Source organism: Paenibacillus puldeungensis, from assembly GCF_042678945.1.
GTDB lineage: Bacteria > Bacillota > Bacilli > Paenibacillales > Paenibacillaceae > Fontibacillus > Fontibacillus puldeungensis.
Genome location: NZ_JBHTLM010000002.1, coordinates 345,657 through 403,327, shown reverse-complemented (window position 1 = coordinate 403,327; position 57,671 = coordinate 345,657). Strand labels below are relative to the sequence as shown.

At 49.2% G+C, this 57,671-nt stretch carries 41 protein-coding genes (2 of these 41 cut by a window edge); 15 read left to right on the top strand and 26 right to left on the bottom strand.

Going from position 1 to position 57,671, the window contains the following annotated elements; translation table 11 throughout:
- The 3 genes from ACFQ3W_RS04390 to xylA all read right to left on the bottom strand — a co-directional run.
- On the bottom strand, positions 1-845 hold the 5' portion of the coding sequence (locus tag ACFQ3W_RS04390) for a sensor histidine kinase (protein ID WP_379317219.1). It extends 934 nt beyond the left edge of the window; 845 of the gene's 1,779 nt are visible here — the first part of the coding sequence; it begins with the start codon at positions 843-845; the stop codon falls past the left edge of the window.
- Between the two features lie 511 nt (positions 846-1,356).
- The gene (gene xylB / locus ACFQ3W_RS04385; RefSeq protein ID WP_379316993.1) at positions 1,357-2,853 is read right to left on the bottom strand and encodes a xylulokinase; all 1,497 of its coding nucleotides are present in this window, start codon (positions 2,851-2,853) and stop codon (positions 1,357-1,359) included.
- A 157-nt stretch (positions 2,854-3,010) separates the two neighbouring features.
- Complete coding sequence (gene xylA / locus ACFQ3W_RS04380; protein WP_379316991.1) at positions 3,011-4,327, bottom strand: xylose isomerase; 1,317 nt, start codon at positions 4,325-4,327, stop codon at positions 3,011-3,013.
- A gap of 276 nt (positions 4,328-4,603) precedes the next feature.
- Here xylA and ACFQ3W_RS04375 point away from each other — a divergent pair, with 276 nt between their 5' ends.
- Positions 4,604-5,788: an ROK family protein gene (locus ACFQ3W_RS04375; RefSeq protein WP_379317217.1), complete on the top strand. Its 1,185-nt coding sequence runs from the start codon at positions 4,604-4,606 to the stop codon at positions 5,786-5,788.
- A gap of 82 nt (positions 5,789-5,870) precedes the next feature.
- Here the strand turns inward: ACFQ3W_RS04375 and ACFQ3W_RS04370 are convergent, their stop codons facing one another.
- The 11 genes from ACFQ3W_RS04370 to ACFQ3W_RS04320 all read right to left on the bottom strand — a co-directional run bounded on the left by ACFQ3W_RS04370 (position 5,871) and on the right by ACFQ3W_RS04320 (position 21,578).
- A complete protein-coding gene (locus tag ACFQ3W_RS04370) occupies positions 5,871-7,436 on the bottom strand; it encodes a discoidin domain-containing protein (RefSeq protein ID WP_379316989.1) in 1,566 nt (521 codons plus the stop codon).
- 727 nt (positions 7,437-8,163) lie between these two features.
- Positions 8,164-9,084 carry a nucleoside hydrolase gene (locus ACFQ3W_RS04365; RefSeq protein WP_379316987.1) on the bottom strand — a complete coding sequence of 307 codons (921 nt, stop codon included), beginning with the start codon at positions 9,082-9,084 and terminating at the stop codon, positions 8,164-8,166.
- 20 nt (positions 9,085-9,104) lie between these two features.
- Positions 9,105-10,046 (bottom strand): nucleoside hydrolase, encoded by a 942-nt coding sequence (locus ACFQ3W_RS04360; protein WP_379316985.1) that lies wholly within the window; start codon positions 10,044-10,046, stop codon positions 9,105-9,107.
- 38 nt (positions 10,047-10,084) lie between these two features.
- Entirely contained in the window at positions 10,085-11,035 is a 951-nt protein-coding gene (locus ACFQ3W_RS04355) for an ABC transporter permease (RefSeq protein WP_379316983.1), read from the bottom strand.
- Complete coding sequence (locus ACFQ3W_RS04350) at positions 11,025-12,113, bottom strand: ABC transporter permease (protein ID WP_379316981.1); 1,089 nt, start codon at positions 12,111-12,113, stop codon at positions 11,025-11,027. The genes ACFQ3W_RS04355 and ACFQ3W_RS04350 overlap by 11 nt, the downstream gene beginning before the upstream one ends.
- Complete coding sequence (locus ACFQ3W_RS04345; RefSeq protein ID WP_379316979.1) at positions 12,110-13,657, bottom strand: ABC transporter ATP-binding protein; 1,548 nt, start codon at positions 13,655-13,657, stop codon at positions 12,110-12,112. The genes ACFQ3W_RS04350 and ACFQ3W_RS04345 overlap by 4 nt, the downstream gene beginning before the upstream one ends.
- A gap of 86 nt (positions 13,658-13,743) precedes the next feature.
- Positions 13,744-14,808: a BMP family lipoprotein gene (locus tag ACFQ3W_RS04340; RefSeq protein ID WP_379316977.1), complete on the bottom strand. Its 1,065-nt coding sequence runs from the start codon at positions 14,806-14,808 to the stop codon at positions 13,744-13,746.
- A gap of 39 nt (positions 14,809-14,847) precedes the next feature.
- A complete protein-coding gene (gene rbsK, locus ACFQ3W_RS04335) occupies positions 14,848-15,777 on the bottom strand; it encodes a ribokinase (RefSeq protein WP_379316975.1) in 930 nt (309 codons plus the stop codon).
- The gene (locus ACFQ3W_RS04330) at positions 15,774-16,778 is read right to left on the bottom strand and encodes a LacI family DNA-binding transcriptional regulator (protein WP_379316973.1); all 1,005 of its coding nucleotides are present in this window, start codon (positions 16,776-16,778) and stop codon (positions 15,774-15,776) included. Before ACFQ3W_RS04330 ends, rbsK begins: the two co-directional genes overlap by 4 nt.
- Positions 16,779-17,000: 222 nt before the next feature.
- The gene (locus ACFQ3W_RS04325; protein WP_379316971.1) at positions 17,001-20,570 is read right to left on the bottom strand and encodes an EAL domain-containing protein; all 3,570 of its coding nucleotides are present in this window, start codon (positions 20,568-20,570) and stop codon (positions 17,001-17,003) included.
- Positions 20,571-20,768: 198 nt separating this feature from the next.
- Entirely contained in the window at positions 20,769-21,578 is an 810-nt protein-coding gene (locus tag ACFQ3W_RS04320; RefSeq protein ID WP_379316969.1) for a formate/nitrite transporter family protein, read from the bottom strand.
- Positions 21,579-21,825: 247 nt separating this feature from the next.
- Between ACFQ3W_RS04320 and ACFQ3W_RS04315 the strand changes: the two genes are divergently transcribed.
- Entirely contained in the window at positions 21,826-21,984 is a 159-nt protein-coding gene (locus ACFQ3W_RS04315) for a hypothetical protein (RefSeq protein WP_379316967.1), read from the top strand.
- 399 nt (positions 21,985-22,383) lie between these two features.
- On the opposite strand, the gene ACFQ3W_RS04310 is transcribed toward ACFQ3W_RS04315, so the two are convergent.
- Positions 22,384-23,865 carry a glutamate synthase subunit beta gene (locus ACFQ3W_RS04310; protein WP_379316965.1) on the bottom strand — a complete coding sequence of 494 codons (1,482 nt, stop codon included), beginning with the start codon at positions 23,863-23,865 and terminating at the stop codon, positions 22,384-22,386.
- A 505-nt stretch (positions 23,866-24,370) separates the two neighbouring features.
- Here ACFQ3W_RS04310 and ACFQ3W_RS04305 point away from each other — a divergent pair.
- Positions 24,371-26,116 carry an EAL domain-containing protein gene (locus ACFQ3W_RS04305; protein WP_379316963.1) on the top strand — a complete coding sequence of 582 codons (1,746 nt, stop codon included), beginning with the start codon at positions 24,371-24,373 and terminating at the stop codon, positions 26,114-26,116.
- Positions 26,117-26,308: 192 nt separating this feature from the next.
- Here the strand turns inward: ACFQ3W_RS04305 and ACFQ3W_RS04300 are convergent, their stop codons facing one another.
- The 7 genes from ACFQ3W_RS04300 to ACFQ3W_RS04270 all read right to left on the bottom strand — a co-directional run bounded on the left by ACFQ3W_RS04300 (position 26,309) and on the right by ACFQ3W_RS04270 (position 35,550).
- Positions 26,309-27,586, bottom strand: coding sequence for an MFS transporter (locus ACFQ3W_RS04300; RefSeq protein ID WP_379316961.1), 1,278 nt, complete (start codon positions 27,584-27,586; stop codon positions 26,309-26,311).
- A gap of 28 nt (positions 27,587-27,614) precedes the next feature.
- Entirely contained in the window at positions 27,615-28,517 is a 903-nt protein-coding gene (locus tag ACFQ3W_RS04295) for a polysaccharide deacetylase family protein (RefSeq protein ID WP_379316959.1), read from the bottom strand.
- A gap of 73 nt (positions 28,518-28,590) precedes the next feature.
- The gene (locus tag ACFQ3W_RS04290; RefSeq protein WP_379316957.1) at positions 28,591-28,944 is read right to left on the bottom strand and encodes an RDD family protein; all 354 of its coding nucleotides are present in this window, start codon (positions 28,942-28,944) and stop codon (positions 28,591-28,593) included.
- Positions 28,945-29,266: 322 nt separating this feature from the next.
- Positions 29,267-30,088: a GNAT family N-acetyltransferase gene (locus tag ACFQ3W_RS04285; protein ID WP_379316955.1), complete on the bottom strand. Its 822-nt coding sequence runs from the start codon at positions 30,086-30,088 to the stop codon at positions 29,267-29,269.
- Between the two features lie 24 nt (positions 30,089-30,112).
- On the bottom strand, positions 30,113-31,111 hold the full coding sequence (locus tag ACFQ3W_RS04280; protein WP_379317215.1) for a glycosyltransferase: 999 nt from the start codon (positions 31,109-31,111) through the stop codon (positions 30,113-30,115).
- 19 nt (positions 31,112-31,130) lie between these two features.
- A complete protein-coding gene (locus ACFQ3W_RS04275) occupies positions 31,131-32,153 on the bottom strand; it encodes a phosphotransferase (RefSeq protein WP_379316953.1) in 1,023 nt (340 codons plus the stop codon).
- A 181-nt stretch (positions 32,154-32,334) separates the two neighbouring features.
- The gene (locus ACFQ3W_RS04270; RefSeq protein ID WP_379316951.1) at positions 32,335-35,550 is read right to left on the bottom strand and encodes a stalk domain-containing protein; all 3,216 of its coding nucleotides are present in this window, start codon (positions 35,548-35,550) and stop codon (positions 32,335-32,337) included.
- A 239-nt stretch (positions 35,551-35,789) separates the two neighbouring features.
- On the opposite strand from ACFQ3W_RS04270, the gene ACFQ3W_RS04265 reads away from it, so the two are divergent.
- A complete protein-coding gene (locus tag ACFQ3W_RS04265; RefSeq protein WP_379316949.1) occupies positions 35,790-36,212 on the top strand; it encodes a hypothetical protein in 423 nt (140 codons plus the stop codon).
- A gap of 173 nt (positions 36,213-36,385) precedes the next feature.
- Here the strand turns inward: ACFQ3W_RS04265 and ACFQ3W_RS04260 are convergent, their stop codons facing one another.
- A complete protein-coding gene (locus ACFQ3W_RS04260) occupies positions 36,386-38,266 on the bottom strand; it encodes an LTA synthase family protein (RefSeq protein WP_379316947.1) in 1,881 nt (626 codons plus the stop codon).
- Positions 38,267-38,415: 149 nt separating this feature from the next.
- Positions 38,416-40,968: a glycoside hydrolase family 2 protein gene (locus tag ACFQ3W_RS04255; RefSeq protein ID WP_379316945.1), complete on the bottom strand. Its 2,553-nt coding sequence runs from the start codon at positions 40,966-40,968 to the stop codon at positions 38,416-38,418.
- A 259-nt stretch (positions 40,969-41,227) separates the two neighbouring features.
- Between ACFQ3W_RS04255 and ACFQ3W_RS04250 the strand changes: the two genes are divergently transcribed.
- From ACFQ3W_RS04250 to mmsB, 11 genes are all read left to right on the top strand, one after another.
- Complete coding sequence (locus tag ACFQ3W_RS04250; RefSeq protein ID WP_379316943.1) at positions 41,228-42,550, top strand: ABC transporter substrate-binding protein; 1,323 nt, start codon at positions 41,228-41,230, stop codon at positions 42,548-42,550.
- Positions 42,551-42,668: 118 nt separating this feature from the next.
- Entirely contained in the window at positions 42,669-43,565 is an 897-nt protein-coding gene (locus ACFQ3W_RS04245) for a carbohydrate ABC transporter permease (protein WP_379316941.1), read from the top strand.
- Complete coding sequence (locus ACFQ3W_RS04240) at positions 43,562-44,395, top strand: carbohydrate ABC transporter permease (RefSeq protein WP_379316939.1); 834 nt, start codon at positions 43,562-43,564, stop codon at positions 44,393-44,395. The genes ACFQ3W_RS04245 and ACFQ3W_RS04240 overlap by 4 nt, the downstream gene beginning before the upstream one ends.
- 47 nt (positions 44,396-44,442) lie before the next feature.
- A complete protein-coding gene (locus tag ACFQ3W_RS04235) occupies positions 44,443-46,191 on the top strand; it encodes a cache domain-containing sensor histidine kinase (RefSeq protein ID WP_379316937.1) in 1,749 nt (582 codons plus the stop codon).
- 56 nt (positions 46,192-46,247) lie between these two features.
- On the top strand, positions 46,248-47,747 hold the full coding sequence (locus ACFQ3W_RS04230) for a response regulator (protein WP_379316935.1): 1,500 nt from the start codon (positions 46,248-46,250) through the stop codon (positions 47,745-47,747).
- 117 nt (positions 47,748-47,864) lie between these two features.
- Positions 47,865-48,863, top strand: a complete 999-nt coding sequence (locus tag ACFQ3W_RS04225) for a substrate-binding domain-containing protein (protein ID WP_379316933.1) — start codon at positions 47,865-47,867, stop codon at positions 48,861-48,863.
- On the top strand, positions 48,853-50,772 hold the full coding sequence (locus ACFQ3W_RS04220) for a cache domain-containing sensor histidine kinase (protein ID WP_379316931.1): 1,920 nt from the start codon (positions 48,853-48,855) through the stop codon (positions 50,770-50,772). Before ACFQ3W_RS04225 ends, ACFQ3W_RS04220 begins: the two co-directional genes overlap by 11 nt.
- A complete protein-coding gene (locus tag ACFQ3W_RS04215) occupies positions 50,744-52,030 on the top strand; it encodes a response regulator (protein ID WP_379317213.1) in 1,287 nt (428 codons plus the stop codon). Before ACFQ3W_RS04220 ends, ACFQ3W_RS04215 begins: the two co-directional genes overlap by 29 nt.
- A gap of 328 nt (positions 52,031-52,358) precedes the next feature.
- Positions 52,359-53,450 (top strand): multiple monosaccharide ABC transporter substrate-binding protein, encoded by a 1,092-nt coding sequence (gene chvE / locus ACFQ3W_RS04210; protein WP_379316929.1) that lies wholly within the window; start codon positions 52,359-52,361, stop codon positions 53,448-53,450.
- Between the two features lie 126 nt (positions 53,451-53,576).
- Entirely contained in the window at positions 53,577-55,106 is a 1,530-nt protein-coding gene (gene mmsA, locus ACFQ3W_RS04205; protein ID WP_379316927.1) for a multiple monosaccharide ABC transporter ATP-binding protein, read from the top strand.
- Between the two features lie 5 nt (positions 55,107-55,111).
- A complete protein-coding gene (mmsB, locus tag ACFQ3W_RS04200; RefSeq protein WP_379316925.1) occupies positions 55,112-56,275 on the top strand; it encodes a multiple monosaccharide ABC transporter permease in 1,164 nt (387 codons plus the stop codon).
- A 123-nt stretch (positions 56,276-56,398) separates the two neighbouring features.
- Here mmsB and ACFQ3W_RS04195 read toward each other — a convergent pair whose 3' ends face one another.
- Together ACFQ3W_RS04195 and ACFQ3W_RS04190 are read right to left on the bottom strand one after the other, a co-directional pair.
- Positions 56,399-56,896 (bottom strand): GNAT family N-acetyltransferase, encoded by a 498-nt coding sequence (locus ACFQ3W_RS04195; RefSeq protein WP_379316923.1) that lies wholly within the window; start codon positions 56,894-56,896, stop codon positions 56,399-56,401.
- A gap of 378 nt (positions 56,897-57,274) precedes the next feature.
- Positions 57,275-57,671, bottom strand: partial view of a GAP1-N2 domain-containing protein gene (locus ACFQ3W_RS04190; RefSeq protein WP_379316921.1) — the 3' end only. The gene runs 2,675 nt beyond the window's last position; 397 of the gene's 3,072 nt are visible here — the last part of the coding sequence; its start codon lies off the right edge, out of view; its stop codon occupies positions 57,275-57,277.

Sequence of the window (57,671 nt, the reverse complement as noted above, 5' to 3'; positions counted from 1 at the left end):
ACCGCGCTAAGCACTGTAAAGCCGCCTTGGCTTTTCGTCAGCTTGGTGATGGTCATTCCTTTCCCCAGCACTCCGTTATCGTATAAGGAATTGATCTGGCTTGCATAAGGATATTTTTGGCCGTAATAGGTTCCCGAGGTATCAAACAGGACGGTGCCGTCGCTGGCGAGCACCAATATGGAGCCTTTCAAATCGTCCTTATAATTTACCAAGCTATCCCAAACCTTGTCCGTATCAAAATAAACGACCAGTTGGCCGATATTGCGGAGAGACTGCTTGTTATTGATTGGAACGCGCACCGAATACATCGGAACATTCGGCAGCCCGATTGTTCGGCGTACCCAGATATTGGCCTTGGAAATGCTCTGGCCTTCCTGCTGATACATAACGTCAGGGACAAAGGATCGCGCAGCATTGGTTGAAATGATTTTGAATTGCGCGCTGCCGTTGTAGGCATAAAGCTGCTGCTGTTCGGCGCTGTACAGCATCAGACTCCGAATATCCGGGTCATCCTCGACCTGGTTGCGGAAGTATCTGACCGTATCGATTGGAGAGCTATTCTCCTTATAAAACTTGTCCAATCTATAGATTACGTAATCCTGATAAGGGTGCTCCAGGAAATAAGACGTATTAAAGGCCAAATCGCCGTCTCGATAAACGTTTCGCACCATCGTCTGCACGGACTCGTATTTGTGGCTGATATAATTGCTTACGCTTTCAATCGCTCGTTTTTGAACATCCAGCTGCCTGTAAACCGCAGCCTCTGACGTAAACTTGAACATCAAATAAGAAAACGTGATAATCGTCACAATCGTTATTACCGAAAAGAACAAAATGATCTTCATGAATAGATTGTTCTTAAAATATTTGCGATAAATATTCAAGATGATCGACGCCCCTCCTCATGCCATGCCACTGGTCAATTATATCATGAGAGGCAAGTGCTTGTGGCTTCCTTATTCCAGGGGATAGTTTACGGCGGTGGGCCGGTTGCATCCAGCCTCCAGCTCGCTCAAGGCTTGAGACATCTAGATGTATTTTGTACATCTATTTTCCTCAATATCAGCAACTCTCGGATTTTAATTGCAAAAAGTACATTTAAAAGAACCCGTCATCGAGTCCAGCGGCATACAAGGCCCAATTAGCTGCACTTTTTACATTTACTTTGGTCTATCACAGTGAAAAGCAGCAGATTAACTGTACTAAATGCAGCTAAATATCTCGAAGCGCTATCTCTCTTTGAAGTGTTGAGTATACCAGAAGAAGTCCGCAAAAAAAGAAGAAGCGCCCTGCTCCGATGAGAGCCTGGCGCTTCTTAAAGAGGCTGCTGGCAGCCTAAGCCTAACAGCTTAAAGCTTAGCCGCGGAATTCCTGCAAACCTTCGTTCAGCGAGCGGGTAGCCTCATATACTTGTTGATACAGCTTGAAGAGACGCGCGTACTTCTCGACATTTTCCGGAATCGGCTCGTAAGTAGCGCCATACCCGATAAATTGATCGGCGCACTCCTTCAGGCTGCCGAACCAGCCACTGCCAACGGCCGCCATCATGGCTGCGCCCATGGCCGGGCCTTGCTCGTTCTTCAGCGAAACGACCGGCTTACCGAAGATGTCAGCTTGCATTTGCAGCCAGACCGGATTTTTAGCGCCACCGCCGATGGAAATGACACGGTCAACCGTAATGCCGGCTTGGCGGAACAGATCAAACGACTCCTGCAAGGAGAAGGTGATCCCCTCCATCACCGCACGAGCGAGATGATCGCGGCGATGCGTGCCGGACAAGCCGATAAAGCTGCCGCGAATGACACTGTCCGCATGCGGCGTACGTTCGCCGACCAAATACGGTGTGAACAGCAGCCCCTCGGAGCCTGGAGCGATTTCGCCTACGTTTTGAAGCAGCTCACTGAAGCCTACGCCAGGAGCCAGCGCATCTCTGAACCAGCTTAAAGAGTAGCCTGCAGCAAGTGTTACGCCCATGGCATAAAATGCACCCGGGTGCGCATGGTTGAAGAAATGCACCTTGCCCGCAAAATCCTTGCTCTTGTCTTCCTCATAGGTGAGGACAACGCCGGAGGTCCCCACGCTGCACAGCGCGTCGCCTTTACGGACTATGCCCGCTCCCACCGCACCGCAGGCGTTGTCGGCTCCGCCGCCGAACACTTTGGTTGCTGGGGACAAGCCGGTCAATGCCGCAAACTCCGGCAGCAGCGTGCCGGTTCCTTCCGTACTGCCAACAAGCGGCGGGCAGAAGCCTTCCGGAAGTCCAAAGGCCGAAGCGATTTCATCGCTCCATTTGCCTTCCGGAACGTTCAGCAGCAGCGTGCCGGCAGCATCGGAAATTTCCATCTCTACGCGCCCGGTCATCCGGTAGCGCAGGTAATCCTTTGGCAGCACGAAGCTTGCTGCCTTTGCAAACAGCTCAGGCTCATGCTTTTGCACCCACAGAATTTTCGGCAGCGTAAAGCCTTCCAAAGCGGCATTTCTCGTAATGTCGAGCAGCTTGCCGCCAAGCTTCTGCTCGATTTCCCGGCACTCCTTCGTCGTACGAGTATCGTTCCAGAGGATGGCGTTACGCAGCACACGGTTTTGTTCATCCAGCAGCACCAAGCCGTGCATCTGTCCCGAGAAGGATACGCCTTCAATATCTTCAGCGGACACGCCGCTCGTCTGCAGCAGTTCCTTGAGACAAGCTACAGTTCCGTTTACCCATTCCTCCGGGTTCTGCTCGCTGTAGCTCGGGCGCTCTTGAATCAGCGGATACGAAGCCGTAGCTTCACCTTTGATCTCGCCATCCTTGCTGACAAGCAGCGTCTTCACCGAGCTTGTTCCAAGGTCAACCCCGATCACATATTTCATGAAAGTTTAACTCTCCCTTCCTCATTCTGACCAGACCGATTAAAATAGCCCAAGTACTAACAAAAAGGGACGGCTGGCGTCCCTTTTTGCGGTTTGCATACTTCGAGAATGCGTTACATTCGATTCATGGCTCCAGCCAGGCTTTTCAAGACTCGACTTATTTTGCTCCGAAGATGTATTCGTTAAGGCGAGCTTTAACCAATTCAAGATGGTTCGATTTATTTTGGATATCGCTGTGTTCAAGCGCATAAGCGGCCAATGTTTTGAAGTTGGCTTTGCCAGACACGATGTCGGCACCGATGCCGGATTTGAAGCTTGCATAACGTTCGTCAAGCAGACCGTCGATGAATTTCTCTTCTTTCATCTTAGCAGCTACTTTCAGACCTTTTGCAAAGGTATCCATACCAGCAATGTGAGCGTAGAACAAATCTTCAGGTTCGAAGGAAGAACGTCTAACTTTTGCGTCGAAGTTTACGCCGCCGGAGCCGATGCCGCCATTCTCAAGAATTTCGTACATTGCCAGCGTTACAGAGTACAGATCAGTAGGGAATTCGTCTGTATCCCAGCCGAGCAGCATGTCGCCTTGGTTGGCGTCGATCGATCCGAGCGCATTGTTGATACGGGCTACGCGCAGTTCATGTTCGAATGTATGGCCAGCAAGGGTAGCATGGTTAGCTTCCAGGTTGAGTTTGAAATGATCTTGAAGACCGTATTTTTGCAAGAATGCAATTGTCGTTGCAGCGTCAAAGTCATATTGGTGTTTGGTAGGTTCTTTTGGTTTTGGCTCGATCAGGAATTGACCTTTGAAGCCGATTTCTTTTGCATAATCAACAGCCATATGGAAAAATCTTGCCAGGTTGTCAAGTTCAAGACCCATATCCGTGTTCAGAAGGGATTCGTAACCTTCACGGCCGCCCCAGAATACGTAGTTTTCTGCGCCCAGTTCTACGGCAGTTTCGAGACCTTTCTTCACTTGTGCTGCAGCATAAGCGTATACGTCTGCGTTCGATGTCGTAGCAGCACCATGAACATAACGAGGGTTCGAGAACATGTTAGCCGTATTCCACAACAGTTTCACACCCGTCGATTTCATGCCTTCTTTCAATTTGGCAACGATTACGTCAAGGTTCTCGTAGGATTCTTTCAGGTTTGCGCCTTCCGGTGCTACGTCCACATCATGGAAGCAGAAGTAAGGAGCGCCGAGCTTTTCAAGGAATTCAAAGTTAACTTCTACGCGAGTTTTAGCCAGATCAAGACCCGATACCGTTTCCCATGGACGAATCATGTTGCCTTGACCAAATGGGTCGCTACCGTTCATCGTGTAAGTATGCCAGTAAGCTACTGCAAAACGGAGGTGTTCCTTCATCGTTTTACCGAGCACGATTTCATTTTCGTTATAATGTTTGAATGCCAGAGGGTTGTTGGAGCCTACGCCTTCATACTGAATTTTGCTGATGTTTTTGAAATAAGTCACTGCTTGAGTCCTCCCTGCATGATTTTTGTTTTTTTAGTAAGCCTTTTCATTGCCTTCTGCACTGAAGATGTTCGAGATGCTCCGCTTATATATCACCGAACTTTTCGAACCTCTCTTAAAAAGTATCATGCCCCGATAGATCGTATGCATGCCCTTTTCAACTAGATCGTATCACGTTATACTTTGTTTGTCCAGCAAACTAACTAAGTTATCGCAAATATTTGTTTTTTTATGTTATGATGGCAAGGAAGAGCATGTTTCATACGGAGGAATATGATGAAAATTACCGGCGACCAGCAGTTGATTAAAAAAATGAATAAAAGCATCGTGCTGGAAACGATCCGTCACCGCCAGCCGTTATCCCGTGCGGATATTTCCGCCGAAATCGGGCTTAATAAAGCGACCGTCTCCTCGCTTGTCGCCGAGCTGATCGATAGCCGCCTCGTGACCGAAATCGGTCCGGGGGAATCGAGCGGCGGACGTAAGCCGACGCTGCTGCTATTCAATAAAAGTGCCGGCTTCGCCATCGGTGTCGACATCCGGGTGAGCGATTTGCTGGCCGTGCTTGTTGACTTGGAAGGAAACGTCATTCGTGAAAAAAGCGTACCTTTAACCGTTTTCTCGCCGGATAGCGTACTCGACCAGATCAGCAAAACAATTCGCCTGCTCGGCCGGAGACTTCCAGCTTCACCTTACGGTATTGTTGGCATCGGTATTGGAGTTCCGGGGCTGGTCGATGAGAAAAGCTTTGTTGTGTCGGCTCCAAACCTCGGTTGGGATCATGTTGATCTGGCTGGAGCCCTCACGAAGGAATTTGGAAACAATATTCATATTGATAACGAAGCGAATGCGGGAGCGATCGGAGAGAAGCTGTACGGCGCGGGCCGCGATTCACAGAATCTCATTTATTTAAGCATCGGCGTCGGGATCGGCTCAGGCATCATCGTTGGCGGGGAGTTGTACCGCGGCATCTCCAACTTCTCAGGAGAGGTCGGCCATATGACAGTAGCCGAGGATGGCCCGCTATGCCGCTGCGGCAACCGTGGCTGCTGGGAGACGCTGGCGTCGGAGAAGGCGCTGCTGGATCGAGCATCCGCCATTTGGCAGGAGAATACGCCTTCCTTGGACGAGATTCTGAAGAACGCCAAGCAAGGCGACCCTGAAGCAGCCGGTCTGTTGAACGAAATCGGCTCCCAGCTTGGCGTCGGGCTTGCGAACCTGGTGAACATCTTGAATCCTGAGCTTATCGTGATCGGCAATCGTTTGTCGCTGGCCGGAGAGCTATATGAAGAAGCGATGCTGGACACCATCAAGAACCGGAGCCTGTCCTACCACCGAAAAAAAACGCATGTCGATTTCGCCAAGCTGGGCATCCGCTCGACCGCGCTTGGTGCCGCATCCATGCCGATCACCTCTTTTTTGACCGATCCGGATGTGAGTGTAGAGGAAGCTGCGAAGTAGTCGCATGAGCTACAAAAAAGCACGAATTGAATGGGCGCGTACATGGCCCCTCAATTCGTGCTTTTTTCATCGGTACACTGGTTCAATATATCTCGATTTCCCGAATCTCCATACCGGCCTTCCGGCTGATATCCGTAAATATCAATCGCACATAACGGGCTTCTGCGCCGGGTAGAGCAATTTCGTCCTTCCCTCCGTCACTGCCTTTTACCTTATATACATCCTCAAAATGAATTCCATCCCCCGAGGTTTGGATGGTGTAGGCTTTAGCATGATCCTTCCCCCACTTGATCAGCAGTCGATTTAGCGGCTCTGCTGTTCCCAGATCAAGGCGCAGCCATGCCTTGCTCGGACCTTTTTTCCCCGCAGTTTCCTGACCCCGCTCCACTATATCCTCTGCCACTTCGGCCTCCAGATGATGATTTCGATCCTTGGAGATGACCCATGAGTCGCTTAACACTCCGTTGGTGACATTCCCTGCCAAATGCTGAGCGGTTGACCCCAAAACCGGGGCCCCTAACGCCAAATTGGATTTATCCCTCACCGTTTTAGCCGCGCGGATCGTAAACCCGGCTTCTAAATTGTAGTAGGGCCAGCCACGGCTCTTATCGAGATAAGCCGACTTTACCGAGCTTAAGAACGTGTCTACACGTTCTTTATCATCCATAAGCGCCCCCGTATAAGCTAGAATCGCCCACGGAAAAGCGTCCGGCGTCGAGAGCTCGGGCCAGCCGGGATGGCTTTCATTCAGCTTCTGATATAAACGGACAGCCCTCTCGCTTGGCGGAGTGAGGATGTTGTGCCAAATCGGATACATCTGTGCGGTAGCTCCCGGATAAAAACTGGACCAATCGGACGTACCACCGCTGCAATGGCCGCATTCATAGAAATCGTAGTTGTCCTTTGCTGGGTTCCACATCAGCTCAATTCCGGCCAAGCTGGCTTTCTTCTTAATCTCATATTCGTTGGCCTTTACAGCATCGCCAAACACCTGCCGCTCAAGCCACTCGATATCGACCAATCCGGTATGTACCTCAGTATTGTCCATCAAATAAGGTATGGCGTAGTCGGGCTTTGCCCAGGTCAGCCCGTTTGGCTGTAGCGTGGACAGCATCGCTCCGGCAATCGTCTCCAGTTCCGCCTTTTTCCCTAATACAAAGGAGCGATCGCCCCCGGATTCGATATACTTTCGGGTCAAGCTGAGAAAGGTTGCGGCATACGAATCGGTAGAATCGTAATTACCGTGGGCAAGCGTACCCGGAGTGGCTGTTTCCGCTTGGGTAACCGGATCGGCGTAATGTACATACACCGAGCCAAGCGCCCCGTTGTAATCGGGGGCATTCATATGGGAAAAATACCATTCCATCCACTTACGTGCCGTCTGCAGCTTGCCGGGATCAGGGTTTTCCAGCATTCCGACCAACGCTAAATTCGCAAAATATGGCTCAATTTTGTAATAGCGTTTTCCTTCCACCTCATAGGTGTGCTCTCGCGTCATGACAATGGCGCCGGAAGGCTGCTGCAAGCTTTCGATCCAAGCAGATTCTTGTTCGATAATTTCCGAGTAATCCACTGCCGCACCGACGGTTGAGGCAACACCCAAGCTACCTGCTAAAATTCCCGCCGCAAGAAATAACCTTTTCAACATTCTCGGAATCCCCCTGTCCATTCATCGCTCCTCAGGAAAACATGAAAAGCCGGATCTTGTATGCGCCTTCACGATTATGAATATTCCTTTGAATGGCTTATTAGCATGGGAATTTTTTTGTCTGAACGTAAGAAAAACCTGACGGGAATTCACCGTCAGGTCCTTTCATGTGCAAATAATCAGCGCTGTGATGTGAATTCACACTACTAAATGCATTTTATACATCTATTTTCAGGCAAATTACGGATTTCTCAATTTTAACTGCATAACCTACATCTAAAATTGGCCGAACTGTCCAGAAGAAGTGATTTCTCCCCTTTTAACTGCACCTTTTACATCTAAATTTCTAAAATGCCCATAATGATAAGTTTTAATTGTACATTATGCAGTTACTACGTGTCAGGAGGCCAGAAGTAGGCAACTAAGGGCTCTCGGCCCCGTCTCCTAATCTGCATTCTTGGCTTAAACATGAGATTAACTGTAAATTTTTAAAAAAACGCGAGCGGAGTTTCACACTATGCTCGCACTTCTGCTGCTCCCATGAGCAGCTCTCGTGTTCTTTTGGCATCCAGGAAGAGAATAACGAATCGTAGGGAGTTTACGTCCGCCTATGGGAGCCACTTGTCATCCTACTAGTCTAATCCCTGACAAGTGGCGGACAACAGCGGCCCATAGATCGTTATTCTCTTCCAATGTATTCACCCACGGCCTCTATAAAGACAGCCACTCATACTCCAACAATCCGGCTCATGAAATGCGCCAAAAACCGGTCCGCATCGACCTTCAAGCAAACGTTGATTTTTGGCTCACCCTCAAACGAACCAACCGTTCGTCCGGTTTGCTCGCCTTCGGTCACGACGGTGACGCGCATCGGCTGGGCCTCCACCAGGCTGCGGTCAATCGCCACGCCTACAGCCAGCGGATCATGCAAAGCGCAGCCGCCGATGCCTGGGTAGAAGGACTCGTACGCGCCCATATAGAACTCGGCGATATCGGCGAAAAACATCCCTTCCGCCTTTCCAGAGGCGCGCCATGCTTCCAGATGCGACTTCGGCAGCAGCGTCTGCATCGTCACATCCAGGCCGACCAGCGTAAGCGGCAGTCCGGCCGCAAAGACAAAGGCCGCCGCCTCCGGGTCGGCCACAATGTTGGCTTCCCCGTACGGCGTTACATTCCCGGGCACGGTCACAGCCCCGCCCATCACAATCACTTCGTGAATGAGCGACACGATGCCCGGGTCTTTTTGAATCGCCAATGCAAGATTGGTCAACGTCCCGACCGAAATGATCGTAATTTCATGCGGCCGCCGTTTGACCTGCTCGATGATGAAATCGGATGCATGCCCCTCCTTCGCTTGTCCTCTTGGCGCATGCTGCACCGTGTTGCCCAGTCCATCCTCGCCGTGGACCGTTCTCGCATAGTGATCTCGTTCTCCGCGGCAAAGCGTCTCCTTAGCTCCCTGGATCACCGGAACCTGCTTTCCGAGCTTCTCCAGCACGGTCAAGGAATTGCGCGTAGCTTCCTCTGCTGTAATGTTGCCAAAGCATGTCGTAATTCCCAGCAACTCCAGCTCCGGGGAGTGGGCCGCATAAGCGATCGCCATCGAATCATCGATGCCGGTATCAACATCCAAAATAATCCGTTTCACCGGTTTCTCCCCCCTCCTTCTTATGAAAAGTGCTGCAATGCAGCCGTCACCATATTCCAGAACTTGGCGTGATCCAGCTTCATCGCCACATTAACATTAGGTTCACGACCGGTTACGCCGCCCACGTCGACCACGGTCATGCCGTAGGTCAGCTCGCCTCTCGTCTCGATATCGACCCGCAGCTTGCGGGTTTCCACCACCGATGGATCGATGCAGTAAGCAACGCTACACACGTCATGCACCGGCGGATGCTCGAAGCCGAACACTTCCAAATAGGTTTTGCGGAAAAAGACCAACAGCTCGCTGACAAACTTCCCTGCCGGATTGTCGATTTGAGCAATACGATCCGCCACCTCGTACGTTGCCAAGGCCTGGTGCGTCAGATCAAGCCCCATCATCGTAATCGGCACGCCGCTCTCGAAGACGACCTTGGCCGCTTCGGCATCGACAAAAATATTGAATTCAGCGGCCGGCGTCCAGTTGCCGAACGTTCCTCCGCCCATCAGGACGATCTCCTGAATTTTCGGCAGAATGGCCGGCTCGCGCCGCATCGCCATCGCAATATTCGTTAAAGGTCCTACCGGAACCAGGGTGATGTCTCCGTCGGATTCAAGCAACTTACGAATGATAAAATCAACCGCATGCTCGTTTTCAACCTGACGTGTAGGCTCCGGCAGCACCGGACCGTCCATCCCGGAATCGCCGTGAATATCCGCTGCGGTCTCGCGTTTGCGGACCATCGGCTGCCCGCAGCCTTTCATGACCGGTACATCGTGAATGCCGGCGATTTCACACACTTTTAGCGCATTTCTTGTCGTTTTCTCCACTTCTGCGTTCCCGGCTACCGTCGTAATACCGACCAGCTCGATCTGCGGTGTGCCGGCAGCCAGCAAAATGGCAATGGCATCGTCATGCCCAGGATCGCAATCAATGATGATTTTTCGCTTTAGCGTTTCGCTCATCGCTCCATCTCTTCTTTCACTGTGTTATAGGCTCTGTATTATTTGGCGGACGCCGTTCCTAAGCTATCGGTTTGTTTGCCATGTCTGCGAATCGCATATACGACAAGGGCCAGAATTGTGACGACGTAAGGCAGAATTTGTACGAACTGGCTTGGAACCGGGCTGTTCGGTATCGTCTGCAGTAGCGTTTCCAAGGCTTTGGCCAGACCGAAAATGAGCGAACCGACCAGAATCCCTACCGGGTTGCGATTGCCAAGCAAAACGACAGCCAATGCCAGGAAGCCAGTACCGGCGGTCATGTCCTTAACGAACATGCTCGTCATACCCATGGACATGAAGGCGCCGGCCAAGCCGACGAACACGCCGCTCCAGGCGAGGGACGAATATTGCAGGCGTTTGACTGGAATCCCCAGCGATCTTGCAGATTGCGGGGCTTCGCCGATCGCCCGCAGATGCACCCCGTAAGGCGTACGATACAGCATGTAGAAGCAGAAGACGACGGATAGAAGCCCGATCCATACCATAAGGCTGTGGCCGCTCAGCAGCTTGCCCAGGAAGGGAATATCCTCGATGAACGGGATATTTATAGTCGGAATTTTATCCAGGTGCTCCGGATTGTAGCTACCAGTCACATTGAAGATTTTGTTCATCAAAAATACGGTCACCCCAGAGCCGAACGTATTAATGGCAAACCCGGTAATAATGACGTCGACACCCAGCCGCAAATGGAAGAATGCCATCACGTATGAGAGCGCTACGCAGATCAAGACGCCGCACAATACACCGATAAACCAGCTCCCTGTGGCCGAGCCGACCGCAATCGACGAAAACGCCGCAACCAGCATCTGACCTTCCAAACCGATATTCGTTACACCGGTCACATCGGAGATCAAACCTCCGAGCGCCGCAAGCAGAATCGGGGTCATCGACCGGAGCAGGACTACCACGATCGTCAAGTCGGCGATTTGAGCCCATAGATTAGACCACATCTGCCTTCACCCCTTCGCTTGTGTTCTTCTTCGATTGCTTGAGAATCGCCCGCTGTTTCAAATAGTTGAAGACGGCTTGCGCAGATACGAACAAGACGAGCAAACACTGGATAATAACCGCGAGTTCACGTGACACATCGCTTTCCGCCTGCATCACTTGACCACCTACCTGCAAGTAGGCATAGAAGAAAGCGGATAACACAACGCCGAGCGGGTTGTTGCGAGCTAGTAATGCAATAATAATTCCATCAAAACCAAGGTTTATAGAAAAGCTGTCTTTATAAGTGCCGTGAATCCCCATCAGCTCTACGATCCCGCCCAATCCGGCGAGCGCGCCGCTGATCATAACGCTGTATACAATGATTTTCTTCGTATTAATGCCGCCATACTTGGCGAAGGTGTCGTTTTTCCCTACGAGGCGCATTTCGTAACCAAGACGCGTTTTATACATCAGCAGGTAAATGATTACCGTAGCGATAATGGCAATGAAAATTCCGTAGTGAACCGGGAAGGAGCCCGATATTTTCGGAAGCAGCAGGTCTTTATCAAAAAATTTCATCCGCGCAAAGCCGCCGCTCTTCGGATCCTTAAATACATTGTTAACGAGATAAGAAGTCATAATGATGGCCACATAGTTCAGCATCAGCGTCGTCACGACTTCATTGGCATTCCATTTGGCTTTCAAATAGCCTGGAATAGCGCCGAACAAAGCGCCACCAGCCAATGCAGCGGCCAGAATGACCGGAATATGAATCCATGGGCTGAGTCCCGGAATGTAAACCGCAGCCAGCGCCCCTACAAAACCGCCGACATACAGTTGGCCTTCCGCCCCCATACTGAACACGTTGGTCTGGAAGACGACCGCCAGGGAAAGTCCGGTAAAGATCAGCGGGGTTGCTTTATTAATGATGGTACTGATGTTGAAGGGGCTGGAAAACGGGCCGAGCAAGAACGATGAAATCGCATTGATCGGCTCATCACTGACTAGGAGGATGATCGCGAACCCGCACAACACTGCGAGAACAACTGATCCAATAATCCCGACCAGGTCCAAATACAAGAACCGTTTATTATTCATTGTGATGCCGCCTCCTGCTTCGCTTTCTTGATGCCCAGCATGTAATAGCCGATTTCCTGCTCCGTCAAATCCGGCGTATTATCAAGCACGGCCACCAGTTCGCCGTTATAGAGCACCCCAATCCGGTCACTCAAGCTCATAATTTCGGACAGCTCTGCGGAAACCAGCAGAACGGCTGCCCCCTGATCCCGTTTCTTGATGATCTCGCGGTGTATGAACTCAATCGCACCGATATCGACGCCGCGAGTCGGCTGAGAAGCGATAAGGAGCTTCGGGTTTTTCGCCAGCTCGCGTGCAATGACGACCTTCTGCAGGTTCCCGCCTGACAGAGAGCCAGCCAAGGTTTCGCCGCTATCGGCCCGTACGTCAAAGGTTTTCATCAGCACCTGGGCAAATTCCTTAAGCCGTTTATGCTTCATAAAAGGACCGAAACGAAACTCGGGATGATCATAAACATCAAGGATCAGATTTTCTTCAATTGTAGATGTGAGACAGGCCCCTGTTGTCTGCCGGTCCTCCGGAATATGTCCGATCTTTAAATTCCGGATTTCCCCAATGCTTTTACCGATAATATTTTCGTTAAAATAAAGAATTTCGCCCCCGGTTGCCTTTCTCATTCCGGTGATCACTTCCACAAGCTCGCGCTGACCATTGCCTTCAACGCCGGCGATTCCGAAAATTTCTCCGCCATGGACTTTTAAGGAAACATCCTTCAGCATGGCGACGCCTTTGTCATCGACTGCGTTAACATGGTTAAGCTCCAGCACCATATCCCGCAGCACCTGTTCCTGCTTCTCTACACGGAACAGAACATCGCGCCCTACCATCAAACGCGAGATTTCCTCCTGACTGGTGTCCTTGGTCTCCAGCGTTTGAATCGTCTTACCGGCTTTCAGCACCGTAATCCGGTCGGAAATCTCCATCACTTCACGCAATTTATGGGTAATGAAGATGATGGTATACTTTTGCTCCACGAGTGTTTTTAAAGAATCAAACAATTCATCCGTTTCCTGCGGAGTGAGCACCGCGGTCGGTTCATCCAGAATGATCAGCTTGGCGCCGCGAAACAGCACCTTTAAAATTTCCACACGCTGCTTCTGGCCGACGGAGATCGATTCGACTACCGCCTTCGGATCCAATTTCAGCCCGAAATCCTTGATCAATTGATTGATGTCCTCAAGCTCCTTATTCCGGTCGCGGAACATATGCAAAGGCCCTTTTCGCGGTTCATCGCCGAGCACGATATTTTCGGAAACCGTAAGCGAAGGAGCGAGCATAAAGTGCTGATGCACCATGCCGAGTCCGTGCTGAATCGCATCGCGCGGTCCATGAAATTGAACCGGCTCTCCTTTATAGTAAATCTCCCCCTGCGTCGGAGCCTCGAGGCCGAACAAAATCTTCATGAGCGTCGATTTGCCTGCACCGTTCTCTCCGACAAGAGCATGAATTTCTCCTTCCCGAACCTCCAGATTAACGCCCCGATTGGCTATGGTGCCGTTCGGATACGTCTTGTGAATGTCTCGCATTTCTAATAAAACCGTCATCAATCCTGCACCCCCGAATGTTGGAGTATCAAAAATAGGGGAGGAGCGAAAGCGAGCGCCCCTCCCGCTTTGTCGTAAAATTCAGCTTACTCCAGGGTAGATTTTACTTTAATTTCGCCGGATTTTAATTTTTGCGTAATTTGTTCCATGTTGTCGCGAATCGTTTGCGGAACGTATTTATTGTAGTTGTCGTCCTCTGCCAAGCCTACGCCGCCTTCCTTAACGCCCAGCACTTCTAGCTGACCAAATGGAAGCTTATTGTCTTTGAACATCTGCAAGGCACGGACGGTTGAAGTATCCAGGTTTTTCATCATGGAACTCAGAACGCTTCCTGGATACAGACCGTTTTGGTTGCTATCGACGCCGATGGTGTAAAGTCCTTTTTCATTCCCGGCTTCCAGCACGCCAAGTCCGGCAGCTGCAGCTACTTGGTACACAATATCCGCTTTTTGCGAATTGTATTGCGCAAGCGCTAATTCTTTTGCTTTTGGAGCATCTGCAAAGTTACCGATATAGGAGCTCACAACCTTGATGTCTTTGTCTACGTATTGAGCGCCTTGCTCATAGCCCGATTTAAAGTCATTGATAATCGGAATATCTTGACCGCCAACGAAACCGATAACTTTATCCGGGTTGGAGGCTTTCAGCTCCGTGCTGGTCGTCACATAGGCGGCAAAGGCACCAGCCAGGAACGAGCCTTCGCTTTGCGAGTAAGTCATGGAGTACACGTTAGGCATATCTTTGATCGCATCATCGAAGAAGATAAATTTTTGATCCGGATATTTCTGAGCCAAGTCTTTGACGATTTCCGTCATTTGGCTAGTGCCTACCAGAATAACATCGTATTTCTTGCTGGAGATCATCGATTCAAGCCCAGCAGCCCAGTCCCCCTGGTTCGTACCGCCTTCAATCGTTTTCGCTTCAAATCCGAGGTCGGAAACCGCCTGGTCTACCCCGCGTTTCACGGAGTCGAAGAACGATTTATCGCCCAAGGTAGCGTTTACATAATAGCCGACGGAGAGCTTTTTCCCCGCGCCGTCTCCGCTGCTTCCGGCATTTTTATCCGAGTTTCCTCCGCCGCAGGCTGGCAGAATGGCCATTACCGCTGCAAGACAAATCGACAAAATCCATTTACCCATACCTTTTTTCATTGAGAAAAGCCCCCTATAAATGATGGATTTTATACAGCTCTACTCTTGTGTCGATTCCTTGATGAATTGCTCGGTTTCTGCTAAATCCGGCATTGCCGACTGGGCACCTGAACGAGTCACCGCTAGAGCCCCCACCGCATTGGCGAATTGGGCCGCCGCCCACAAATCCTTACCTCCGACAAGTGCTGTCGCAAGCGCTCCGGCAAAAGCGTCACCCGCCGCAGTCGTATCCACGACTTTCACCTGAAAGCCAGGGATATTGAACGCCCGATTCGCATTTGTTACGACTACCCCTTGACCACCCAGTTTGGAGAATACCGTATCAACCCCCTTTCGCAAAAGTTCAACGCTAGCCGTTTTGGCGGTCCGTATATCAGATACCAATGTTCCGGTCAATTGAGAAATTTCGTTTTCGTTCGGGACGATATACTTGACCTTGGCCAGCAGCTCATCTGGCAGCGGACCGGCCGGCGCAGGGTCTAAAATGACCGGAACACCATGCTTGTCCGCAAGTGTAACCGCTTCCATAATCGATTCGAGCGGTACCTCTAATTGCACCATCACCATCTTAGCTTTGGAAATCGTCTCTTCGTGCTGTCTTATAAAATCCGGTGTCACCCGGGAATTAGCTCCGGGAGCCACGACGATACTGTTGTCGCCATCCTTGTCTACGGTAATAAAAGCTACACCGGTGGCCTCATCGGAAACTCGCCCGATTAAAGAGGTATCCACGCCGGCCTGCTGCAAATTGGCCAGTAATTGATCGGCAAACATATCGTCTCCTACCCGTCCAATTAGAGCTACTGAAGCGCCGAGCTTTCCGGCGGCATACGCCTGGTTGGCTCCTTTTCCCCCCGGGCTCATAAAAAAGTGGCTACCCAGCAGAGTTTCCCCGCGCTCCGGTCTCCGGTCAACTTGTACCACCATATCCATGTTCAAGCTGCCTATAACCACAATGTCTGAACTCATGTCCTTGGGTCCTCCCCGTTCATTGATTCTCTTTGTATGAACTTGTGCTCCACTACCACGTTCCTAGCCTCCGAGGTCTTCACCCCTCTCATACGTTCTACCAGCAGTTCCACTGCGGTAACGCCGATTTGATAAGCCGGCACAGAGATGGTGCTTAGTGTCGGATTGCTCATCTGGGCGAATAAAATATCGTCACAGCCTACCACCGCGATATCTCCCGGAACGTTTAGACCCCGGTTATGTATCGCATTCATCGCCCCAAGCGCGATCAGGTCATTAGCGGCAAAAACCGCCGAAGGCTTGGTTTCAGCTAAGATTGAATCCATTAATTGGTAACCGGCTTCATAAGTGAAGCTTCCAATCCGTACGAAGGACTCCAGACCATGTTCATGCATGGCATCCGAATAAGCTTGCTTCCGCATTTCCGCGGATTGCACCAGGCTGGGTCCAGCCAGATGACAGATGCGGGTATGGCCCTGCTCAATCAAGCGAGTTACGGCTTCGTACGATGCTTTGTAATTGTCGATCGACACCGTATCGAAGGGAGAGCCTTGAATTAAACGGTCGCACAGCACAAACGGAATTTGCAGCTCCTGCAGCTCGTTCACTTTGTCTTCACCAAGAATGGAGGAGATCAAGATAATCCCGCCTACCTGTTGGTGAACCATCTTCTGAATATACTCCTGTTCAATTTTTGGATCATTATCCGTGTTGCTGATGAACAGCGTATACCCGAGTCGATGCGCCGCATCCTCAATCCCTCTGGCCAGAACGGGAAAGTATGGATTCGTAATATCAGGCAAAATGAGGCCCAGCGTGCTGGAAGTGCTGCTTGCTAGACTTCGGGCGATGGCACTGGGATGATAACCAAGCTCCTCTATGGCCGCATAGACCCGTTCCCGGATTTCATTATTCACTTTTGGATTGTTATTGATGACCCGGGACACCGTTGCTTTGGAAACACCGGCATGTTTAGCTACATCGAGAATTGTTGGTTTCATCGGTTCAGTCCTTCTATTTACGTTTCTGAGAAACCGGTTTCTCAAACTCATAAAAAAAAGAAATCGGTTTCTTGGCCTTAATATAACACTCTCTAAAATAACAATCAATAGGTTTTTAGAAAAATATTCCGCATTCACAAATCACAGCAGCAGGCATCCTTCGGAGGATAGCCTGCTGCTGGTTGAACGCGTCTATTTCGTTTTAAGGTTAAGGCTTCGCGATCAAACTAGATCTTCGCTAGGGAGCTTGTCTTCTTTCACCGGATATTTTCGTCCGCTCCGAACCAGTTCCAGGGCTTCTAGTTCAGGTAGCGGCTTGCTAAATAGATAGCCTTGAACGAGATCGCACTTAGCTCGTTTTACATGCTGCAGCTGCAGCTCCGTCTCAACACCTTCGGCCACGACCCTCATTCCCAGTTTGCGTCCGATCATAACGATCGTTCTGGCTAGATTTCGGTTATCCTCCTGCTCAGGCACATGCTCAATGAACGACTTGTCCACTTTGAGCGTCGTAATCGGCATATTTTTTAATGATCCCAGGGAGGAATACCCCGTTCCAAAGTCATCGAGCGCAATTTGTATACCTTTGGATTTCAGCAAATCCAGCTTAGAAATAACAAGATGGAATGATTCCATGATCATCGATTCGGTAATTTCCAGTTCCAATTGCTCGGGATTTAGTCCACTCTTCTCCAATATGCGAAGCACAGAATCGACAAAACCGTCCTCCAGCAGTTGCACCACTGAAATATTTACCGCCATTTTATAATCACCGTATCCCTCATCCTGTAGACGTTTAGCAAACATGCAGGATTGGGCCAGAACCCATTCGCCGATCGGCACGATCAAGCGGCTGTCCTCAGCGATCTTGATAAAAGAAAGCGGCGATACCATTCCCCGCTCCGGGCTATTCCACCGAATCAACGCCTCGAAGCCATAGATGCATCCGTTCCGCAATCGTATCTGCGGCTGATAAAATACCATAAATTCGTTGCGTTCCAAAGCCTTGCGCAAATATTTTTCCATGTTTACGCGCTCGCTGAAAGCCTGAAGAAATGCAGGATCAAATATGATATACTTCCCTTTTCCTTCTTCTTTAGCTGCATACATGGCGACGTCGGCATTTTTCAAGATTTCCTCAGGGCTTGCCCCGTCTCCAGGGTAAAAGGATACTCCTACGCTGATCGAGATATGCAGTTCGTTTTCTTGAACTCGAAATGGCGTCTTGAAGCTCCCCAGCAGTCTATCTGCCAAAGCAATGACCTTGTCTCTGTTCTCGACATCTTTCAGCAGAATGACAAACTCATCCCCTCCCAGCCGGAACAGCATCCCTTCGTGACCAATTACGGAGGTTAATCTTGAACTGGCGTCCTTCAGAATGCCGTCTCCGATTTTATGCCCAAGTGTATCATTGACGAATTTGAAATTATCCACATCAATAAAGCAAAGAGCCCCTCTAGCACCAGGCTGGGTAAAGATCGTCTCCATTTCCTCCAATAAGTACCGCCTATTCGGTAAATCGCACAGCGCGTCGTGGTAAGCCAAATGCTGCAGGCGCCCCTGATATAGCTTCAATTCGTGGTTATCAGCGATGGAACCGGCCATTCGGTTAGGCATACCGTTCTCATCAAGCAAGGCCTTACCCCGTCCGATAAACCAGCGGTAGCCACCGCTCTGGTGCCGCAGCCGGTATTCGCACTGAAACAGCTCTTTGCGCTTCATCCGTACCGCCTCCAACTCCTCCTCAAACCTAGTGAAATCATCGGCATGAACCAGCTGCTTCATGCTGCCGCTAAAGCTTCGCTCCTCCTCCGGATAACCGAGCAGCTCATACCAGCGTGGGGAATAGTACCATGAGTCATGGATGAGATCCACCTCCCAGGTTCCGCCGTTTGACGCCTCGGTGACAAGTCTGTACCGTTCCTCGCTTCTTCTCAGCTTTTCCTGATGTTCCAGCACGCGGTCGTAGTTTTCCTTCAGCTCCGCTTGAGTGGCGTTAAGCTCGGCACAAATTTGTTCCAGCTCCTTGTTGCTCTCCTCCAATCTGAGCTCATACTGCTTCCGATCCGTTACATCGATCATCGAACCCGCAAACTGCTCCACTTTGCCTGAAGCATCTCTGCGCAGCTTGCCACGAGCCTGGATCCAAAGATATTCGCCGTCCCTTTTTCTCACTCGGTATTCGCATTCATACACCGGCGTCTTCCCCTGAAGGTAGTCGATTCGCCGCTGCTCCATAAGGTCCTGGTCATCGGGGTGAACCAGAACTTTCCAGTCACCAAAAGTGTTGTCCGACTCCTCCCGGGTATAACCAAGGAGCTCGTACAGCCGGTCAGATATAAAATATCGCCCTGTCGAGGGGTGAGTATCCCAGATCGCCGCACCTGAGCCCAATGTGGCAAGACGGAAGCGCTCCTCGCTAATGCGCAGCTTACCCTGATTGGCCACCAGTTCGTCAAATTGACGAAGCTGTTCCTCCTGCGTGGCTGAGAGCTGCTCGTAAGTGGCCTCCAGTTCCTGATAGCTTGCCTGCAGCTTGTTCTCGTATTGCTTGCGTTCCTCGATATCGACCCCAGTCATGACAAAAACATCCGGAGCCCCAGTTAAGTCAAAGATGACTGAGGTTCTAAATAAAAAAGCCTTGGTTTGCTTTTGCCCACTACAGGTAAGATGTACTTCAAGATTATCTACGAATTGTCCGTTGAAGGCCTGATCCAGTAGAGAAATTAGTTCACTATATTGATCATTTAGCAGCTTAAATCCGTTGTAAGCTGTTCCAACCGCTTCAGTCTCCGGAACTCCGGTCACCTTTTCCGCGTAGTGGTTAAACCTGACCGTCGCTTTATCCCGGTTTACGGCCCAGATGAACAGATTGGTATGGTCCAGCACTTCTCTGGAAAATTCACGTTCCCCATAAATCGTTTTTCTTAATCGGTTAATATATAGCTTGAGGAGCAGCATCGTTACGGAAACGAGCAGCAGCGCCACGGTACCAAAATAAATTAAGCGCTTTCTATTTGAATGCTGGTAGTACTCGGAATGCTTGAAAAAATACTTTTGATATAAGTCCTCATATGTACCGCTATCCTGAAGCGCATCAATTCTGTGGTTAATAAAATCTACGAGCCATTGATCTTGCTTGCTTACCCCGTAGGCGACGTCTTCAGGGTACAGGTTGGGCAGCATCTTATGGATTTCTCCGGTTAGATCCTGCTTGACAATAAGATAGTCCACGACATCCTGGTTCTCAAAAAGAAGCGCTATTTCTCCGTTTCTCAAAGCGTGAAGCCCCGCCTCCACGGTACGGTAGGTCCGATATTTGTGAATACCGGACTCCCTCTTAAGCAGCGCCTCGGTATATTGATTCGCCGCAACGCCGACGGAATAATTTTTTAGCGTTTCCATCGTAACCTTATCTCTAAACCATTTATTCGCATAAACAGCTGTATAGGTAACGGTAACCGGTTTGGAGTAGAGTATATCCTTCTTCCGGTCCTTATCCACCGCCATGAGGCCGACCGTATCCAACGTGCCCTTCTTCAACTTCTCATAAGCATGTTGCCAGTCGGTTGCGGCATACGATAGCGAATAATTTTTATCCGCAAAAATAAGGTTCGTCAGCTCCAGATCAAATCCCGTAGGGAATCCGTTCTGCCAAAACTTATAGGGAGGATAGTCCAATTCTGTCTCGTACCGAATATCCCGCGGCTCCGCATCGGCAGCAGGTATCCATAGCCCCAACGCGAGCGCAAACACGACAATAGCCATCAACGTCTTCATGATCCGCTTCATCTGTGATACACCCTTTACGCCTTAGAATAGTGATATAAATTGAAGTATTAGGCTTGGTTAACCGCATATTTTGTCTCATCTTAGCATAGGTGGCCCTTTACCCAATAGGACAAATTACGCAGGAATGTTTAACTTATAAATTCTTTAATAAGAAAAAACGGCCCTCCCTGTCTTAGGAAGGACCGCAAAAGGTTTGTTTTATTGTTTTTGATCCAAACGCTGGTTATCGAGCGCATCCAAAAATGGCTTGTTCGCAAAATGATACATGAAGCCCATCAGAATGACCCCGCCAACCAAATTGCCTAGCGTAACGGGGATTAGGTTATGTATCACTCCGTAAAACGAAATCGTTCCGGGGTGATTAAGCACGAGGGCAATGGCAAATGTACACATATTGGCGATGCTATGCTCGTAACCTGAAATGAAGAAGCAGAATACAAATAGCATCATTGCAAACATTTTGGCCCCATCGCCCTGCAGCGACATGGGGATAAAAAAGGCTAAACAAACGAGCCAGTTACAAAGAATTGCCCTAAAGAAAAGCTCAGTCGTCGAGGTGGCCATCTTATGTTCGACTACACTGAGCAGAAAACTGTTAACCGACGGATCGGTAAACAACCCGGTAAGAAAGATCAGCAGCGCGAAAACGGCAGCGCCGATAATGTTGCCAACGTAACTCAATACCCAAAGCCTGATCACCTCGGGCCATTTGAGTTTTTTTCTTAGGGCCGCAAAAGTGTAATAAAATGTATTCCCGGTAAATAAGTCCCCTCCGCCGTAAGCGATCAGAATGATAGCCGCACCAAATGTGATGGCGGCCATCGGATACGTCAGCGGCGAGTGCTCTAAATAGAAAAAGTTGCCGGTCTTGAAGGCAACGATAACTCCAAAGCCGATAAACATGCTCGCCAGCATAGCTCTGGCAATGTAGCGAATCTGGCTTTGACGGAAAATTTTGTACTTTTTAAGTGCCAGTTCTTCAACCTTTAGTAACGATTCTGTCTCCATATTTCCTCCCGTGTATTATTTCTCCTCATTTTCCATATATCTTGTCCGATGTCAAGGTAAGCCATCCCCGAATCGGTAACTTTATTAAAATTTTAGGTTGCCGGGCCATTCATATTTACAACGATCCACCAAATGTGCATAATAAGAATTAAATATATGATAATGATTATCATTATTGATTGTAGAGGTTAACTATTTTATTGTACCGCATTCTGTCGGAAATTAGCTAGATGAGGAGATAAAGCTTATGAGATTATCCGCCCGGAGAAAAACCTCCTTGGAAATTGATGATTATTTGGATCTGCTTAATCTCGCAGCACGTCTTGGAGACGCCAAGTGGCAAAAGGAGATTATCGGCAAGCTGGAGGGACTTTTAGCTGAACTGGCTGATGTCCAGCAGCAGTAGAGCATAATAACCAGAGGGCCCAATCCGCGTGCACTCGTAAAAATATTGTTCCCCTCGCAATAAAACCGCTGGAGAAGGTTGTTCTCCAGCGGTTTTTTATAGCTGAATATTCAAGGGATGTCACAGATTGCGTTATGCAATCTAAAACCCAGTTGTGCATTGCTGAGTCAGTCTAAGGAACCTAATAAGCCTTATTTTCTGGATTTGGCGAGCTCCGTCAGGCTAACGAACTCAGTAGTACTTATTGATGATAAAATAGCCATTTTGACCTCTTCAATAGCTAAATAAGAATGCTGAGGTTCGTTAGCTTGCGAAATCTACTGTTTTCGCTGCAATAGTGCTTACTGGATTCGTTAGAGTACGGTAAGGTACTATTTGGCACCATTCAACCCGCAGCCCTTATGGCAAAACGGAGCTCCCCATCAAATAGCGATCTACTTCACGGGCTGCCTGACGGCCTTCCTGGATCGCCCATACGACCAGGCTCTGGCCTCTGCGCATGTCACCAGCTGCAAATACACCTTCCACATTCGTGGTGAATTGTCCAAACTCGGCCTTTACATTGGAGCGTTCATCGCGTTCTAAGCCAAGCTGCTCCGGCAAGCGGTTCTCCGGACCAGTGAATCCTAATGCTAGCAGCACCAAATCAGCCGGAATCACCTGCTCGCTGCCTGGCACCTCCACAGGGGTTAAGCGCCCGCCAACTTGCTGCCATTCCACCTTAACGGTTTCAATTTCCGTGATATGGCCTTCCGCGTTGCCAACAAAACGTTTGGTAGACGTTTCAAATTGCCGGGGATCCTTGCCGTATAAGCTTGCGGCTTCAACTTGACCGTAATCGGTCTTCAGCACCTTCGGCCATTCCGGCCACGGATTGTTAGACTGCCGAGTCAGCGGAAGCTTCGGCATAATTTCCAGCTGCGTTACACTGCGGCAGCCTTGACGAATAGCCGTTGCTACGCAGTCCGTACCGGTATCCCCGCCGCCGATAACTACTACGTCCTTGTCTTTGGCCGATAAATATTGGCCATCCTGCAGCTCTGAATCAAGCAGGCTTTTCGTGTTGCGGGATAAGAACTCCATCGCCTGATGAATACCAGCGAGTTCCCGGCCCTCGGCCTTAAGATCCCGGGCCTGTGTTGCGCCGCCGCACAGGACAACCGCATCAAACTGTGCTTGCAAATCAGCGACAGGAATGTCTTTACCGATTTCGCAGCCAGTTACGAAGGTGATTCCCTCCGCTGCCAGCAGATCAACACGGCGCTGCACTTTGGCTTTATCCAGCTTCATGTTAGGAATGCCGTACATTAAAAGACCGCCAATCCGATCGGCACGTTCATAGACAGTCACCTCATGACCGGCCTTGTTAAGCTGATCGGCACAAGCGAGCCCTGCCGGTCCGGAGCCGACGACAGCAACCTTACGTCCGCTGCGGCTCACTGGGGGGCGAGGTGTAATCCAGCCCTCGGAGAAACCTCTATCAACAATCGCCTTTTCGATGCTTTTGATCGTGACTGGTGATCCGCTCTTTCCAACCGTACAGGAGCCTTCGCATGGAGCTGGACATACTCGTCCGGTAAATTCCGGGAAGTTATTTGTTTTTTGCAGCCGCTTCAATGCTTCCTTCCAGCTCCCGCGGTATACGAGATCATTAAATTCCGGAATGAGGTTGTGCAAAGGGCACCCCGAAGCCATACCGGATAGAAGTCGTCCTACATGACAGAAAGGTGTTCCGCAGTCCATACAACGGGCACCCTGCGTTCTTAGCTTCTCTTCATCCATGGGAACCGTAAATTCTTTCCACGAATTAATTCTTTCCTGTGGATCGATCTCTCCCGGAATCTCACGTTCATATTCTAAAAAACCTGTAGCTTTCCCCATTTCCATCCCCCTGTTCTTATCTAACCCATTGTTCCTTGAGCGACACTCTATTGCGCTATTACTATAAAGCGGTAAAATAAGCGAATGCGCCTACCCGCTATTTCAGAATCTGCCCTAAACCCGAGATGGCAGAACAAGTACGACATTCACGACATCACAGCAACGACTTTAAATAAAGTTATGGTATCATTAAGTCCCCCGTCATACGAATGAGGTAGATCACTTTAGCTCGAAATTTGAAAAAAATTGACCGTTCAGGTTCAACTTGCGCTTTCAGAATACGTCAATTTTTTGCTATATCGCACATTTCGCGTCTAAAGTAGGCAGAACCTCGAATTTCGTATAAAGCTGTCTACTTTTCGGCACATTTTGCCAAGAAATCGATTGATTTCCGAAGGTACCCACATGTATGATGTGGTTATGAGTGTAAAGACGTACTCCCGTATACCGGACATCGTCAGGGTTACTAACTTCAATAACGGTTAATTTCGAGGAGGCCATACCCGTGGAAGACCAGGATGTTACTCATTCGAACCTTGAATCAATCATCAATGCCTCTGCATTACTGCATTCCATCGATATGATGGGCGTAGGACTGGCGATAACCGATCCTCATTTAAAGGACAATCCCCTGGTCTACGTCAATAAAGGATTTGAGAAAATTACCGGCTACACCCGCGAAGAGGTATTAATGCGGAATCCCCGGTTTCTTCAAGGTGAGGAGACCAATAAGGGCCATCTGAAGGTCATCCATCAAGCGATTCTGGAAGGACGGACTGCCACCGTAACCATTAGAAATTACAAAAAAGATGGCAGTGCTTTTTGGAACCAGTTTATCATTAGTCCCATTATGGATAATGAGGGACAGCCGATCTATTTTATCGGCCTTCAGTTCGATGTCACCCAGGAGGTTGAAGAGCGTAACGCCTCCTCTGAACAAATTCGCCAGCTATCCAATTTTGATCCCGTGACCGGATTGCTAAATATGAATCGTTTTCGGGAACTCATGCACGCCGAGCTAAGCACTACGGAAGCAGAGAAGAAAACCGCTGCGGTGCTGCGCGTAAATTTAGACCGTTTCCGTTACATTAACGAAAGCTATGGAGAAAGCGCCGGAAATGAGCTATTGGGCATGGTAGCTGAAAGACTGCGCCGTTCCTTTTCCGAAAGCACGCCGATATGCCGCAGCTTTGCCGATGAATTTATTGTTTTATTATCCGGTATTTCGGATCCCCTGCTTATACATACAACTGCGGTTGAGCTCCACGACACTTTAAAGCTACCCTATGTTCTATCCGGTGAAGAGCTTCAAATCGGCTTCGGGATGGGCATCAGCATTTATCCGGACGACGGACCGGACGAAACCCAACTGCTAAAGCATGCTGAACTGGCCTTGAAGGAAGCCAAGGCGGAAGCGTTAAATGGCCCTCACTATTTCGATTACTATTTGATGGACAAATTGCTTGAACGCGTCACTATCGAGAAGAAGATGGCACGTGCGCTCGCCGAAGGACAATTTGAGCTGCATTACCAGCCTAAGGTAGATTCTTTATCCGTGACTCTAACCGGGTATGAAGCTCTGCTTCGGTGGAAGGATCCAGTTCAGGGAAATATACCTCCGAACACATTTATCCCGATTGCCGAGGATACGGGGTTTATTGTTGAGCTTGGGGAGTGGGTGATGTGGGAAGCATGCCGAGCCAATAAAAGATGGCAAGACGCCGGCCTACCAAAGCTTCCGATCTCGGTAAACGTTTCGGCCATTCAGTTTAGACATCCGAATTTCCTTCGTACCGTTGAGAAGGTGCTTGCCAAGACGGGTCTGGAGCCAAGATACCTTGAGCTGGAAGTAACGGAATCACTTCTGAACAATCCCGTGCTTATTAAGGAGACGCTTGTTGAGCTGCAGGATCGCGGAATCTCCCTATCCGTCGATGACTTTGGAACCGGGTATTCATCCATTAATTATTTAAAGTCACTGCCCTTGCAGGTGCTAAAAATTGACCGAGCGTTTATACAGGAGACTCCCTCCTCCGTTCGGGACAGCTCTCTTCTTCAATCGATCATTCACTTGGGGAAATCGCTTGGTATGACAGTTCTCGCAGAAGGCGTAGAGACGAAGGAGCAATTTGAATTTCTGCAGCAGATCGGCTGCGACCAAGTTCAAGGCTATTATTACAGCCGACCTCTGGATGAAACGGCGATGCAGAAGTTGCTGGAATCCTGGAGAGAGCAGTTGCTGAGCAAATAGCATGCAGATGTGCAAACAGAACAAAGACCTAGCTGCGGCTAGGTCTTTGTTCTGTCTCCAAGCGTTTGAGCTTCCGCTCACTTTACTATTAAATGTATTTAATGCATCTATTTTAAGATGAAACGCGAATTTGGGGATTTTAGTTCGGTGGCCGCGGCACTCTCACTTAATTCTCTCTTTAGGAAACATATCTCATGTTTTCTTGTATTTATAAAAAAACCACAACGCCAGCAGCAAAGCTGCCGCCGGAATTCCTCCAATCATCAGACGGATGCCCAAAGCAACCGAATCGGGCTGAATGGATTTATGAGCGCTGTACCCGCTATACTCCAGCACCAAGCCCATCACTACAGCTTGCAAGGATACTCCCCATCTGACGATGAACCCGTTCATGCCAAAATACATACCTTCCCTGCGGGCCCCCGTCTTTTTCTCATCATCATCGATAATTTCCGAGAGCATAACGTCGAGCAGCACCATCAGACCGGCCAGGCCGATTCCGACAGCCGCCGCCGTAGCAATTGCAGCCGCAGTCTCTGTTACCAAACCAAACGGAAGCAGGGCCAGCATATAACACGTAACCGCAGCAAGTGCCCCGCGCCGGGGGCCAAATTTAGATGTAATTTTGCCCCACACAAACACAAAAGGAATCGCCGAAATAAAAATAGCACCTAGCAGCAAGGTGTTGAAGCTCTCCTCACGCTCAAGCACATATTTTGTAAAAAACGGAATGGCAGCCGGCAGCAGTGCAAACGTAAACTGGACCAAAAAGCTGCCAAGTACGTACATGACAAAGGTTCGGTTTCCGAGTGTGTATCTTATCGCTTCGGTGATGCGAAATGTGGCTTGGGTTGCTTCGGGATTCTCGCGGCTACCCCAAAGCGACAGGCCTAGAAACAAAGCGGCCAGAACTGCAAAAGCTCCGCCCATGGCCCCCCAGCCAATCTGCGAATACAACAGGGGTGGAATTGCCACTCCCACGATCATTCCTATGATGCCAAGCATTTGGCGCCACGAGGAAACATACGCACGCTCCCGGATGCTTTGGAACATTTCCGGGAACAATGCCGAATAATTCAAGACGACGGTTATGAACATGACATCATATAGAAATACAAAAACGATGAAATAGGGAAAGAGCAATTCATTAGCTGCGGGAGGTGTCCAGAGAAGGGCAAAAACAGCAGCTAAAGGGATAAATCCGAAGGCAATGTAGGGGATACGCCGGCCGAACCGGGTCCGGGTGCGGTCGGACAAATGACCGATGAGCGGATTGAGGATCGCGCCGAGAATGCCATGGAACACCATTGCCAGACTGACCCACGCCGGGCGTAGCCCCAGCACATCGACATAGTAATACACCAAATAGGTGGCGAACGCTTGGGACATTAAATTCACCGCCAAATTTCCCGAGCTGTAAGCTACCTTTTGAAGCTCAGACCTGGGTGACTTAATGGCGGTTTGCTCCATCCTCTTTTTACCCCTTTCCTGTAAATGCCTAAAGCTGCAGCTGCAGGCTCTGCAGATCGCGCCAACTGATTATAACGATGCCTTCTGATGCGATGGCATGTTGCACCTCCGGATCTCGGAAAAGCTCATAATCCCACTGGCGTTTCTCCCATTCGGAATGAATGGCCTTCAATTCCTCCGAGGCTACGGCTGGGTGAATGATGAGTTCGGAAACGCCAGGCTGGAGATCTCGAAGGACCCTAATCGTCGCCTGCTTGTAGCCTTCATAGGTTTCCCCCGGCTGCTTTCCGAAAGGTAACCCGAGCAGATGGTCGAGAATGACTACCCCCATTCGATCCGCCAGCCCAGCGACCTGTGCGGCAAGGACTGCAGCTTCCGGCAGAGCTCTAGCAAGTTCGGGCAGAACTCTTGGCATACGGAAAGGCAACCCGTATTCGGCGCACGCCTCAAACACAACATCCAGAAAGTGATGCCCCGTCGTCAATCCGTATAGACTGCCCATATGATTGTCCAGATGGGTAGGCTTAAGCCCCATGGAAAGGGCCATTTCAATTTGGTTCATTATCTCCAGACGGACCTGCTGTCGCCCGGCCTGTTTTTCGAAGGTAGCAATATCAGCAGGAAAATAACCTTCGTCCGTAACTAGCGTATGAACGGCGCCGTTTCGCGTTACAGGCCCCCATTTGTATTCGTTCCATTCGCTTGTAAACGTCAAATGCACCCCCACGTCATACTCCGGATGCGCAATACTCCAGTTGATGGCTTCCTTCGCCCAGGCGCAAGGCATCATAACTGTGGTCGAGGATACTGCCCGTTCCTCCAGCAATTGAGTAATGGCTACATTTTCGGCATGGCACATACCAAAGTCGTCCGCATTCACAATTAACAGTTTTGCTCCTGGCTCGAACCCTAATTGTTGTACTAATGACACCTTGTATCCCCCGTTTCCGCCTTAGGCTACTTTATTAAAATATCGCTTTCCTAGTAGAGCGCAGATGCTCTCGCTATGGATACAGTCGTGAATTTTTGCTGATGACAAAGGTAGACGCGATCCAGTCATGCAGACCACGTTTTGTTTCACTGAAACCGATCATGATATAACCGATACATAAGATTAATGCCGACAAGATTTGGGCCAAGTATCTTAAAACTGACCTAAAGTACGAGATACGCTCCCCTTCCTCGTCTACGATTACCGCTCCGATCATTCGTTTGCCGATCGTCCCCTGCCACGAAGTACAGGGCAGTACAGTAGAATACAGTCGAGTATCCTGTCCGCCCAGGCGTTTAGAGGAAATAGCCAGTTTACGAGCACTAGTAAAACTCCATCGATGAAGTAAGCCAACAGTCTCATCCAAAATCCGATATAGTCGGGATATGTTTTTCGGTAAATCATATTTTGCCGCTGCTCAGACCCTCCATCTGACCCGTAAAATGAAGGCTTCTGCCAATCTTGAAAAAAACAAAGGTCGACATTGCTTTATACCCTTTCTTTATGCCGTGGGATCAAATCTATACCTATGAATTGCTGCCAAAAATGATTCCTGAGATTATATTCTCCGTTTTCCTAATTATTCCTGCAAATTTAAACAAATAATGACAAATACTCATACAAAAAAGATGCAATAGACTAATCTTTGCACCTTAAAACTTTATTGCATATATAGCTCTCCACACTGTTTAAATTCTACCTCGAACCCGATAGTGATAACTCGTTACCGTACTGAATCCTAGCTTCCCATAAAGCTCCAGCGCCGCCTTGTTGTCCGCCATCACTTGGAGATACATGCTGTCCGCTCCGGCTTCGGCCGACCAGGCAGCTAACGCGTGGAGCAAGCGAATGGCGACTCCTTTGCGTCGGTAGCGCGGGTCGACAATTACATTACTGATCCCAGCCCAGCCTCTCTCGATTACAGCAGTTGCTAATCCAAGTTGCTCGCCCTCTTCTGTAATGGCTGCAAATACCCTCGGCGAAGGCATGTTGGAGAAAATCGACACATATCCCGGACGCCGCGATTCGTCAAACCCCTCCATGCGTAAAAACGCATCAAGCCACCAGCCTTCGGCATTAGGTACGGTTACGACATTTCTGCGAGCATTCACCCGTGCGTTCCGCTGCACCTCCTGGCAAGGGGCAGCCAGCATCAGACAGTTCATGGATACCTCATAGCCAGCAACCTCAAGCTGCTTGTCCAACCCAGAGGGTGCAGATGGACCCACATGAAAATACGGAGGAAGTCCCTGCTCCCTATAAAAAGACTCTACAGTTTTTATCCAATCAGGTGACGGAAACGGCCCAGCAGCCAGCACACTGTTCGCTCTTGTCGTGACACCTTCGTTAGCCCGAAGTCTCCAAGTGCCTAAGCGACGGGATTCACGAGGAGGCCAGCTGTTTGCCGCAAGCTCCTCCAATAAAACCGCCAGTTCTTGAGACGATCTATTCCCCTCGTGTTCCGACTTCGTTCCAACCGCATGATCGGTGCTTACTCTTCGCTCATTCATCAACTTTTCCATCCACCCTTACGCTCATTTTAACCATCCGTCAAAGAAATCCCGGTACCCCTGCTTCATCACGGTTTCCGAAAATTTCTCAAACGCATAATCTCGGTTGTCGGCGGAATATTTTAACGGAGAAGCAGCGGCCATATTCACCAGCTCGAACCAGTTTTTTTCGTTTCCCGAAAAAGCATGCCGAGAGCTGATGTGGTTATAGCACGGATGCTCGGGCTTCACAACAATTTTCCCCATCGCCAATGCTTCGGTCAGCGGCATGGCGAAGGTATCAAACTTCGAGCAGCTCCAATAGACTTTGGCCGAATTCATGAGTTCAAAAATTTCGTCCTGAGTGAGCTTAAATCGCAAATCCACGTTCAGTGGAATGTCGTATTTTTTCATGCTTTCGCGGTAACGTTCCCCGCCGAACACCATGACGACATCCTTATCCGGGTTTTGCCGCGCATATTCCAGCACCAGGTCAGGCCGCCGGTTCTCCTCATCACGCCCGATCCAGAGTACCCGGCGATCGACGATTCTCCCGGGATCAAAATATTTCCGCGCCAGTGTCTCGTTAAAGCCGATCGGAATAACGTCCACGTCCGTCACTCCGAACACCTCGTTCAGCTGCCGCTGCAGAAACGCCGTCTGTACAATGGCTTTGTCCACGATACCGTAAAACGGCTTCATCATCTCATAGCCTGTCAACGCCGGGTCAGGGAAGCTGTGCGGAAACAGTACGCATTTTTCAATGAACATTTTGAGAAAGGTAAACCCTGACACGGTATAGATGACGTGCTCAATTCCTTGGGAGTAGATTTGGTCCAGTACGATGTCGTAATTGACCAGATCCCCCTTCTCATGCTCATATCCCGGAACCCAGTCGTGATTGCTGACATGGCGCTCCGGGGATATAAAGACGATATCGACGCCCAGCTCCAGTGCAATATTACGCAGCCGTTCCGCAAACACTCGCGGCCCCTGAGCTTCGGCAAATTGAATTTTTCGCATGACTAGTCCAACTTTTTTCATATGATCCCCGCCTAATTGGTTAAATGGATCCGGTAGCACCATGGCTTTCGCCAGGCCCAAATCCGCTTTGATACGGATGCGCCTCAAGCTGGGCAAGACAGCCGGCTAAACCCGCCGCCGTCTCATTCCACTGCTGAAGCAATCGTTCTCTTGGCCAGACGCTATTTTCCTGCTTGAGATCCCGTCCGATCAGCAGTATCATCCAAAGGGAAAATACCGCGCCAAAGCAGGCGTATTCCCTAAAGAAAACATCCCGCTTCCATTGTACTCCATGAGCTTGGGACTGGCTGATATATTCGTCAATAATACGTTCACGGTCCGAGGAGGTCATCTGCTTCGAGTAAAGCGGGTGCGACATGTCAATTAGATGGAACAAATCCCAATATGGCGTGTTGAGATGGGCGTGCTCCCAATCTATAATGTACAAGCGTCCGTTCCCGGCAACCGCATAATTGCCGATGTGGAGGTCACCATGAGAGAGCACCTTTGCTCTGTCCGTAGCGCCAAAATAACTTCCCGCCGCTACCTGCCGCACTTCTGTGAAGATGCGGCCCGATAACCCCAGCCGCTGCAAAACGGCTTTCGCTTCATCCTGCCTGTGAAGCAGATCGGCAGCCATCCTTTCTACAGTCGGCTTAGGCCCTGGTATTGCAAGCTCCGGCCAATCCCGCACAGGGGTCGCATGCCACCAAGCGATCAGCCTTGCAACCTGCAAGGCCGTGTCCAGGCGGTAAGTATGAGTTAATTCACCTAAGTCCTCAAAGATAGACCAAGCACCCTGAAGTGACTCCTCATCCCCAGAAGTAACCAGCAGCTTTGGGTACACCGGTGGACAAAAGCTCAGCACATGCTTGTACACCCAAGCCTCCCGGCCCATCGTCTCCTCATTCGTCAGTGGTTTGAAAATATAACTCTCCTCCGGCGTCAGGTAAAACCGCTCAACAAAACGTCCGTTCATCCCTTGGTATAACGGTTCCCTTCGCCATATTTTGCTGTCGTCCAGCGTTCCGTCCGGCCGCACGCATTCGCTTAGATTTCCCATAACGATACCCTGATTTCTGCGTAATTTTTGTATATTTAAGGTTACCTAAAATTTTAAGGGAATGTCAAACCTGGATCCTAGTTATGTAAAAAAGCAGAGCACCCCCAAACAAGAGGGCCGCTCTGCTTTTGTTTTGCCGCTCAAACGGCTCATTGAATTAAGCTCGTTACTCCTGCCGACTTTACTTGGCAGTAGACGGTTCCGAGGTCGGAGTCGTCGTTTGTGGTGTTGTACCTGGTGCTGGATTTTGCACTGGTGGGTCCTGCTTTATAGGCTCTGATGCCGGCTTAGGCGGCGTATACAGGGTAGAAGGAAACGCATTTGACAAGGCATAAATTCTTGAGTTTGTCATGTCAGGAACCGATAAAATGTAAACTTTGTACGTAATTTTCTGAGGATTCAATTGAGTTCCATTGATATCCTTATCCAGTTTTACCGTCAAGGTTGCATCTCGACCTTTACTAACGGAAACGGCTCCACCTTGGGTTAATGCGTTAATGGCATTGTCCTTGCTTATATTACCTTCAGCGGCAATAACGGCATATTTTTCGATAAATTTGTTATCGAGTGGTTGGGTGAAGCTGACAGTAATGCCGTAAGCATCCGAGGTGATATTGGCCTCCTGCACCGCTGGAACAGCCACTTTATCCGCATCGGTGTACAAAGTAATATCACTGGAGCCGTCAGACAGAGCATTTTTACCAGCATAGCTTCCGCTGCCTGCCGAAAGAACAAACACACGATAGCTGACGCCGTTTTGGATCTTCGCTCCGTCCACGTCCGTTGCTCCAGAATTTAGTGTCAGCTTTAGAACGTTTCCGTTCTTGCTGACATAGGTGTATCGAGAACCATCAACCGCTTCAGCTCTTTTCACATCGAAGCTGCCCGCATTTTGCGACTTCACGACCATGACCCGATAATGGCTGATGTTCGTTTCGTCCGCAGCACGGTTGAATTGAACCTGAAGGTCACGGCCATCTTTATTGTCCGCTATATCGGTCGCAACGACATTAGAAGCCGGACCTACACTATTGAAATTGTTCGTCAGTGTAATCTCCGGTGAAGATGAATAGGAGGTCAACGCATTCGTTGTGTTGTTGTTGCTTAACGATAGAACAAAGATACGGTAGCTGACGCCGTTTCGAATAGCCGCTCCATCGACATCTTTTGCCCAGGAACTGAGCGTCTGCTTCAGAACGTTTCCGTTCTTGCTTACATACGTGTATCTATCGCTGGAAACCGCATTAGCCATGGACAAGTCAAAGCTGCCGGCATATTGCGATTTAACAACCATAATCCGATAATGACTGATGTTCGACTCATCCGATGCGCGGTTAAATTGAACCTGAAGGTCGCGGCCATCATTGTTGTCGGCAACATCGGATGCCACAATATTGGATACTTGCCCTACGTTGTTAAAATTGTTCGTGAGTGTGATCTCCGACGAATAAGAGGACAACGCATTCGCAATATAGTTGCTGTTGTTGCTTACCGAAAGAACAAAGACACGGTAGCTGACACCGTTTCGAATCGTCGATCCATCGACATCCTTTGCCCCGGATGACAGTACTTGGGAGAGCGTGTACCCGTTCTTGCTTACATACGTGTATCTATCGCTGTTAACCGCATTGGCTTTGGATAGATCAAAGCTGCCCGCATACTGCGATTTCACGACCATGATCCGGTAGTGGCTGATGTTCGATTCATCCGATGCCCGGTTAAAGGATACCCGCAGGTCGCGACCGTCGTTATAATCACTCACATCGCTTAATGCCAGATTTGAAACCACACCGACGCTGTAGCTGTTCATCAATGTAATTACGCTGGAAGCGGAGGATAAGGTGTTAGTTCCATTGTAATAACCACTGCCTACCGCCATAACAAATACCCGATAGTTAACACCGTTACGGATCGTATCCCCGTCAACGTCCCGCGCCCCGGAAGAGAGCGTCTGAGTCAGGGTATTTCCTCCGGTCTTATTCACCTGCGTATAATTCCAACCGGATACGCCATTGGCTTTCGTCAAATTGAAGTAAGAATAATTGCTGTCTTTCACTACGAAGATCCGGTAAGCGCTGATTTTGGATTCATCGGCGACCCGCGTAAAGGTCACTCGTAAATCCCGACCATCCCCGTTATCGTTTATATCTTCAACCTTATTGATGACCGGCGTGTTGGAACCGATGCTAAGCGTGATTGAAGACGATCCCGTAGACAACTTGCTGGCTATCGTATTCGTATTATTGCTAACGGACATCACAAATACAGTGTACGGAACTCCATTCTTGATCAATTCGCCAGAGGTATCTCTCGACGAGGAGGACAGCGTTCCCGTCAGCGTTGAGCTGCTGCCGGATTTATAAACGACCGTTGAATATGAGCTGGACACGTTGTTAGCCGCAGCCAGATTAAAGGATCCGGCATCTTTCGTCTTAACAACAAAAATCCGGTAGTTGTTGATGCTGCTCTCATTTTGCGGTCTGGTAAAGCTAACGGTTAAATCCCGACCATCACCATAGTCATTAATATCGCTCACATTCACATTCGTCGCAGCCGGTACCGAGTTATCCCGATCCAGTGTCACAACCGGAGAAGCGCTTGAGAGCGCATTCGAGCTGTTCCCTTTGCCTACGGCTAATACAAACGCAGCGTAAGGCTGATTTTCTCGGATGAGTGCGCCGTCTACGTCACGCGAGCTGGACGTAAGTCTAACGACCGGATCGTTGCCGGTGGCTGACAATGTCGTGTAGTTGCCTGACGATACTCTTTGAGCCGCCGTCAAATTGAAGCTGGATGCATTTCCGGACTTCACAACAAATACCCGATAATGGTCAACGCGGGATTCATTGGACGACTTCGAGAAGCTGACCTCAAGGTCGCGTCCGTCTCCGGCATCTCCCACATCACGACCGGTAACGTACGAAACCGGATATGGATCCGACGACCCTGGCTGATCATCCCCGCCGGAACCGGAAGTGATGATCGTAACGATTTTACTTCTGCTGTCCCAGTTCACTTCCTGACCGAGCGCCTCGCTCACAAAACGGACAGGTACCATCGTTCTTCCCTTCACGCTTTGAGCCGGTACATCAAGCAGGATACCTTCATTGTTAATCATCGCAGCTTTATTCTTCATTTTCAGTACGATCTTCGTACCATCTTTTTGCGCGGTCACGGTTTGCTGTGCCCCATTCCAGGATACCGTCGCACCGAGCGCCTCAAATATGGCACGCATCGGCAGCATAACCCGACCCTTGATCGTGACAGGTGCTTGATCCGTCGCCAGACGGCTCCCGTCAATATAAACACTAATACCTGCGGCCGCTTGCGCTTGTGTTTGCAGCAGCAACGGAATGACTAGCATTGCCGATAAAAAAGCCGATAAAAACTTCCTCACTCGTTTACCCTCCTATATTTTGGCAAAATAAGTGTTAAATATTGCCTACTCCCCATTTGACGTTCTAATACTGGCAAAAGTTTCTCTCCCTAGGCGGCTTATTGAAAAAAATTTACCAAAAATGAGTAAAAGGGAATCTATTCTCATTTGAAACTTCATTTCCTTCTCATTCGTATTATTTTAAGACAGGCAACTTTAACCCCAATGAACAACAACCCATTCGGAGAGGATATTACACTATGAAAATAAAACAGGTTATCATTGTTGGCACGATGGCGTTTGTGATTACACTAAGTCCAAGTTTGTCCGGTTATTTGTCCAGCTTGGCTTACGCTGCAAATCCATCCAAGCCGACCAGCTTCAGCAGCCCTGACAAAACCGAAAACCCGCGGGATGAGCTTAACAGCCTGCTTGGCATGTCCTCGGATCAAGAAGTGTATGAAGCGCTGCTTGAGGGACAATCGCTGGCGGATATCGCTGAATCTCATGAGCAGGATGCAGATCGCGTAATCGATCTTCAGGTTGACCAGATGAAGGAACTGCTAATGCAGCGTGTCCTGCAGGGGAGCTTATCTCAAGAAGCCTATGAGGAACAGGTCAGGGAGCTGCCGGAGTTGATCGCAAACAGCGTACATACCAGGTATGCTGCGATAACCAGTTGAACTTATAGTTAAGAGAAAACCTGGCGGAAATCACCGCCAGGTTTTTTTGTGTGCAAATCGTTACTGTTGTGATGACCGAGGAATAACCATTTATCGAAGAATAGCATAACTCATAGAAAACGGACCAGAGCGAAATGCCCGGTCCGTTTTTGATTCTTTCCTGTTTTGATTAGTTACTGTCCCCGTTTGGGGAGCAGCTTCACATACTCATCCGACAGCTTCATCAGCTTCAGAACGTAATCATAATCCGTGCGATATGCGGAGATGTCGGTTACAGGCTGGAGCGTCTTCAGCGAGACCGCCGTACCATCGTCGAACCCTTTGCCCGGAACGAACATCACTTCATCGTTAAAGAACGACCCGGTCGGCAAATAATACCGCATCCCCATCACGTTACGATCGACATTTAGTAAATCGTGTCCCATTGCCGTAAAGCCCTCATCCTCAAGCGATACCCCAAGCAAATTGGCGATCGTTGGCAAAATGTCTACCTGACCACCGGTGCGCTCTACAACTTGACCGGATTTCCCGCCTGGAATATGCATGATTAACGGAATATTGAAGCGGCTGATCCGGTCGTCGTAAGGAACACCCACTTTGTCTGTGATTTCCTCAGGACTTACCGCATCCGGCTGTATTCCAAAATGATCCCCGTAAAATACGAGCATCGTATTGTCCCACATTCCCGCTTGCTTCAGCCGATCGATCAAAGTACCGATTGCATAATCCGTATAGTTGATCGCAGCGATATAGTTGCCTAACGTCGTCCCCTCCAGATCAGCCGGGATAGTGATATGCCGCCGGTCCTTCGGGACGACAAACGGGGAGTGGCTCGATGTGGTAACGAACTGCGCGTAAAACGGCTTGTTTTGCGCCTTGATCTCCGTCAGTTTTTCAATCCCAACTCGGTACATTTCCTCATCGGACGCACCAAAATCATTAAAATGATCGTTTGTGTAGTATGGCTTATCATAATATTTATCGAAATTGAGTGCCGGATACAGCTTGTTGCGATCCCAGAAGGTTACCTTGTTAATGTGAAACGTATTTGCTTCATAACCCTTTTTTTGCAGCAGACGAGGCAAGCTTGGCAGCTCGCGGTCGCCGTAGCCCGTCGACATGGCGATCTCGGCCGTAGGGTAAATCGACGTATTAGACATAAACTCGGCATCCGAGGTATTTCCTGGACCAATCTGCTGGAACACGTGCGGGAAGTAGAATCCTTCCTTGGCAAGCCCGTTTAGAACAGGCGTAATTTCCTGACCGTTCAACTTCTGATTAATCGGAAAGTTTTGAAAAGACTCCATTTGAACAATGATGAGATTCTTTCCTTTTGCCGCTCCAAAATATTCAGCCTTACTCGCCTGCCCACTCGTACGATATGGATAGCTTTGCTCCAGCTGCTTGATTTTGGCGATTGTCTCTTTGAGATCCCCTTCCGCAATCTTCTGTTCCGCTTCTTGGTTGCGTAGAGCGGCATCCACCTGAAAATTCAGGAAGCCGACGCTTTCAGCTCTGACCAGCTCGTTGTCAATTCCTTTGCCCGAATGGATGTATATCCCGGAGAGCAGCAGGCTGACGATCATCACAAAGGAAACGCCTACCTTCCAGAACAGTCCACCGCGCGGACGTCGTGAGCGAAAGCTCAACTCTCTTACTGAACGGACATTGATGCTATAGCCGGAGCTGAAACCTCCGCGGCGTCTCCGATTGACGGACCGAACGATCGCGATAATAGCCAGTATAAATAAATCGACAAAATATAAGAACTGCTGAGGTTGTAACAATGCCCCGACGCTAGCCTTCACTTCCGGCACCTGGTTTAAACCGCTAAGCACCGCATAGGTAGGTACCGTTCCAAAATAAGCGTAATAGACCGTTGCGGCGAACAGCGTGAATGATAACAGGAAGTTGAATACCCAATAAACGGCCGACTTTCCTTTGGATGGCGTAATCAGCTCCACCAAGCATAACAGCGCCAGTACGGACAGAACCTCGCCAGGGAGACCTCTGACATGAAGTCCGCCATAAAAGAAAAACCTTAACAGCAGCAACTTTGCAAAAATTAGTATAAAGGTTTCAATGAATTTGTAGTGTCTGGAAGTAAGTATGTTTCCCCATCTCTTTTCCCTGGAGTGTTGCCCCGTTTTTACGAAAACCACGGTTTTCTATCTGTATATTATAGCACGGTAAAATCCAGAGTCTAATCCATGATAAAATCGACCATTGACCGCACCTGCAGCTTGCCAGGAACCCCTGAAACAAAGGCCTCACTGCTTGTGCTCCCGCCGCGTTGTCTAAATTCTACCATCATCGGAACACCGGGCAGCAAATCGAAGAAATTGTCGGAAAAGATGCCTTCATGCTCCGCGGAAATCCATACTTGGCGTACCAGCACATCGCTTTTCAGTTCGAAGGCGGTTCCCTGAGAACCTGGAACCTCCCGGACAGCAATCTTCGCCTTTGGCAGTGCGAGATCCTTAGCCGGTACGAAATAGTACGGCTTACTGTCCACCGTCTCCCCGTTCAGCTCCAGTCCTGCGTTCAACACGACCCCAGCCGGATCTCGCCCTTCGAGCAAATCCTCAAAGTGAAGTGTGCATACATGACTAACGGAATCGGCAAAGGCATGCACCGAGTAGGTTTTTTCCGCTAGCAGTCCTCCATGGATATCATAGAGCGATAACCGGAGCACCCCTTGAGTATCGTGCCGCAAATCAGATACCACCGAAACTGCGATCTCTCCATCCTTGGACTCTTGAACCGTTAACATCAAGTCGCGGAAGCTTCTGCGGACTACATACTGCAGTGCCTTCCAGCGTCCGTAATAATCCATTCCGGCCCAGGAAGCTACCGGCCAGCAATCGTTCATTTGCCAGTAAAGCGTCCCCATGCAATATGGCTTATGAACGCGGTGAGCCTCGATCGCCGTTTGAATCGCCTGAGCCTGCAGCACCTGGCTCATATATAGGAACGATTTAAAATCTTTTGGCGTAGGCAAATACATGTCCATGTATTCCTTTATTAGCTGATTGCCCCGTCCGTTCTTCTGATGGGCGAGCATAATGTCGGATTCCAGCGCGAGCTCGGTTTCTGGTGCATACTTTAAGACAGAGTCCAGCTCTGGAAAGGATTGAAACCCGTATTCGCTCATAAACCGTCCGATATGCGTATGATAATTCGCAAACGGCTCCACGGCATGCCAAACGCCCCAGTAGTGAATGTCCCCTTCCCCGGACAACTGATGAGCGTGCTGATTCGCATCCCCTGTCAATTCCCGCAGCGGTGAGGAAGGCCAGTAATCAATCCCACCCGCGAACCGTTCCACCGCCTTTGGTAAAACGTCATGGAATATGGCTTCGTAATCAGCCCAAATGCGCTCGCGCTGGTCTGAGTCATATTTCTCCTTCCAGCCCCAGCCCGCTTTCACGTAGTGGGCCCAGGCCGAGTCGATCTCGTTGTTCCCACACCATAAAGCGAGACATGGATGGTTCCGCAGACGCTTAATATTGTCCTCGGCTTCCAGAGCGATATTGCTTAGAAACGCCTCGTCCCCCGGATACATACTGCAGGCAAACATAAAGTCCTGCCATACCAGAAGTCCATATTCATCGCACAGCTCGTAAAAAATATCGGCCTCGTAAATGCCGCCGCCCCAAACGCGAAGCATGTTCATACCGCATTCCGCAGCCGTGGCGATCTCATGCCGGTAGCGCTCATGCGTTACTTCCGTTACAAAGCTGTCGTTCGGGATATGGTTGGCGCCTTTGGCAAACACAGGAACTCCATTTAGCTCAAAGCGAAAGGACGCGCCGGCTTCGTCTTTTTCACGAACTAGCTTAATTTGACGCAGCCCTGTTCTTACCGATCTTTCCGCTACAGTCCGATTCTGCGCCGGCTCCACAAGTTCCGCGCGGAAATGGTACAGCGATGGCTCACCGAGCCCGCGGCACCACCAAAGCCGGGGATTTTGCATGAACAGCTCCAATTCAACTTCCTGCACGCCAGGCTGCAAGGAGATCTTTTTCTCCCATACCAACTCATCCGTGGACACGCGAAGCACGCCCTCCCAGCCTTCGGTCGAGTCGATGGATACAAGGGCGGTCAGCTTTGCCGCTTCCGCTGTCACCTGGTCCTGGCGAATGAACAAGTCGGTCATGGCAGGTCCTGACCAGCCCTCGATCCGAGCCTCACGCCAAATGCCGCTCGTTACAAAACGCGGTCCCCAGTCCCAGCCGTAATGGTAAGGGGCTTTACGGGCAAAAATGCTAACTCTTTGTTCTCCCATCCCGCCGAGCTCCGACTGATCATTTGATGCGGGAAGCGCGTAGCCGAGCTTCTCCAGCTTCGGTAAATCCTCGGCGATCGGAGAGCGGAACCGAACGACGATCGTATTCATGCCTTTGTGCAGCAAGGGCTTTATGTCCGCTCGCCAGCGGCGAAACATATTATCGGCCGACAAGGCGTGCACGCCATTAATGGATACATCCGCATAGGTGTCTAGCCCGTCAAAGACGATGTCAACATGCGCCAGCGTCTCCCAAGCAGGATCAAGCTCGAAGCTCGCCCGGTACTCCCAATCCTTTTTATCAATCCACTGCAGCTTCTCTTCATTCGTTCCGTAAAAAGGATCTGAAATAATGCCGTTGGCCAGCAAATCGGTGTGCACTGTCCCTGGCACATGTGCCGGCAGCCACGTTTCCTCGTCACACGCTTTAAAGCTCCAATCGCTCAACATATATTGATAGTTGTTCATAAAGCCCTCCATTAGGAATGTAAGATATGACTCATTATAACTAATTTTCAATGATTTTGTTAGTGCTTTGTTAGTTTTAGTTATTAAAATAAATTTACCTATTTACACTGCTTTTAGACTCAAATCATATATACGCCGTATCTCGCTCGTTAAAACAAGCAAAATGAAGACAATTAATAATAACACAGTACATTTTCATTATTATAACAAACAGTTACAATAAGTTTGTAAGCGCTGACATTATTTTGAATAAGGAGCGATGAAATTGAAAAAGCACTTTTTAATTCCTTTTATGCTCGTCTTTGCTTTAACCGGTGTGCTGTCAGGCTGCGGCGGAGGAAACGGCACCGACAACAGCGCAGATAATGCCAAAAACACGGCCAACTCGGGGAAAGAGCAAGGCAAAACCGGTAACGAAGCCAAACCACTCAGCGGCAAAGTAACCTTCCTCACCAACCGTACCGACATGATTGGCAAAGAATACGACGAGTACGTCAAACGTTTCAATGAAAAGTACCCGGACATCAAGATCGAATTTGAAGCGAGCCAAACGGACTATAATCAGCAGGCCAAGGTTCGTATGGCCAGTGGTGAGCTTCCGGACCTGATGTTCATTCCTGACATTCCTAACTCAGATTTGCCCAAATACTTTGCGCCGCTGGACGACCTGGGCCTTAGCTCAGAAATTACCTTCAAAGATTTTAAAGCTTATGACGGCAAGCTCTATGGGATAACGACTGGCAACTCTACTTCTGGAATCGTTTACAACAAAAAAGCCTTTGCCGATGCCGGAATAACGGAAATCCCAAAAACTTGGGACGAGTTTTTAGCGGCCTGCGAAAAACTGAAGCAAAACGGCGTCATTCCCCTTGCCTCCAACTTCAAAGACAAATGGCCTCTGGGCAGCTGGGTTTATGACATGCCTAGAGTGATTGAAAACAACCGGGATTTTCCGAATTCACGAATCAATATGGAAGCCCCGTTTACGATGGATAACGGTTACGGCAAGGCAATGAGCTTGATCAAAGAACTAGCCGATAAAGGGTATTTAGAAAAAGACATCAATTCGACGAACTGGGAGCAGTCCAAAAAAGATGTGGCAAACGGCAAAATGGGCATGTATTTCCTTGGCAACTGGGTGATCAACCAGGTGATCGGCGTTGGGGCCAAATCCGATAACATCGGCTTCTTCCCGCTTCCTTTCGACAATTCGGGAGAGCTTAGAGCTGCATTCAACCCTGACTTTTTCTATGCGGTTAACAAAAACAGCAAAAACCTGGAGGCAACAAAGGCCTTTCTGAAATGGATGCTGGAGGATTCCGGATACGAGGACTTCGCCGGGTTCATTTCCCCGCTGAAGGGCCGGGAATCGAAGCTGACGCAACTGGCTGACTTTCAGGCCACCGGTGTAGAACTGCAAGAAGGTATGCCCGATGATCCGAAAGTGATCGAAATTTCTAATAAAGCGCAAATCGACCTGCCGGCGATTGCCCAAGAATTTGTGCTGGCGAAAGATCCGCAGGCCGTTCTTGATAAATGGAATAAAGCGTGGGCGAAAGCCAAGCAGGAGTTGGGCTATTGACCCGGCGACTTCAAAATTCAAGTAGATAACAAGAGAAAAACAGTGCCAAATGGATTGTCGGTTTCAGCGATAATCCATTTGGCTTTCCACATAAGCCGACGGAAAGAAGGGAACGTAGATGTTTGGAACCCTATCCTACAAATCGCAAAAAAATATCATCATCGTCTCATTTTTGTTAATTCCGCTTACCCTACTCTTACTCTTCACCTACTACCCCGCAGTAAAGCTGGTGATGTTCAGCTTCACCGATTGGGACGGATACAGCCCAGAAAAACCGTGGGTCGGGTTAAGTAATTATAAAGAGGTGTTCTCAAACCCCGACATCTTCGGCGTATTTGCCCACAACTTCGCTTATTTCATTATGGGTATTATTCAAAATATCGTCGCCATTTATTTTGCCGTCATCTTAAACGGCAGGCTGCGGGGCAGAAACGCGTTTCGCCTGCTGCTGTTTCTCCCCTATATCATGAACGGCGTCGCCGTCGCTTTCATGTTTGGCTACGTGTTCGACACCACCCAAGGCTCGCTGAACTTATTTTTGCAAAGCCTCGGGCTGACCGGGCTGGGCGAAACGAGCTGGCTCGGAACCGAAGGCCTCGTCAACTATTCCCTGGCCTCGACAGGCCTTTGGCGTTTCATGGGGTACAACATGGTGATTTATATTGCATCTCTGCAGGCCATCCCCCGGGATATTTACGAAGCCGCTAAAATCGACGGGGCCGGTGCAATGCAGACGTTTTGGCGGATTACACTGCCGAACATGAAGTCGGTCATTCAGTTAAACCTGTTCCTTACCGTTACCGGCGCCCTGGAAGTGTTCGACCTTCCTTTTGTTTTGACGAAAGGCGGCCCGGCTGGAGCAAGCCAAACTTACGTACAGCGTGTAGTAGAAACTGCCTTTGCCTACAATCATTACGGTCTGGCTTCGGCGATGAGCATTATCCTGCTGCTGTTCGTCATCGCGGTCGTGGCGCTTCAGCAGTTTGTTCTTAGCAGAGGAGGAGACACCAAATGAAACGAAGCAAATTCGCCTTGCTCGACGTGTTAAAATACATCACCCTGCTGATTGGAGTTTTTGTTGTTTTGTTCCCTCCATATATCGTTATCGTTAACTCTTTCAAATCCGGCGATGAGTTTAATACGGCCAGCACGATGGCGCTTCCGAAGAGCTTCCTTAACTTTGACAATTTCCGGGTCGTATTTGAGCGAGGCGGGCTGTTAAGCGGATTCGGCAATACGCTGATCATCATTTGCGTTTCCCTCTTCTTTAACATTTTGTTCGGAACGATGGTCGCTTACGTGCTTGGAAGGTTTTCTTTCAAACTAAAAAAAGCCGTTTTCGGCCTTTATCTGTTCGCTACCGTCATTCCCGGCATTACGACCCAGGTCGCTACCTTCGGAATTATCAAGTCACTGGGCTTATACAACACGCTTGGCGCCCCGATCATTTTGTATATTGGAGCGGATGTCATTCAAATCATTCTTTATTTGCAGTTTATACGCAACATTCCGGTCGATCTCGACGAGAATGCGATGGTGGAAGGAGCCTCGCTGTTCCGAATTTATCGCTCGATCATTTTCCCGCTGCTGACACCGGCGACGGCCACGTTAATTATTTTAAAGACAATTAGCATTTATAACGATATGTACACGCCGTATTTATATATGCCCAAGCAAAGCCTGGGTGTTGTCACAACGGTGTTGATGCGGTTTCAAGGTGTCAACATAGCGGATTGGAACCTGATCAGTGCGGCAATTTTGCTCATCCTCCTCCCGACCGTGGTGCTGTATTTCCTCCTGCAAAAATATATTTTTGAAGGTGTTACCACCGGTGCGGTAAAATGATAAGCAATCTGACTCGAAAAGTCTGGCTGTGCTTTGCCAACTTGTCCATGCAGAAGAAACTGGTGATCATCTTTATTTTCCTTATTTCTCTGCCGATCACCTATGTTAGCTTCATTTCTTACAGATCCAGCTTTTCTTTGGTTCAGAGCAGCACCACCGCAGCCGCCAATCAAATGACGGATAACGCCATGGACAAAGTGGATCGCTATATTGCGGATTTAAAACGGTATACGATCCTTCCGCTTTACAACAAGGATGTGCAGAAGTATTTGGATCAGCGGGGAGCTGACTGGGATAAACGAACGACGATCGACATCTTTCTGTTGTACTTAAACAATACGAAAGAAGAAATTTTGTCCGCCTATCTGGTGGACCGCTACGATGCAGTATTTTTTAGTCGAAAACCTGGAATAAACGCGCTGTACCCGGAAACTAGACTGGAGGGTTGGAAACAGCTAGCTAGAAAATACGGCACAGCTCCGGCTCTTGTCGGAACCCATCCAATTCGTGTCAATGAAAACGAAACTCGCCAAGTATTTACCGTCATCCGATCCGTTCAATCCACCAGCTCGCTAAAGGATATCGGTATCATCGCGATCGATGTCGATACTCGGCTGTTCGAGGGGATTATAAATCCCCTGAATGCCGTTACTCATGGAGACGCCTTTATCGTGGACGAATATGGGAAGGTCGTCTACAACAGCAACCCTGCAAAGCTTGGGGAGGATTTGAGTCAAAGGCTCCTGCTGGGCAAGGCTGCGAAACCACGCGGCAGCTTCCAGCTCGAAATGGATGGCAAGCCGTATATTGCCGTCTACACGGTGTCAGAGCAGACTGGGTGGAAGACCTTGGTCTACATGCCGATAACCGAGCTGCTAGCGCCTATGAAGCAGAACCGGAATGCGCTAATCATCACCACCTTATCCATCATTTCATTCGCTCTTATGGTTGCTATTCTTTTGTCCTATGCACTTACGAAGCCCCTCAAACGGACCGTTCAGTTAATGAAACAGGTGCAGCGCGGCAATCTTGATGTATGGGTAAACGTAAAATACAACGACGAAATTGGCATGCTAGGCAGCCACTTTAATCGAATGGTCAGACGCGTCAGGGATCTACTGGACGAGGTGCATGAAACCGAAAAAAGTAAACAACAAGCCGATATGCTGGCACTGCAAAATCAGATTAATCCGCATTTTATTTACAATACGCTTGAATCGATCCGGATGCTTGCAGAACTGAATGACGACGACCAGGTTGCCGAGCTTACTTACCTGCTAGGTCAGTTGCTTCGCTATAGTATTACCCGGAGCGCCGACGAAAGCGTCACGGTAGGTCAAGAAATCGAGCATGTTCGTAATTATTTGTTCCTTCTGCAGATCCGTTTCCCGGATAAGTTTGCGTTTCGGTTAGATATTCCGGATCACCTTTATTCGCTGCCGATCACCAAGCTGGTGTTCCAGCCAATTGTCGAAAACGCTGTTTTTCATGGACTGGAAAAGCGGGATGGCACCGGCACGATCACGATTAAGGGATGGACTGACCGCAGCGATGTCCTCTTTGCCATACACGATGACGGGGTGGGTATGACCGGGGAGCGTCTGCTCTCTCTAAATCACAGCTTGAGGGATGGAAAGGCGGATAAATTCGGAATCGGGCTCCGCAATGTTTATGAGCGGATCAAGCTTCATTACGGTCCCAGCTCACTGCTTACCGTCAACAGCAAACCGGGACTAGGAACCACCGTCACTTTAAAAATTACCGGCCTGCTCGGCGTAGATGCGTCAAGGAAGTAACACGGTCCGATCTAAGTCGAGCGTTGAAATCAACCATGTGTTAAGGAGGGAAGCTAATGCTGCGAATCGTGATTGTTGACGATGAAGCTTCGATCCGCGAAGGACTCGGCAAAATCATCGGCAAAGAAAGCTGGCGATTTGTCGTGGCTGGCTTATTTGCCAATGGTCAGCAGATTCTCGATTTCATGAACGAAGAAGAGATCGATGTGATTATCACCGATATCAGGATGCCTGTCCTAGATGGGCTGGAATTAATCAAGCAAGTAAAAAGCTGTCGTCCGGAAATCCGCTGCATCATGATGAGCGGGTTCACCGATTTTGAATATGCCCGGCAAGCACTCCGTTATTCTGCTGTTGACTACCTGCTGAAGCCGATCAATAAAAAGCAGTTGTTCCATTTGCTCTATACGTTGGATGAGGAAAAAACAGCGTTACAAAACAAAGAACAGCATATCCGGCAGGGGCTGCTGCTCTCTTACATAAAATGCTCGCCCGGGCTTTGCACCAAGCTTCCGCGGTTATCGCTGCCCGGGGCTTATTTTAACGTCTTCGTCTTCAAAAGCAGTGATCTTGACGGGCTGCAAAACAGTATACGGCATTTTGAACATTGTACCTCCTCTCGCAATTGGGATCTGGTGGATACTGGCGAGGCAGGACTTGCTTTAGTATGTTATTTTTCTAAAGAGCCTGGTGACGGTGAAATTCGGGGCCTCGCCAAGGAAATTCAAGCAGTATGTCCCCTCGGACGAATTCTAGTTGGTTCCAGCCCATGCTATCATGAGCCTGACCTCCTAAATCAGGCATATGCTGAGGCGAAACGAGCATGCGAATTTGGAATTTACTTGCCTGAGCTATGGGGATACAGCCATATCCTCGATATCCGCGAACCAGGTACCCGGTCAGACACCACTGAATTGTTTGCTGCTTACCGGGATGATTTGGTCAATGCGCTGCAAATATTGAGCATACCGCAGACAAAAACGTGCCTGGAGGGCATCTTTGATCAAGTTTTGAAACAAAAAATCCCGTTAGAATCATTTGCTTTACTATGCCGTCTCATCATCGAGACCGCTTCGGCCGAGCTGCACGAATGGGGAAAAGCATGCAGTCCTGTACTTGGAAATGACCTCGAAGCAGCACTCGCAAGCTGCCTTAGCTTTCGTGAAATTCAGCGAAAATTTATCGGGGAATTTATCGGAATCCTGGATCGGATTAGAACAGGGCGCTTGGCGCTGGCCGGCAAATCGGTAGAAACGGTAAAACGCTGGATCGCCGATCACTATGATCAGCCTGCAGAATTAACCTATCTGGCTAACCTGGTGTATTTGACGCCAAGCTACTTAAGTAAGCTGTTCAAGCAGGAAACTGGAATGACGATTACTGACTACCTGATCGAGTTTCGGATTAAGAAAGCCAAACACTTGCTGCGAGCGTCGAACGAACTCAAAATCCACGAGATCGGCCGCACCGTCGGGTACCCCGATCCTGCCTATTTCAACAAGCTTTTTAAGCGTATGGTCGGTTTGACTCCTAATGAATATAAGAAGATTACTTAAGCTCACATTTGTAACTTCCATTGAAATCATAATTAAATTTTTGGATAAAACATAGTATGATGATCTATAACTGTTTTATCTCTGTTTGCTCACCCGTTTTGTGAAAGGGGTTTCATCATGAAAAAATTGTGGATCGTTTATTTGCTGCTAGTTGCCTGTTTCCTGCTGTATGTGCTGGATTACCGTGCTCAGAGCCGGGCCGAGGAGCCATGGATGACCGGAGGCCTACACGGGGAAATTGATGAAAGATACGTCATGATCACTTTTCAAAGAGGGATCGATTATTGGAAAAGCGGGCTGAAGGGTTTCGAGGATGCGGCTCAGGCGCTGGGCGTCTCGGTAGAATACCGCGGCGCGACCCAGCGCGACATCCATGAGCAGATCACTGTCCTGGAACAGGCGATTGCCAAAAAACCAGCCGGCATTGCTATATCCGCCATTCACCCAGTGGATCTGACACCCACGATCAACAAGGCGGTCGAGGCGGGCATCCCGGTCGTCTTGTTCGATTCCGATGCCGCCGGCAGTAAAGCTTATTCGTTCCTTGGCACGAACAACTATTCCGCCGGTGTAGAGGCCGCTCGCAAAATGGCCGAGCTGACCGGGCAGCGCGGAGAGGTCGCGGTAGTGACGACGCCGAACCAGCAAAACCACCAAGCTCGCACCGATGGGTTTACCGATACAATATCCCGGGAGTTTCAAGACATGCAGGTCGTAACGATTAAGAACGGCAAAGGTGATCAATTGGTCTCCCGGAAGGCCGCTGAGGAAATATTGCGGGATCATCCGGAAATATCCGGTATTTTCGCAACAGAGGCCAATGGCGGCATCGGCGTAGCAGAAGCGGTACGCTCCTACGAAGGAAACGGCCGGCCGAAAATCATTAGCTTCGACACTGATAAAGGAACGCTTGATCTTGTCAGAAGCGGTGACATTTCCGCCACGATGGCCCAAGGCACCTGGAATATGGGGTATTGGTCTCTACAGTTTTTATTTTCGTTAAAGCATGGGCTGAATACACCGCAAAGCCCCGGCTCCAAGCTTGTACCAACGCAAGTGGATACCGGCATTACCGTCGTGACAAGACAGAATGTGACGGATTACTATGCTAAATAAATCGAAATGGGAACTACGCCGCCTGGCGTTCAACAATTTGCCGATCCGCTATAAATTAATCATTCATTTTTTGCTGATCAGCATTTTGCCCTCCATCGGTCTGGGGCTATTGACGAACTGGACGGTAGAACGGATCATTGAACGCCAAACGACAGACAATACACTGCAGTTGATCAGCAAGGTAAATAAAACGCTCGAAACCTATGTGGAAAATTTGCAGAATATCACCTTCTTTATTTCCTTTAATCCAGAGGTACAGCAATTTCTTGCAGGTAATGCGGAACCCGGAACAGCGATTCGTCAAAACGGTGCGGACACCGATATGGCTACGGACCATTACGAAATGCGGCAATTTCTGCAAGGATTTACGACGCTTTATTCAGAAGTGGCCGGCGTGCTCGTCGTAAACAGCCGCGGAGACTACGTCAGCAACGAGATGTACGCGAGAACATCGGACAGCCTCACCCACGAATTTTGGTATCAAGAAGCTGTGCGCAACAACGGGATTTTCAAAATACTCGGCCACCCGTACCAACGTAACGTGACAACCCACGTCAATTACAAAGGCAGCGAAGTCATTTCCGTCGTCCGGGCTATACTGGACCCGGATACCCAAAAGGTCAAGGGAGTTGTGCTGATTGACCTGAAGCTGCGCGTAATCGCGGAAACGGCTCAAGACGTAAGACTTGGAAAAACGGGCTATTTAACCGTTCTGGACGGCAATGGGGGTTTTATTTATGCACCGTCGGACCCCTATATCCACCGAATCCCGCTAGCGAAGCTGAATAAAAATGGTTCAGGTACCTATTCCGAAAAAGTAGGCGGAAGGGATATGCAATATATTTACCGGGTTTCCCCGTTTACGGGATGGACAACGGTAGGAGTTTTCGCCTTGAAGGACTCTGCGGCCGAAATGCGGGAAATCCGCTTCTATGTTGTCAGCTTCGTCTTTACCGTCTGCTTGCTTGGGATGACTGCCTCGTTCTTTCTGGCCTATTCGATATCCAGACCGATCGACCAATTGGCCTCCTTTATGCAGAAAGCGGAATCTGGGGATTTGGCGATCCGTCATTGGGGCGACCGCTCGGACGAAATCGGCATGCTGGGACGTCGCTTCAATGCCATGCTGCAGCAAATAAACCGACTTCTGTCATTAACCGAGCTTCAGGAGCGGCAAAAACGGGAAGCCGAGCTGCGCAGCTTGCAAGCGCATATTAAGCCGCATTTTCTGTACAATACGCTTGATACGATCCACTGGATGGCCCGGAAGAAGGGCGCCGAGGACATTGCCGAGATGGCGGAATCGCTCTCGAAGCTGTTCCGGATCGGCCTTAGTAAAGGCAACGACATTATTCCGTTGAGCGATGAGATCGAGCACATCCGCAGCTATTTGCAAATACAGCATGTGCGTTATCAGAACAAGCTGGATTACACGATCCATGTCGCCCCTGAAATTCAAGAGGTGTATGTGCTGAAGCTTGTTTTGCAGCCGATCGTAGAGAATGCCATCTATCACGGCATCAAAGAAAGACGCGGCCCGGGCCATGTATGGATCGAGGCTGGGCTGAGCGAAAACGATCTAATTATGACGATTCGAGATAACGGGAAAGGTATGTCAGAAGCAGAATTGTCGGCCCTGCAGAAAAAAATCGATAACGTTGTAAAAGCGGACGCGATGCACACCCCTTTGCAGCCGTCTCAGCAAGGTAACAGCGGTGATTTAAAAGGATACGGCATGATGAATGTGCAGGCTCGGATCGGATTGACATTTGGCACTAAATACGGCCTGACCATTCAAAGCGAAGAAGGCCAAGGCACGGTTGTTACGGTAACCCATCCCCTGATTCGGGATAACCTTAGTCGATGGGAGAGGATCGATGATGAACGAGAACCAGGAAACAAAGATTGAATCGATCGGCGGGCTCGGAGACGATACGTCTTCAGACTATCGCTGGAAGGTGCTCATTGCCGATGATGAAATGATTATTCGGGAAGGAATTCGGGAAAGCGTAGATTGGGATAAGCTGCGCCTGGACGTTGTGGCCGAAGCAGAGGACGGCGAGGAAGCGCTGGAGCTGGCGGTCCATTATGCCGTGCATATTCTGCTCGTCGATTTGAATATGCCCATTATGGACGGAATCGAGCTGATGAAGCGGGTCCGGGAGGCGCTTCCGGACTGCAAAATTATTGTTATTACCGGCCACGACGAGTTTACCTATGCGCAGAAAGCAATTCGTTTTCAAGTTAAGGACTATATTCTGAAACCGGCAAACCCGGCCCAGCTCGAAAAGGTGCTGTGTCAGGTTCGGGACGAGCTGGATGAGGAAGCGGTGCAGCAGCAGCATTTACTGAGCGCCTCCCGGCAAATTGCACGCAGCTACCCCCTGCTGCGCGAGCGGTTTTGCCAGGAATGGATGGAAGGCAACATGACGACTGCGGAAATTATGGAGCAGTTGCAGTTTCTAAAGCTGCCTTCCGAATGCCCGCATTGGCTCGGCGTCATTCGACTCCCTGAGCCGACCGCCTCCCAGATGGCCCTGAAGGAAGATGAGCGGCAGCTCTATTTGTTTGCCGTGGAGAACATCGCATCCGAGCTGCTCTCCCCTTACACCAAGGTTATTTTCCGTGATTTGTTCGGCTTTATCATCGTTTTGCTCTGGAACTATGAGGCCGAGGCAAAATTTCACCAAATCAGCTCGTCAGTGAGAACCTATTTGAAGATCGCCGTGGACATTCACCTGGCTGAAGGAAACGGCGATATGATGCATCTGCCTGCCGTTTACCGCAAATGCAAATCCGCCGTGCTGAAGGAAACGGCTGTCTCTCCCTTAGTCCGCCGGGCGAAGCAATACATGCTGGAGCATTTCGGAGAAAGTGGGCTGACTTTGGAGGCCATGGCCCAGGACCTGCAGACCTCCCCTGTCTATTTAAGCCGGATGATCAAGCAGGAGTTAGGTGTATCTTTTAATAGTTACCTGACGCAGATTCGTATCCGCAGAGCAGCTCAATTGTTAAATTCCACTGAAATGACAATTTACGATATATCAGAACAAGTTGGTTACGAAACGCAGCACTATTTTAGCACCGCCTTCAAACGTAACACTGGAATTTCCCCCCTTCAATACCGCAAAGGAGCCATTAACGGGGAGGACCGCAAATCGGAATAACTCCCCCTTCCCCCCACAAAAGTTAGTTTGTTTTTTATAAAAAGAGTAGCTTTATTGTAAATACGCCCCCCCTAGTTCCTTGCTATACTCCAACTGTAAGCGCATCCAAAACAAAAGAATAACCAAATAACCAGGGGGGTAAGCTAAACAAAGAGATTACTGTACCGCTACTGGCTAGGGCTCTGAGGATTATACTTACCGTTTGCGGCACGCAAAGGGCGGTACCAGAGCAGCAAAAACAGGAATTGGCGGGATCGCCAAGCCGACGAAGTCGTCGGAACGTTGTTTAAATGACAGTTGAATAACCAAATAACCAGGGGGTAAGCGAATGAAAAAAATTACTGCATTGCTGCTGGCTTTGACTCTGATGATCTCTTTGACCGCATGCGGCGGCGCTAAGAACAACGCCGGTGCCGGTGGTGGCGGAGAAAAAGGAACTGTAGGGATTGCTATGCCGACGAAATCGTCGGAACGTTGGGTTAACGACGGCAACAACATGGTTAAGGAGTTTCAAGCACTTGGCTACGGAACGGATCTCCAGTACGGGGAAGACGTAGTCGAAAACCAGGTTTCCCAAATCGAGAACATGATTACGAAAGGCGTCAAAATTCTCGTTATCGCCTCCATTGACGGGGCCGCTCTCACTGATGTTCTGCAAAAAGCCCACGATCAAAACATCAAGGTCGTCGCTTATGACCGTTTGATCATGAACAGCGAATACGTGGATTACTATGCTACCTTCGACAACTTCAAAGTAGGCGTGCTCCAAGCTTCTTACATTGAAGATAAGCTTGGTCTGAAAGAAGGCAAAGGACCGTTCAACATCGAACTGTTCGGCGGCTCGCCGGATGACAACAACGCTTACTTCTTCTATAACGGCGCAATGTCTGTACTGAAGCCATATATCGATTCCGGCAAGCTGGTTGTACGCAGCGGCCAAACCAAGATGGAACAAATCGCTACACTGCGCTGGGACGGCGCTACCGCTCAATCGCGGATGGATAACCTGCTAAGCGCGCACTACACGACGGAAAAGCTGGACGCCGTTCTGTCTCCATATGACGGCATCAGTATCGGCATCCTGTCCTCCCTTAAAGGTGTAGGCTACGGATCGGGCAACAAAACGCTACCAATCGTTACCGGTCAAGATGCAGAACTTCCTTCGGTCAAGTCCATTTTGGCTGGCGAACAAACGCAAACCGTCTTTAAAGATACACGTGAGCTTGCTAAGAAAGCCGTTTCTATGGCACAAAGCATTCTCGAAGGTACAGAAGCTGAGGTCAACGACACGAAAACTTACGACAACGGTGTGAAGGTGGTTCCTTCCTTCCTGATCGCCCCTAAATCTGTAGATAAGAGCAATATTGAGAAGGAATTGGTTGAAACCGGGTATTACAGCAAAGACGAACTTGGCTTGTAATTCGCCGATCATCAAGGTTTAGATCACTGACACGAACGATTCAGCTCCGAACTCGCGGCGGGCGGTCTACTCGGCCGCGCCGCCGTAAACTTTTGTACAACGAGGAGAAAGGCCTGGTGATGACACTTGCGCGACATTATTTTGGAGATGAGAGGCATTACCAAAACATTTCCGGGTGTTAAAGCGCTCAGTAATGTGAATTTGAAAGTAGCGGAAGGCGAAATTCACGCACTCTGCGGAGAGAATGGTGCCGGCAAATCTACACTCATGAAAGTACTCAGCGGTGTTTACCCGCACGGATCTTATGAGGGCGACATTCTTTTCAAAGGAAACGTTTGCGAATTTAAGGATATTAAGCAAAGCGAAGATCTCGGCATCGTCATTATCCATCAGGAGCTGGCGCTGATCCCTTATCTTTCGATTGCGGAAAATATTTTTCTCGGCAATGAACAGAACAACCGCGGGATTATCAACTGGAATGAAACGACGATCAAAACAAAAGAGCTGCTTAAAACGGTAGGCTTAGACGAATCGCCGGCTACGAAGGTTATCGAACTTGGTGTCGGCAAGCAGCAGCTGGTGGAAATCGCCAAGGCGTTGTCCAAACAGGTCAAGCTGCTGATTCTGGACGAACCGACGGCGGCGCTGAATGAAGACGACAGCGAAAACCTGCTGGACCTCATCCTGGAGCTAAAAAACCAGGGAATCACTTCAATCATCATTTCACACAAGCTGAATGAGATCAAAAAAGTGGCCGATTCGGTCACCATTTTGCGAGACGGCAGAACAATACAAACGATGGACATGGTGAAGGACGAAGTAACCGAGGACGTCATCATTAAAGGGATGGTTGGCCGGGACTTGACTAACCGTTATCCAGAGCGCGTTCCGAAGATCGGAGACAAAATTTTCGAGGTTAAAAACTGGGAAGCGTCTCATCCGCAGCAGGAAGATCGCAAGGTGCTGGAGCAGATCAACATGCATATCCGTAAGGGAGAAATCGTCGGGATCGCGGGCCTCATGGGGGCCGGAAGAACCGAGTTGGCTATGAGTATTTTTGGACGATCTTACGGTAAGCACATCAAGGGACAGCTATTCCTGCATGGCAAGGAAGTTCATCTCAACAGCATTAGCGATGCGATTGAGCATGGGGTGGCTTACGTCACCGAGGACCGAAAACACTACGGCCTCATTCTGATGGACGATATTAAACGAAATATTTCGTTGACCAGTCTTAAGAAGCTATCTCGCCGAGGCGTCATCAATGAGCAAGAAGAAGTGCTCGTCGCCGAGGAGTACCGGAAAAAGCTGAATATCAAAACACCCGGCATTTTGCAAAAAACCATGAACCTTAGTGGAGGTAATCAGCAGAAGGTTGTGCTAAGCAAATGGATTTATGCACAGCCGGAAGTACTTATCCTCGATGAGCCGACACGCGGGATCGACGTCGGGGCCAAATATGAAATTTACTCTATCGTGAACCAGCTCGCAGACGAAGGAAAAGGCATTCTGTTCATCTCTTCGGAGTTGCCGGAAATTCTCGGGATGTGTGACCGGATTTACGTGATGAGCGAGGGTCGAATCACCGGTGAAGTAAACCGTGAGGATGCCACACAGGAAGTACTAATGAAATCTATGACACGAGGCAGGGGGTAGACAGAATGCAAGCAATTACAGAGCTTTTTAGAAAAAATATACGCCAATACGGCATGATTATTGCCTTGGTGTTTATCACCGTATTGTTTCAAATTTTGACGGACGGAATCCTGCTGAAACCGCTCAATATAACAAACCTGATTTTGCAAAATAGCTACATTCTAGTGTTGGCCATCGGGATGGTTCTCGTCATCATTACCGGTCATATCGACCTTTCGGTCGGTTCTGTCGCCGCCTTTATCGGCGCCTTGGCCGGGATTATGATGATCGATATGGGAATGCCAACATACTTGGCGGTCATCATCTCCCTCGCCGCCGGAGCACTGATCGGAGCCTGGCAGGGCTACTGGATCGCCTATGTAAAAATACCGGCCTTTATCGTCACACTAGCCGGCATGCTTCTCTTCCGTGGTCTAACGATGATTATACTCGGTGGTCAGTCGATCGCTCCTTTCCCAAAATCGTTTCAACGAATCAGCTCCGGGTTTATCCCCGACTGGTTTGGTGGCCAGAACCTGCACATCTTGACGATCGCCCTTGGGATTATTCTCTCGGTACTGTACATCTGGCAAGAAGTGCGCGAACGCCGTACCCAAATCAAGTATCAATTTGAAACTCCGCCCTTCTGGATATTTGCTGCACAAATCATTATCCTGGTTGCTATTATCAACATCTTCACGTTTGTATTGGCTACCTACAACGGTTTGCCAAACATTTTGGTGATCCTGTTCTTCCTGATCGCAATTTACTCCTTCGTCATGAACCGCATGATCGCCGGTCGCCACATCTACGCACTTGGTGGCAACGAAAAAGCCGCCAAGCTGTCCGGGGTCAAGACGAAGAAAGTTACGTTCTGGGTATTCGTGAACATGGGTGCCTTGGCAGCTCTGTCTGGCCTTATCTTCGCCGCTCGTTTGAACTCCGCTACACCAAAAGCCGGCATCAACTTCGAGCTTGATGCTATCGCAGCCTGCTTCATCGGCGGCGCCTCCGCTTCTGGCGGGATCGGTACCGTCATCGGCGCTATCATCGGCGGTCTGGTTATGGGCGTCATGAACAACGGTATGTCTCTGATTGGCCTTGGCGTAGACTGGCAGCAAGGAATCAAGGGTCTGGTTCTACTCCTTGCGGTAGCCTTCGACATTTATAACAAATCGAAAACGAGTTAATGCAGCCAGGCAAGCAGAACGAGCAGGCCTCCGCCGGAAATCCGGACGGAGGCCTGTTCTATATTCCGCACTTTCTTTAGTTCAACATATATAGTTACAAGGACAGCGCCCTCGGCTCATTGACTATTTCATTCTCTTTTCAAGAATGAAGCTGCCTTCGTCGACGCTTTTTGGATTCTCTATTTTCACAACATGGAAGCCACATTTATTAACATAAAAATTATGGTTTCTGCGAGAAAAAATCGGAGTTTCCGTCCTCCATACCTTAGTATTGGGGAACTCAGATTCAACAAATTCCCAGACCTTTTTGCCAACCCCTTGATTCTCCATTTCAATATCAATAAAAATATTGCCAAGGAAGTTTTCATGAGTTGAATGATTAATCCAAAGAATGATTGCGCCGATGACATTTCCGTCCTTCGAAACTTTGTATGAGGTTGAATCTTTGTTTAATGCATATTTTCGTAAAAAGTCACCATTATCGTATCCAGGAGGACCGCCGCTCTCCTCTCCAAGATGAATACGGGTATCTTCGTCAAACGCACGTTTCATGATCGGTGTAAGGACATGAATATCTTCTTCAGTTATTTTCTCAAAGTCTAACCCCTGGTAAGTCTTCACAAAACCCCTCTTTTCCTTAGAAGTATCCCTTCTTCTCTATTGTAGAGTCGGAGTCTGCTGCCCACCTGTCCTATATTGCTGTTATTGCATCTGTCTGTCATGCGCATTCAAGTCGATTCTCCAGAATTCACCGCTAAATGCATTTAGTACAGCTATTTTCGGGCGAATTGCGGATTTCTAGATTTTAACTGCAAAACCTGCAGCTAAAATGGGCTAATTGGGCCTGAAACAGCAATTTTCATCCTATTAGCTGTACTTTCTACAACTAAATTTCCAGATTATCCATAATGGCACTTTTTAAGTGTAGAAAATGCAATTACTACGTTCGAGACGGCCTGAAGAGGGCTGTGCCATTTTGTTTCTTATGTTTGCACGCACTCAATTCTTCGGCATCTCTATCGGATTGAGCTTGGACTCGGCCTCTTCGCGGGTGATGACCGTAAACTGTTGATCAGCTAGCTTGATCACACTGCCCGTTGGCACATCCAGCTTCATGCCCAATGATACTATGACACGAGGGTAAACATCCTTCGTTACGTCGTTCTTTGCGCTGGCAGACTTATCGGGCTTAGAAGCGTCACCCAGCTTATTGGCGTCAGAAGTGACGGCCTTATCCGCTGCGGTTTTATTTTTTGTGTCGGTTGCTTTGGTTTTATCGGCGGAGTCAGTGGCATCGGTTTTTGTATTTCCGGATTGCCCGGATTTATCGGATTGACTGGCTTCCTGCTTTCCTTCCGTTTTCGTGGCATTTTTCTTGTCGTCGGCTCCTTGATTT

What these genes read in the sequence shown, in the direction of transcription:
- xylB (WP_379316993.1), bottom strand. Translation starts at nt 2,853, where the DNA reads ATGAAATATGTGATCGGGGTTGACCTTGGAACAAGCTCGGTGAAGACG.
- ACFQ3W_RS04375 (WP_379317217.1), top strand. Translation starts at nt 4,604, where the DNA reads ATGAAAATTACCGGCGACCAGCAGTTGATTAAAAAAATGAATAAAAGC.
- ACFQ3W_RS04370 (WP_379316989.1), bottom strand. Translation starts at nt 7,436, where the DNA reads ATGTTGAAAAGGTTATTTCTTGCGGCGGGAATTTTAGCAGGTAGCTTG.
- ACFQ3W_RS04360 (WP_379316985.1), bottom strand. Translation starts at nt 10,046, where the DNA reads ATGAGCGAAACGCTAAAGCGAAAAATCATCATTGATTGCGATCCTGGG.
- ACFQ3W_RS04355 (WP_379316983.1), bottom strand. Translation starts at nt 11,035, where the DNA reads ATGTGGTCTAATCTATGGGCTCAAATCGCCGACTTGACGATCGTGGTA.
- ACFQ3W_RS04350 (WP_379316981.1), bottom strand. Translation starts at nt 12,113, where the DNA reads ATGAATAATAAACGGTTCTTGTATTTGGACCTGGTCGGGATTATTGGA.
- ACFQ3W_RS04345 (WP_379316979.1), bottom strand. Translation starts at nt 13,657, where the DNA reads ATGACGGTTTTATTAGAAATGCGAGACATTCACAAGACGTATCCGAAC.
- ACFQ3W_RS04340 (WP_379316977.1), bottom strand. Translation starts at nt 14,808, where the DNA reads ATGAAAAAAGGTATGGGTAAATGGATTTTGTCGATTTGTCTTGCAGCG.
- rbsK (WP_379316975.1), bottom strand. Translation starts at nt 15,777, where the DNA reads ATGAGTTCAGACATTGTGGTTATAGGCAGCTTGAACATGGATATGGTG.
- ACFQ3W_RS04330 (WP_379316973.1), bottom strand. Translation starts at nt 16,778, where the DNA reads ATGAAACCAACAATTCTCGATGTAGCTAAACATGCCGGTGTTTCCAAA.
- ACFQ3W_RS04325 (WP_379316971.1), bottom strand. Translation starts at nt 20,570, where the DNA reads ATGAAGCGGATCATGAAGACGTTGATGGCTATTGTCGTGTTTGCGCTC.
- ACFQ3W_RS04320 (WP_379316969.1), bottom strand. Translation starts at nt 21,578, where the DNA reads ATGGAGACAGAATCGTTACTAAAGGTTGAAGAACTGGCACTTAAAAAG.
- ACFQ3W_RS04315 (WP_379316967.1), top strand. Translation starts at nt 21,826, where the DNA reads ATGAGATTATCCGCCCGGAGAAAAACCTCCTTGGAAATTGATGATTAT.
- ACFQ3W_RS04310 (WP_379316965.1), bottom strand. Translation starts at nt 23,865, where the DNA reads ATGGGGAAAGCTACAGGTTTTTTAGAATATGAACGTGAGATTCCGGGA.
- ACFQ3W_RS04300 (WP_379316961.1), bottom strand. Translation starts at nt 27,586, where the DNA reads ATGGAGCAAACCGCCATTAAGTCACCCAGGTCTGAGCTTCAAAAGGTA.
- ACFQ3W_RS04285 (WP_379316955.1), bottom strand. Translation starts at nt 30,088, where the DNA reads ATGAATGAGCGAAGAGTAAGCACCGATCATGCGGTTGGAACGAAGTCG.
- ACFQ3W_RS04280 (WP_379317215.1), bottom strand. Translation starts at nt 31,111, where the DNA reads ATGAAAAAAGTTGGACTAGTCATGCGAAAAATTCAATTTGCCGAAGCT.
- ACFQ3W_RS04275 (WP_379316953.1), bottom strand. Translation starts at nt 32,153, where the DNA reads ATGGGAAATCTAAGCGAATGCGTGCGGCCGGACGGAACGCTGGACGAC.
- ACFQ3W_RS04265 (WP_379316949.1), top strand. Translation starts at nt 35,790, where the DNA reads ATGAAAATAAAACAGGTTATCATTGTTGGCACGATGGCGTTTGTGATT.
- ACFQ3W_RS04255 (WP_379316945.1), bottom strand. Translation starts at nt 40,968, where the DNA reads ATGAACAACTATCAATATATGTTGAGCGATTGGAGCTTTAAAGCGTGT.
- ACFQ3W_RS04250 (WP_379316943.1), top strand. Translation starts at nt 41,228, where the DNA reads ATGAAATTGAAAAAGCACTTTTTAATTCCTTTTATGCTCGTCTTTGCT.
- ACFQ3W_RS04245 (WP_379316941.1), top strand. Translation starts at nt 42,669, where the DNA reads ATGTTTGGAACCCTATCCTACAAATCGCAAAAAAATATCATCATCGTC.
- ACFQ3W_RS04240 (WP_379316939.1), top strand. Translation starts at nt 43,562, where the DNA reads ATGAAACGAAGCAAATTCGCCTTGCTCGACGTGTTAAAATACATCACC.
- ACFQ3W_RS04235 (WP_379316937.1), top strand. Translation starts at nt 44,443, where the DNA reads ATGCAGAAGAAACTGGTGATCATCTTTATTTTCCTTATTTCTCTGCCG.
- ACFQ3W_RS04230 (WP_379316935.1), top strand. Translation starts at nt 46,248, where the DNA reads ATGCTGCGAATCGTGATTGTTGACGATGAAGCTTCGATCCGCGAAGGA.
- ACFQ3W_RS04225 (WP_379316933.1), top strand. Translation starts at nt 47,865, where the DNA reads ATGAAAAAATTGTGGATCGTTTATTTGCTGCTAGTTGCCTGTTTCCTG.
- ACFQ3W_RS04220 (WP_379316931.1), top strand. Translation starts at nt 48,853, where the DNA reads ATGCTAAATAAATCGAAATGGGAACTACGCCGCCTGGCGTTCAACAAT.
- ACFQ3W_RS04215 (WP_379317213.1), top strand. Translation starts at nt 50,744, where the DNA reads ATGAACGAGAACCAGGAAACAAAGATTGAATCGATCGGCGGGCTCGGA.
- chvE (WP_379316929.1), top strand. Translation starts at nt 52,359, where the DNA reads ATGAAAAAAATTACTGCATTGCTGCTGGCTTTGACTCTGATGATCTCT.
- mmsB (WP_379316925.1), top strand. Translation starts at nt 55,112, where the DNA reads ATGCAAGCAATTACAGAGCTTTTTAGAAAAAATATACGCCAATACGGC.